Raw genomic sequence first — 57671 nt, 5'->3', positions numbered from 1 at the left:
AATAGCATAGGCACGGGTGCCTCCATTTCCAGCTGTTCCTTCAGCGTCAGGAAAAGATCCAGTTAAAGAAACCCAGCGTGTACTTTCGGCTACGGGAGGATTTGTTACTGAATCATTTTTATCATCATCGCTGCAGCTTCCTAATGTTAGAGCTGTGACTGCACTAAATAATACTATTTTAAATAGATTTTTTTTCATGATATTAGTTTAAAATTGGGTTGTTATTAAAATTTACTAAATGTGTAATTCAATTTGAAGAAGATTCCTCTGCCTGGTTTTTGTATCGCAAAATTGTCATATATATCTGCGTTCAGCAGATTTTTCACATCCAAACTTGCTACTAGTTTTCCAGAAGGGAAACGATAACTTGCGCCTAGGTCGTGGGTGAATTGAGTTGGGGTTAAAGACCAGTCCGGCTGTCCCCACACTATATAATATTCGCCTACATAGCCAATGGAGTAGTAAGTATTAAGGATTGATTTTTTCTGGAAAACGTTGTTGAATCTGTACTGAAAATTGGCATTGGCAGTAAAAAAAGGTTCGTTAACTACCTGCTGTCCATAATAGGCATGCGGTTTGCCATTTTCGTCAAACTCTTGCTTAAATACATTGTTGAATTTGGAAAAATTCAAAGAAGTATTCAATCTGTTATTGTAGATATAGATAATCTCTGCTTCGAAACCACGGGCTTGTGTTCTTCCTAGATTCACATATCGGGTTGTTTGTATGTCAGCTTCCTCTTCATTTTCAATTTCTGAGTCTGCTACAGCCTGCTGTGTGATTTTATTGTAACCATTTCGCCAAAAGGCATTAGCATACAGCGATACTTTATGTTTGCCAAAATCAGACGGATTCCAGCGTAAACCCAAATTATAGTTGATGAATTTTTCCGGCTCTAACTGAAGGTTTTCTAAAATATTAATTTCAGATGCTCCATATAATTGGGTGTCAGTAGGCATTATGTATGAGTTTTCCATAGATCCAATAATGAATAGTGCTGGAATTACATTGTAAGAGGCAGTAGCTCCATAGCCAAAATTATTGTCAGATGTTATACTTTCATTTTTTACAAGTGAGTTTACACCGTCAGTAGTGACGATTTCGGATTTTATCTGTTTTGTCTGATTTGTGGTGTATTTTCCTAAAATATTAGTTGTCAGTTTTCTATTGAAAGTTTCAGCCTCATAATTCATCGAAATGATATTCTTGGTTATAGTGCTTTTGGTCGCCAAGTCACTGGAATTCGGATTAAATAAATCTTCGTCTTTTCTGTCAGTTGATTCATATTTATGATTTAATGAAATACGATGCCCGTTAGTAATCATGTAGCCTAAATTCGTGCGGGCATTTGTGATTTTTCTGTCGGTACTTGTCATCACTTTTCTTCCCTGCTGTCCGCCTTGAAGCGTTTTTAAAGGGATATGAATTGTTTTAGTTAAGGTGTCAGGGATTGTTGTATTATCTCTATATATGATATTGCCATTAGTATCTCTTCTGAATTTTGGATTTCCATTTTCATCATAATCAATTACTGAAATTGGCGTAGTTCTAATTTTTCCATCCCAGTTGTAAGCATAGCCAACAGTATCCTGCAAATAGGTATTACGATCGCTTCGCACCGCGTTAATGTTTAATGCCAAATCTTTTACGAGAAAATTTCTTTTGTTATAATTGAGAAGCATTGCATGCGCCTTTGTTTCATTAAATCGGCCTACATAAGGAATAGCCATCGTTGTACCATGCGGAATCTCTGTATAGTTGCTTGACCCGTTGTAGCCTATGAAAAACTGATCGGCCCATTTGGTATCGGTAAAACCAGCTTCGAAACGTCCTCCTAAAGATTTATAATCATTGTTAAATCGCTTGGCACGATAATGTCTAATTATTTGTGACCACTCATTCACATAGGTTGTAGATCTTCCCCAAGTCTCAAAACTGTTGTCCGTATAGGTGTAAAATCCTGAACCTCTAAACGAAAGCCCTGTTTTTTTCTCACGAAATGTCACACCGGCATCTGATTGAAAAGTATTGAATGAACCGTAAGAGACTGCCGCGTTAGCACTATTTTTGGACACATCTTTCTTTAGTACTACGTTAATTGCGCCGCCTACATAATCACCTGTTAAATGTGCGGGCAGGACGCCTTTATAAACCTCGATGCGCTCAATCATAGAAGGCGGTATGTTATTTAGATTAAAAGACTGACCGTATGTGGAAGCTTCTAATCCATCAATAAAAATTCCAACAGTGCTTCCTGACATCCCATTCAGGTTATATTCTACATTAGAACCAATTCCTCCATTTTGTCTCACACGTACACCAACTGATCTGTCTAGAAGTTCGTTAGTCGTTAGGTTTCTTAGTGACGCTTCCTTAGTTTCTATAATTGCTACCGCAAAACCGCTGGTTTCAATTTTTTGTTTTTTTGATTTTCCTTTAATTTCTACATTTTTTAATGCTTGGGCAAGACTGTCTTTTTCAACTTTCTTTTCAGCGGCCGTATTTTTTTTAGTAATTTCTTTTTTTTGTGAAAATGATATAAGAGCCAGTAACAGGAATAGAATGGAAAAAATATATTTTGTGCGCATTGCTGATTTTATTGATTTTTTTAACAGAAATTTATTTTTACTTAGACTTATTATAAATAAATTTGACGCAAAAATACTATCAGCATTCAGAAAATGGATAGGGAAAAACGGATTATTACTTTGTAAAAACGGATTATTATTTTGAAATTCAAATCGAAAATTGTAGCACACGAAGAACCAATTATTGCAATTGAAACTACTGACTTTTATAACCAGAAAAGCGCTTTCCAAGAAGAGAAAATAAATATCAGAAATGGGAAAAAAGAAGAAATTACATGTCTTAATTTAATTTCTGACGGTATGATGATTTTAGATATTCAGATGGTATTTTCAGCTCCACAAACAATAGAATGTGAAATTACAGGCGAATCTATAGTGATGGATTTTATTTGCTGTAACAATGTAGAAGCCAATATTGATCAGGTAGAAAGCGAAAAATATACAAGAGAGAACACCCACAACATTCTCTATACATCTGGTTTTAATGCTAGGTTTGAAATTCCTGCTTTGGAAGAAATCAATTATCTGACTATAATTTTATCTCTTGATTACTATTATAAATTAATTAACGAAGACTGGGATCTCCACAAAAAATTCTCTAAAAATATTATTGAAAAAAAATCAGGTTATCTGACTCCAAAATATATTCCTTTCAATTCCGGAATACAATGGATTATTCATGAAATTAAGAATTGTAAATATAAAGGAGCTATCAAAAAAATGTATCTCGAAGCCAAAATTAAAGAGCTGTTGATTTTGCAATTGGACTCATTAATCGAAAAACCTCAGGATACTAAAGTGAAGATGGATCAGGAAGATTATAATAAAATCCTTGAGGTCAAATCTATTTTAGATGCTAATTTCACCAATGCACCAACACTTCCTGAACTTTCCAGACTAGTGTCGCTTAACGAATTTAAATTAAAAAAAGGGTTCAAAGCGTGTTTTGAAACTACGATAAAAGGCTATGTTACTAAATTAAGAATGGAACATGCCAAGGAACTATTCAAAAACAAGGATTCGAATGTAGCAGAAGTAGCTGATAAATGTGGTTATAAGGATGTATCACATTTCTCCAGTGCATTCAAATTATTTTTTGGTTTTACACCAATAAGTTTTCGAAAACTAAATGTATTTACCAATTTTTCTTTCTTATTTTGGAATACTCAAGAAATGATTGCGCTGGAAGCAATAGAACTTTTTATGATTTAATAATTTTAAATTAATTCAAAAGCCTTCAAAAAAATTTTCAGCAAATGAAATGTTTTATTTGTATTTCGAGAAAATTATTGGATTGATGTACAAGTTAATATTTAGTTATAAAATATTGAAAAAGTACTGAACTATTCTGTTAGTTTTTTGATGTTATCATAAAGCTTTATTAACTTCTGTTTTTCTTGTTGTCCTAATTTTATAGAAAATTAAGACACCATATGGAAGCACCTAAAAACAGTAGAAGACAGTTCATTCGAAACACATTATTAGTAACTGGAGCAGTAATTTTAGCTCCAAATTTTATTAGCTGTAATGATGATGATAACAAGGATGATGATAAAATTAACGCTAGTGATTATACCAAAATAAATTTTGATCAGGGAGTCGCCAGTTTTGATCCTACCAAGTCGAAGGTAATCATTTGGACAAGGTACAATAGTCCTGGTAAGCTAATTCTTTGGGAGGTTTCTAAAGATATTGAGTTTAGTAAAATACTTAGAAAAGGAACTATTACCACTGAAATTTCAAGAGACAATACAATTGCTATTGAGCTGACAGAACTTGAGGAAAATCAAAAATTATATTACCGTTTCAGTAATAAAGAGGATAAAGCTATTTCGGTTATTGGAGAGACAATTACTTTTCCAGAGAATGCCTCTAGCGTAAAGTTAGCGGTTTGTTCTTGTTCTAATTATCAGGCAGGTCTTTTTAATGTTTACAATGCGATGGCAAAATCTGATGCTGATGTTATTGTACATTTAGGAGATTATTTTTATGAATATGAAGCCGGTGGATATGGGTCAAATGCTCAAAATGCAGCTTTAAATCGTTTACACAAGCCGGCCCAAGAAATCCTTTCATTAGACGATTACAGAACTCGTTACAAACAATATAGATCCGATGCAGATTTGCAGTTAGCCCATCAAAAAAAACCATTTATATGTGTTTGGGATGATCATGAAGTTGCAAATGATGCTTATAAAGAAGGAGCAGAGAATCATCAGGCAAACGAAGGAAGTTATGAAGCCAGAAAAACATATGCCTTACAAGCTTACAGCGAATTTTTACCATTTTCAAGATTAGAAGCGAATAATCAAAGTCTTATTTACAGAAATTTTAATTTAGGGAATTTGGTAAATCTTACTATGCTGGATACTAGGATTATTGGCAGAGATAAACAGTTAAATATTAATGAGTATATGACTGCTTCTGGTTTTGATGCTGTTAAATATCAAGCAGATATTACAAATCCATCAAGATCTTTGTTAGGGACTACACAGCGTAATTGGTTATCTCAGATAGTAAATTCGAATACAGCTAAATGGCAGGTATTAGGACAGCAGGTATTAATGGCAAAGATGTATGTTCCGGCTGAAATGTTAACTGCTTTTGGATCACCAGATTTCACTTCGATTTTAACAGAGCTGGTTACAATAAAAGTAAGACTGCAAAAAAATGATCCAACTCTAACTCCACAAGATATTGCTAGAGTTACTACTGTATTGCCTTATAATTTAGACGCTTGGGACGGCTATCCTGTAGATCGTGAAGTGATGTATAATGCTTTTGGCAATAAAAAAATCGTTACACTTGCAGGTGATACTCACAATGCTTGGAGCAGTAAATTGACAAAACAAGACAAAACGGAAATTGGTATAGAGTTGGCAACCCCTGGAATCAGTTCCCCAGGTTTCGAAGTATATTTAGGAAATCCGAGTCCCCAGACGCTTACCGCTTTTGAAGGCGCTTTAACAACTTTGATTGATGATTTAGATTATTTTGATGCTTCCCGCAGAGGTTTTATTTTGACAACTTTCACCAGTGGTAATGTAAAAGCAGAATGGGTATTTGTAAACACTATTTTATCTTCATCATATACAACATCGATTGGGCATACTGTCGTTTATTCTTAATGATATAGTTTTTTATAGTAAGAATTTCAGCTTTAGTTATACTTTTAAAGCGTCAGATTTTGTCTTTTAAAATCCATTCGATTACAGTTCGAGTAATGTCAATTTCAATAACAAAAGCCAATTTCAATCAATAATGATTCATGAAATTGGCTTTTGTTTTTTTTCAAATTGCCATTGAAATTGCCATTGATTTTTGATTACATCGTCTGCTTCTGTCTTTCCAAAAATCCATTCGATTGCAGTTCCAGTAATTCTTCAGCATTTTTTCGCTGCAGGTCGTATAGTCTTTTATCATCAGCAATATCAGCATACACCTTGTAGTGCATCGAAGCATTGGTTTTAATCAATAGTTCACGCTGGTGTTTATTTTGATCCAAAGTAGCTTTGAGCGCTGTTTCCAGATCTTCCAGTTTAAAATCGTATTCTCCTTTTGGAGATAATAATTTGGCAATGATTGGCGAAGTTTCTATTGCCAAAAACAACAGCATTATAAAGAATGAAGGTAGCCAAGGCAGTTTATTCAAAGCATTGATCCGAGCCATCAAACCGTCAAATCCGTCGATGATTGGCTGTGTTTCGGTTACTTTTTTATCTAAATCAGTCTGCAGTGTTTTAGTTCCTTTTTCTAAAATAGCAATCTTGGCTAAATTGTTTTTTCTGATGGTATCCAATTCTTTTTTGGATAAATCATGCTTGGCAATTTTTTCTTTAAAAACGGGACCTTTACCTAGTTTTTTCGTTCCTGCGGTTCCTTCGGCTTCCTGAATATAAGTTTGATAAAGCGTGTTTACTTCTTTTTCTTTATTGGAGATTTCGGCTTTCAGGTTCTTTATGTCAGCTTTGTTCTTATCTAAATCGGATTTGAAATAATTGGCAACTTCTTTTTTATTATTCAGCGCCATTGCGTTTTTCTCTTTCAATAAAACGGTATTGATTTCCTTTTCGAAAATTTTAATTTCCAATGGTTTTGAAATTACGATTGCAATAATAATTGCCAAAATTATTCGCGGAGTCGCCTGCAGAAATTCACTGGAAAAACTGTTTCTTTTCCTAATGGTAGAAACGATAAAACGATCCAGATTAAAAATAAGTAAACTCCAGACTAATCCAAAAAGTAAAGCGGGGTAAACGGAATCAAAAACAGTAAAAAGTGCATAAGCACTGGCGATAAAAGCCATAACAGCTGTAAAAAAAACGGTGGCGCCAATACCTGCATATTTGGTTTGTTCGCCTTCGGAGCAGCCGTCTAGCAGCGGTTTGTCTGCGCCTGAGCACAGGATGAAAAATTGTTTTAACATGATTGAGTGATTTTGATTGATTGATACTGCAAATTTAACGCCAAATTTTTGATTATCACACAAATAGTCACCCTGTTTTTGTCGATGTATATTATCAATCTCTCTATTAGTGTTATTTTAACATTAATAACCCACAATTTTATATGGGAAATCATAACGGTATGTTAATTTTTTTTGGCGTGTTTAGTAATGTTTGGGTTCTAGTTTTGCAACCAAATCAAACAAAAAAACAATGAAAAAATTTTATTTAGCAGTAACACTCTTTTTATTGACCTTATCGGGTTATGCTCAAAAAGCTATACTTTCAGGAAAAGTATTAGATGCTGATGACAAGCTTTCCCTTCCGGGAGCAATGATCCAGATTGTGGGTGAAAACAAATACACTACATCAGATTACACCGGTCAGTATGAATTTCTTAATATCAATCCGGGTACTTATCAGGTTACAATTAAGTATATTGGATATTCATCAATAACCCAAACAATTACTGTAGAACAGGGGAAAAGCAATGTGCTTAATTTTATTCTTAAAGTATCGGGAACTGAGCTGAATGAAGTGGTTGTTGGAGACAATTTAAAAGGTCAGGCCAAAGCGCTGAATCAGCAAAAAAACAATAAAAATATTGGAAACGTAATTTCGTCTGACCAAGTGGGGCGTTTTCCAGATGCTAATGTGGGAGATGCTTTAAAACGTGTTCCGGGTATCACGATGCAGAATGATCAGGGTGAGGCCAGAAATATTATCATCAGAGGTTTGGCTCCGTCATTAAACTCGGTTACTTTGAACGGTGACAGAATCCCATCTGCCGAAGGCGATAACAGAAATGTACAAATGGATTTAATTCCGTCTGATATGATTTCTACGATACAAGTTAGTAAAACATTAACTCCAGATATGGATGCCGATGCGATTGGGGGTTCTGTAAATTTAGTTACACGTTCCTCTCCAAATGGCGAAAGAATCTCGGCAACTCTTGCTGGCGGTTATTTACCAATCCGTAACAAGGCTAGTTTTACTGCAGGATTAGTATATGGAAACCGTTTTTTTGACAATAAATTTGGAGCGGTTTTCAGCGGATCGTACAACAATGTAGATTATGGTTCTGATAATATCGAAAACGAATGGGTAAAGGATGATTTTGGAAACGAATTTTTACAGGCTTCTGAAATCAGAAAGTATGATGTACAGCGTATCCGCAGAAGTGCTTCGTTTGCTTTCGATTATAAATTTAATGAAAACAATACCATTTTTGCCAATGCGATTTACAACTGGAGAGACGATAGAGAGAACCGTTTTAGAACAACTTACGATGATATTGAAGCCGTTTATGATGCCGCTGATGAATCAAAGATTGTTCGTTTTGAAGGACGTGTAAAACGTCAGACAAAAGGCGGTATTGATAATGACAGAAACAAAAGCAGAAGATTAGAAGATCAGCGCGTGCAGAACTATGCACTTCGCGGAGAGCATTTAATTGGTTCAAAAGTAGATTTGGACTGGTCTGCCAATTATTCGAATGCAAGAGAATACCGCCCAGAAGAGCGTTATATAGAATACCGTCAAAAAGGTCTGGATATAACTCAGGATTTATCAGACACCAAATTTCCTTTGATTACGACAGAAGGAGAGTCTTTGGATAAATTTAAATTTGATTCGGTTACCGAGAATACAGATGATACAAGCGAAAGTGAATTTGGAGCAAAAGTAAATGTTCGTTTTCCTTTCACCATTATTCCATCAGAAAAAGGAAGAATCAGAACAGGACTTAGACTTCGTTTGAAAGAAAAAAAGAGAGACAATATTTTTTATGCCTATGAGCCTACAGGTGATGGGATGGAGTTGTTGTCCCAAGTTCCAACAAGTTATTTTGACGGGAAAGATTTTAATCCAGGAAGCCAATATGTTCCAGGAACTTTTGCTTCGGCAAATTATTTAGGAGGTTTAGATTTAAATAATGCTTCATTGTTTGACAAAGAAACGGATCCGGCTGAATATTTGACAACAAATTATAATGCCAAAGAAAGTATCTACGCGGCTTACATTAGATGGGATCAGGATTTTAATGATAAATTATCTATGGTTGTAGGTTTCCGTGTCGAAAATACTCATATCGATTATACAGGAAACCGTGTTCTGGATGAAGAAGAATTAGAAACTACGGTAAACAACACCAATAATTATACAAATGTATTGCCAAGCGTTACTTTGCAGTACAATGCTACAAAAGATTTGATTTTGAGAGCTGCGGCAACTACAGCTTTGGCAAGACCAAATTATTATGCATTGGCTCCGTATGTGAATAATATTGCAGCCGACAAAGAAATTACTGCTGGTAATCCAAATTTGGATGTTACTTATGCTTACAATTATGATTTCATGGCTGAGAATTATTTCAAATCTGTTGGATTAATTTCGGGTGGTGTTTTCTATAAAAAACTACACGATTTTATTTATAATTATAGTGATAATCAATATACAGCTGAAAAGTTTGCAGTTGACTTTCCTGGTCAGATAAATCCAATTCCAGCTGGTGAAAAATGGTCATTTGTACAGCCAAAAAATGGTGAAACTGTTGATGTGTATGGTTTTGAATTTGCATTTCAGCGTCAGTTAGATTTCTTTGAAAGTAAATTTTTAAAAGGTTTCGGAATTTATTTAAACTATACATATACTAAATCAGAAGCAAAAGGAATTGCTGATGAAGATGGAAACGAAAGAAAAGATATCAGTCTTCCTGGAACTGCTCCGCACATGTTTAATGGTTCATTGTCTTGGGAAAATAATCGTTTTTCTGCCAGAATTTCGACAAATTTCACATCAGATTATTTAGACGAATTAGGTTCTGAGGCTTACAATGACAGTTATTACGACAAACAGTTATTTTTAGATGCAAATGCTTCATATAAAATAACTTCGAAACTTAGAATTTTTGCAGAAGCGAACAATATAACTAATCAGCCATTGCGTTACTATCAGGGAGTTGAAGCACATACTAAACAAGCTGAATACTATCAGGCGAGATACAATTTAGGGTTGAAATTCGATTTGTAATAATCAATTTATATAATTGAAAAGGAAACAGGATGTAATGTCCTGTTCTCCTTTTTACAGTAATAACATAATGAAACATATAATTTACGTTTTTTTATCGGTTTTTCTCTTTCAGACAGCGTTTGCTCAACAGGCTGAAAAAAGAGAATTGTCCGGTTATACAGAAGGATATATCCCGCAGTTGCAAAAAATTGACAATAGCCTGAATTTTTTATTAATGGGTGATTTTGGCCGTTATGGCCAGTTTTATCAAAAAGAAGTGGCTGTGCAAATGGGAAAAGCAGCAGCTACAATGGGTTCTGAATTTGTAATCAGTGTGGGAGATAATTTTTATCCAAACGGTGTGCAGAGCACTACAGATTATTCGTGGACTGCTTCTTTTGAAAATGTTTATACCGATTTTAGTCTGCAGAATGATTGGTTTGTAGCTTTGGGAAATCATGATTACAGAGGGAATGTTCAGGCACAGATTGATTATTCTAAAATAAGCCGTCGCTGGCACATGCCTTCGACTTATTTTAAGAAGGAGTTTGATCTAGAAGACGGCAATAAAGTTCTAGTTTTGTTTATGGATACTTCGCCGTTTATTGATAAATATTACGATGCAGATTCAGGCATGAGCAAGGCTATCAAAGCGCAGGACACAACAGCTCAAAAAAAGTGGCTGTTAAAAGAATTAGCCACAACAGATAAAAAAGTTACTTGGAAAATAGTAGTAGGCCACCATCCTCTGTACAGCGGAGGAAAGCGAAAAACGAGTTCTGAAACGACAAGTTTCGAAAAAAAGTTTGCCGCTATTTTTGATAATCAAAAGGTAGATGCTTACTTCTGCGGTCACGAACACGATCTGCAGATTATAAAGCCCAAAGGACGTTATACTACTCAGTTTCTGTCTGGTGCAGCTTGTACAGTTCGTCCTGGCGGGGAAAGAGAAGGAACTTTATTTTTTGCAGAAAAACCAGGATTTATGACCTTTTCCATAACAAATTCAAAATTGCTTGCACAAGTGGTTGATGGAGATGGAAAAGTTTTATTTACAACTCAAATAGAAAAAAACAAAAATGAAAAGCATAAATAAAATAGCAGCAGCGCTTGGGATAATTTCATTAATTTCCTGCAGCGATAAATTGGCACCAGTTCGCAAAGATGCTGTAAAGCCAACAATCGTTACCCAAAAATTACCGCACGACACTGATGATCCTTCAATTTGGATTCATCCGACAGATCCTTCGAAAAGTATTATTATTGGAACAGATAAAGACACAGACGGCGGTTTGTACGCTTTTGATCTGAATGGAAAAATTATTAAAAAGTCAATTCCATTAAAACGTCCGAATAATGTTGACATCGCTTATGGTCTGTTAATTGATGGTGTAAAAGTTGATGTTGCCGTAACGACAGAGCGCGAAAGCAATACAATAAGAATTTTTAGTTTGCCAGATTTAAATCCGATTGATAATGGCGGCATTCCAGTTTTTGAAGGTGAAGTATTGCGCGACCCGATGGGGATTGCATTGTACACACGCCCAAGCGACAAGAAGATTTTTGCAATTGTCGGGAGAAAATCCGGTCCTTCAGGGAGTTATTTATGGCAGTATGAACTTTCGGGTTCAGGGAAAATGGCAACTGCGACCGTTGTTAGAAAATTTGGGGAATACAGCGGTAAAAAAGAAATTGAAGCCATTGCGGTTGACAATGAATTGGGAACGGTTTTGTATTGTGACGAGCAATTCGGAATCAGGAAATACAATGCCGATCCTGCATTAAATGACAATAAAGAGTTGGTTCTTTTTGGTCGCAACCATTTTAAAGCAGATAACGAAGGAATTGCAATTTATAAAACAACTCCAACAACAGGTTATATTTTGGTTTCCAATCAGCAGGCTAATACTTTTATGGTTTATCCGAGAGAAGGAGCAGACGGGAATTCAAATAATTACCCTTTACTAGCGGAGATTCCAACTTCGACAATAGAATGTGACGGGGCAGATGTAACGAGTAGTAATCTGGGAGGTGAATTCAAAAACGGTCTTTTTGTTGCAATGAGCAATGGTATGACTTTTCATTATTATGCTTGGGATTTAATACAGCAGCGCATAGATCAAGCCAAGAAAAAATAATTTCTGTCATGTTGAGCGGAGTTCAATTTATCCTATGACTCTCACCATTCTTTTCTGAAATCTCGGAATTTCTCAAGATGATATCAAAAAAAAGCTGTTCAGTGCGAACAGCTTTTTTAGTTTGAATTAGTAATCTTCCTTATTTTATTATTGGTGCACCTGCTAATATTTCAGCATTGGCAAATTCTCTAAATTTTGCAAAATTAGCCTCAAATTTATGAGCTAATTCAACAGCTTTTGTATCGTATAGTTCAGGATTTTTCCAAGTATTTCTTGGATTCAGGATTTCGCTTGAAACATTAGGGCAGGACTGCGGAACCGCAATTCCAAATACTTCATGGTTTACAAATTCCACTGAATCTAATTCTCCTTTCAAAGCGGCCGTAATCATGGCTCGGGTATATTTCAGTTTCATTCGGCTTCCGGTTCCATAAGGACCGCCAGTCCAGCCTGTGTTGATCAGCCATACTTTTACGTTTGCTTCTTTCATTTTTTGGCTTAGCATTTCGGCATATTTTGTTGGATGCAGAGGCATAAACGGTGCACCAAAACAGGCAGAGAAATTAGGCTGAGGTTCTGTTACTCCCGCTTCGGTTCCTGCTACTTTTGCAGTGTATCCTGATATAAAATGATAAGCCGCCTGCCCAGCTGTCAGTTTTGAAATTGGAGGCAGAATACCGAAAGAATCAGCAGTTAGGAAAAAGATGTTTTTTGGATTCTGACCAATAGAACCTGGCTGAATATTTTCGATATGTTCAATAGGGTAACTTACTCTAGTGTTTTGTGTAATCGAAATATCCTCAAAATCAACTTCATTAGTACCTGATTTGAAAACTACATTTTCTAGAATAGCTCCTTTTTTGATAGCTTTAAAAATGTCTGGCTCATTTTCCTCGGTAAGATTAATTACTTTGGCATAACAGCCGCCTTCAAAATTGAAAACAGTATTTTCATTTGTCCATCCGTGTTCATCATCACCAATTAGTTTTCTGTCCGGATCGGCAGATAAAGTTGTTTTTCCGGTTCCGGACAATCCAAAGAATATTGCGGTATCTCCATCTTCGCCAACGTTTGCACTGCAGTGCATTGGCAAAGTATTTTTGAAAACAGGCAGGATAAAATTTAATGCTGAAAAGATTCCTTTTTTCATTTCGCCGGTATAGCCAGTTCCACCGATAAGAGCAATCTTTTTGGTGAAATCTAATATGGCAAAATTGCTTTGTCGTGTTCCGTCGACAGCAGGATCGGCAAGAAATCCAGGAGCGCAGATAACTGTCCATTCTGGAGTGAAGTTTTCCAATTCTTCATTAGTAAGCCTCAAAAACATATTGTGACAGAATGAATTAGCCCAAGCTGTTTCGGTTACTACACGTACATTTAGTTTGTAATTGGTATCAGCACAAACATAAGAATCTCTAACGTAGATTTCTTTGTTGGATAAATAAGCAGTTACTTTTTTGTAAAGCGCATCAAAAGCAGTTGGTTCAAACGGAATATTTATGTTTCCCCACCATACTTTATCCTCTGTAATGCTGTCTTTAACGATGAAACGATCTTGTGGAGAACGCCCAGTAAACTCCCCAGTATTAATTGCTAATGCTCCCGTATTGTTTTCGAGTCCCTGTCCTGATTTGATCGTAATATCATGTAACTCATTCGGGCTTAGCTGATACTGAACTGCAGCATTTTCAATTCCTAGTTCTTTTAACGAAATCGATTTCGTAAACAAAGCGTAGTTGTCCATAAAAATAAATTTTTGTGAGTGTTGTTATTTCACTGCAAAAGTATAATTTATTTTTATAACTGCATTATAAATTATTTTTCTTTTTTTAAAGGCTTAATTAAGTCAAATAACAAAACGAACCATGCTGAAATAAGAAATACCCCACCGATAGGAGTTATGAAACCAATTGCTTTAAAGTCTATGGGAGTCAAAGAATTGGTAGCCAAAAGATAAATGGAACCTGAAAAAAACAGCACTCCAATAATGGTCAGATTAAGGATAGTTTTTTTTAATTTTTGATTGATTAAAGATGTTGTTCCGATGAATAATAAAAACAAAGCATGGTACATTTGATAGCGTACGCCGGTTTCAAATGTGGAAAGCTGTCCAGCTGTGAGAACATTTTTTAGACCATGTGCTCCAAAAGCACCAAGAATTATCGCAATCATTCCAAAAATCGCTGCTGTCGAAATTATTTTCTTATCCATTTCTTTTTATTTAAAGTTGGACAAAAGTATTTCATATATTTTAAACCGAAGGTATTTTACAAGACTTTTGCAGTAGTTTATGCAATAATTAACTTTGGTGAATTTAGTTTCACTTTATAAAGTTGCTTTTTAATTTAAAGAAATAAAAGCTTTAAAATATTTGTTGTAAATATAACAATATTGTATGTTTGTGTTATATTTTTAAATGTTTTGAAAATATTTGATACTTTAAATAAGGATAAAAACATCTTATTTATTAGAAATTTAGAATCTAAACTGGACTTTGAATTAACAACTATGAGAACAATTCTAATTATAGGCGCGGGAAGATCTGCTTCATCTTTGATACAATACCTTTTAAATAAATCGGTAGAGGAAAATCTTCATGTTATTATTGGTGATCTGTCTTTGGCTTTAGCCCAAAAAAAGACGAACAATCATCCCAACGCAACCCCCATTGCTTTAGATATATTTGATGAAAATCAAAGAAGAAATGCTGTCCAAAAGGCAGATGTTGTTATTTCGATGCTTCCGGCTCATCTTCATATTGAAGTGGCTAAGGACTGCATTGTTTACAAAAAGCATCTTGTGACAGCATCTTATATAAGCGATGCAATGCAGGAATTGGATGAAGCAGCGAAAGCAAATAATCTCATTTTCATGAATGAAATCGGGCTTGATCCGGGAGTTGATCACATGAGTGCGATGAAAGTTATTGATGAAATTCGCGAGAAAGACGGGAAGATGCTTTTGTTTGAATCTTTTTGCGGCGGACTTGTAGCACCCGTATCGGATGATAATTTGTGGAATTATAAATTTACGTGGGCTCCAAGAAATGTGGTGCTTGCTGGGCAGGGAGGGACTGCTAAGTTTATACAGGAAGGGGCTTATAAATATATTCCGTATGTGAATTTGTTCCGCAGAACCGAGTTTTTAGAAGTCGAAGGATATGGACGATTCGAAGCGTATTCTAATAGAGACTCGCTGAAATACCGCAGTGTTTACGGTCTTGATGATGTGCTTACGCTGTACAGAGGAACCATTCGTCGGGTTGGGTTTTCAAAAGCTTGGAATATGTTTGTGCAGCTAGGCATGACCGATGACAGTTATAGTATGGAAAACTCAGAAAACATGAGTTATCGCGAATTTGTAAATTCCTTTCTTCCATATCACCCAACGGATTCTGTCGAAATCAAAATGAGACTGATTCTGAAAATTGATCAGGATGATATCATGTGGGATAAATTATTGGAGCTGGATTTGTTTAGCCGTACTAAAAAAGTAGGACTGAAAGATGCCACTCCTGCGCAGATTCTTGAAAAAATACTGAGTGACAGCTGGACTTTACAGCCTCATGATAAAGATATGATCGTGATGTATCATAAATTTGGCTATGTTATTAATGGCGAAGAAAAACAGTTGGATTCCAAAATGGTCTGCATAGGCGAAGATCAGACTTATACTGCAATGGCAAAAACCGTTGGACTGCCTGTAGCTATGGCAGCATTATTAATTTTGAATGGCAAAATTACGACTCCCGGCGTACAGCTTCCAATTCGCAAAGAAGTCTATCTGCCCATTTTGAAAGAATTGGAAGAATATGGGGTTGTGTTTAATGAACAGTCAATGCCTTATGTGGGATATAATCCTGATAAAGTTTTTAGTTAATTTTAATTTTAGATTTTTTTAATTTTTTTTTTAGACAAAACCGCATTGAGGAATGCGGTTTTTATTTTGAAATTATTAATCGGCGCTTTGAATAGTTATAGGTAAGCTGTATAATGTTCTAACTGGTTTGTCATAGATTTCTCCTGGATTCCAATTCGGACATAATTTTAAAACTCTAAGAGTTTCTTTCCACGTTCCATATCCAATATCTAATGTCACTTTTATATCCGATAATGAACCGTCTTTTTCTATTACAAATGTTGTATAAATTTTCCCTTTAAGTTTAGCGTCATCTGCCGTTTTTGGCAGTTTAAAATTCTCACCTACAAATTGATAAAATTTTTCAATTCCACCAGGGAACTCTGGTTCTTTTTCTACTTCAGCAAGACTGTGTACCATTTCATCTAGCTTTCTTATTGAATCTGTTTTGTAAACAGGACTTTTTTTAAGATTCCCTTTATTTTCTGAAATGGTTATTTTAATGGTATCTCCGCCATATTTTAAATGACTGTTTTTTAGATTTTCATCAAAATATTTAGGGGTGTATAAAGCGAATTGAAAAGGCTGCGGAAATTTAGCTGTTCTTGCATTCTTACCAACAATACTTCCTGAATAATATGCAAAATCCGCAGCTGAATAATTGTCTAATGCTGCATTGGATACATGCTTATTATCAATCCAAATGGCATATTTTTTTGAATTTTTAAAATCATTATATTCTTTATTTGATGGCTGTTTTTTTGTAGATGGTTCAGGTACATAATTTAAGTATGTTTTTTTCTCTTCCAAAGTCAGTTCCTCGTACATCTTATCTATAGAAGAGTTATTTCGTTTGTTTTGAACAATGATTCTTACACCTGCATAATAGGCATCTCTTCTTTTGTCCTTAGAATTGTCCGTTTGAGTGATGCTTTCATTATTTTTTGCAGTGCTTTTAGCAGAAGACAAGGAGTTTTTTTGAGCAACGCTTTGCACGCACATAAAGTAAATAAGTCCCGAAAATAAAGGCAGAAGAGCTATTTTATAAAGCACTGCCCTTGTTCTGGAAAAGGACTTTGTCATCATAGTAAATCGTTTTTTAGTTATTGAATAGTTTAAATTGCTGGTTATATCGAATGCAGGGTTTGTGTTTACATGAACAAGCAATAGATTTTGATAAAAAGGAATGTTATCATAGATGGTTATTACTTTCTCATCGGCGAGAAATTCGTGGTTAAGCTGTATTGCTTTTTTGTAGAAAATAAAAATTGGATTAAACCAAAACAGCATTTTTAATATTTCGATAAACAAAACATCCAAAGTATGTTTTTGATTTACATGTATTAGTTCGTGTGTATATAATTCGGCTTCAATTTTTCTATTGCGGTAATCGGTTTCGTTGATAAAGATGCTGTTCCAGAAAGTATGTGGCAAGGTTTTTTCCTCGAGTAAAACTAGTTTTGCATTTTTATAATCTATAATGGTGTTCGATTTTATTTTGGAATTTATTTTTAGAATGTTTCTCATAAAGCGAAACAGTAATAGTAGAGTGACCAAACCATATATACTCCAAATTATAATTACTGTGTAATTGACGGTTTCCGGCATGATTACCATTGTCGCTTCTCCAGTCATAACGGTATTGGTCTGCACTAATGTCTCTGCAGATTTATCAATAACCTCAATAGTTATGAATGGAACTATAAAAGAAAATATAATACTGAATAACAAGTAAAACCTATTGAATTGGTGCATTTTTTCTTTTTCCAATATCAAATGGTAAAAGAGTAAAAGAGCCAACAGATTGATGGAGGATTTGATTATAAAGTCTATCATTTTTTCTTTTTTTGAATTTCTGAATCGATTATTTTTTTATGAATTCAAATATTTTATTTGCAATTTCATTTTGTCCATTTTCGCTTGTCAGGTAAGTTCTGTCATTTTGGTTTGATAGATAACCTATTTCCACTAGTAGTGCAGGGCATTTTGAGTTTTTAATTATAAAAGAATCGGCATCTTTAACTCCTCCATTCGCAAGTTTTTCGTTTGTGATTTCGTCAACTAAATTTTTAGCGTTTTCCATCGACTTTTCGTAAAAAACATTTTGTTTGGAAACATAAGCATGCACTCCATTTTCATTTATATTTTTTGAAGCATCTATATGTAATGAAATTACCAGACTCGGGTTTATTTTGTTTATTTCTAATACTCTTTCGTTTAAAGCAATAAAGCGATCACCTTTTCGAAGTAAAACAATTTCAATTTCACCTTTCTTATTCAATGAATTTATTTTATTCGCAATGTTTTCTACAATTTTCTTTTCTTGTTCGGCACCAATTTGTGCTCCATTATCATTACCTCCATGTCCTGCATCAATTACTATTATTTTTTTGTCTAATGGTAATGGTTTGAAAGAAACTAATATAAAGATTGCTGAAATGCCCAAAACTGCTAAAAGTTTTATTGATGCAGTTCTTGATTTTGAAGTGTTTTTTGTCATCATGATAAGTCGTTTTCTCGTTGCTAAAAAATTTAAATTACTGGTTAACAAGAAAGGCTGGAAGGCACTTACTTTGTTTAATAAAAGGTTTTGATAGAAAGAAATATTTTGATGTGTTGCTATTACATTTTCATCTGCTAAGAATTCATGGTTAAGCTGAATGGCTTTTTTGTAAAAAATAAAAAGAGGGTTGAACCAAAACAGTGTTTTCAAAATTTCGATGAAGATCACATCGAGCGTGTGTTTTTGTTTTACATGTGTTATTTCATGAGTAAATAATTCTTGTTCAATTTTCCCATTCTCATAATCGTTTCTATTCATGTAAATGGAGTCCAAAAAAGTATAAGGTAAAGTATCTTCTGTGAGTAAAATTACTTTTGTGTTTTGATAGATAACAACTTTAGACAGCTTAGCTTTAGCAGTTATTATATATATCTTTCGAATGAAGCGAATGCTTAATACCAAAGTAATTATACTATAAGTCAGCCATAAAAGAGGAACCCAATAATTGGTTTGTTTAATGTCGCTGATATTTGTCACTTCGGGTTGAATCGGAAGAATGTCCGCAGCTATCACCTGTTGCGAGATTATTTTGCTGTAAATAGCAGGCATATCTTGATTAATTTCAAAAGATGTAAAAGGAATAACTAATGAAAACAACAAACTGATTAATAGAAAGTATCTATTGAAGCGATACATTTTTTCTTTTTCCAATACCAAATGATAAAAGAGAAGAAGAGCCAGCAGGCTGACGGAAGATTTAAATAGAAAGTCAATCATTTTTTCTTTTTTTGAATTTCTGAATCAATTATTTTTTTAAGTTCCTCCAGTTCCGATGCCGATAAATTCGTTTCGGTTGTGAAGAAAGAAGCAAATTGCGAAGCCGAATTGTTGAAGAAATTGCTAATCAATCCGTTAACGTGTTTGGAGAAATAATCCGTTTTTTTTACCAAAGGATAATATTCGCGCGAGTTTCCAAATTCATTATAAGCAACGAATTTCTTGTCTATCATTCTTTTTAGTAAAGTAGCAACTGTAGTCGGTGCAGGTTTAGGTTCAGGATAGGCTTCAAGCAAGTCTTTCATGAAGGCTTTTTCAAGCTTCCATAGATGTTCCATTAATTGTTCTTCAGAGTTGGATAACTGCATGGTTTTTAGTTTTTAATTTTTTCCTTTATCATTAGTGCTGGCAGGTCTTTTTTATATTGCTCCACATCCCATTTTATTTGCCATTTGCTAACGTAATCTGCCATTGGCGGCAGTCCGATTTTAGCCCTTCTTTCATCAACGTTGTCAGGATCTTCAAGTGATGAAACATAAAATATTTTTGTTTCATTGTCTCTTCCTATCTGGCTTCCATAAATTTGTTTACGGCCTTCTCTTAGGGAAACTCTGTCTTCCATTAGTGCTAAACTTGCACCGTTTGCATTACCTTTTTTAACGGCTTCTCTCATCATTGGCATGTATTTTTGCTGATACTTTAAATCAGCGTGCTGTATTACCAAAAATAAAGTCTGATTTGCTTGAGAGCCTACAATGTCTTTTCCAACCCATCCCTTTTCGTCTAATATTTTTATAACTTTCAATAGATTTATACTGTCCTTATATCTCATTAAATTGTTAATGCTGTCAAACGATTTGTTTCCAGGACCCTTGTCTTTGTATATTTTCATAAATTCTCCTCGAATGTCTTGGTCTTCTGCATAAATAGCCAACAGTTCTTTTTGTAAAGGTTTGTCGTAATGAGCTTCAAGTATGTCTAATTTTTTTTGAAATTTTTCTGTTGTATTTTTCCATTCCTTATTTTCATGAAGAGACTTCAAATCGGCATCTATTTGTAAATGCGTAATGTTTTCATATCCGTTATCTATGGCTAGATTTAGCCATTTAAATGCTTTTTTGTCTTGTTTTGACAAGGCTGCTGAACATGCAGCATTATAAAAATCATTAGGTTTTGTATGTTCAATTTTAAATGCTTTTTCATAATAATCAACAGATGTTTTATAATTTTCTGCTGTGTAGCAGGAATCTGCCTTGTGGATCAAATTTTTATATGTTTGAGCGTGTATTAAACTGTTATTTATAATTAAAAGGAATGCAATTATTTTTCTCATAAGGTTTAAAGTTATATTATTTTATTTTTTGTTCTGAAATAAATTCACCATTTTCATATTTTCTGGTAGAAATTAAGTTGCCGTTTTCGTCAAAGTATTTCCACTCGCCATAATAAAACCAATGTATTTCGGGACCTGTGACTACTAGTTTTGTTTTTCCTTTGGATTGTATAGTTCCATTTGGATTGTAATGGGTAGTAATACACTTGTTTTTTCTGTAAATTTCTTTTTTGCTTATTTTGCCATTGGTGTAATAACGCCATTTCTTTACAGGGTCATCATTATTATATTTTCCAACTGATTTGTATTTTGTGCTATCTATAGAATATTCCTCTATCCAAAGTCCGATTCTTTTCTTGTTTTCTTTTTGATTTATAGAAGCTGTTTTACATCCAATGAAACTTAATGTTAGGCATAAAATGATAAATAAGTTTTTCATAAATTAGTTTTGTTCTACAAAAATAGATTTAGCTCTACAAATGTAGAATAAAAAATAATACGGCCAAATTTTTTGTTATTTTTTTTAAAGAAAATAGCTGTTATTGAAATAATTTAATTCTGATAATTAGTATTTTATGAAATACAGAAGTTCTAGTCCTGATAGAAGTGGAAATCCTTGTGGGCCGGGGTTCGGCCTACAAGATTGTAACGGATAGCAGGAATCAGCTCCAAATATTTAGGATAAAGCACAAAAAAAATCCGCTCATTGCTGAACGGATTATGAATTTTGATTTTGTGAATTATTTCGAAAGCTCCACAAAATATTTATAAAACAACGGAATGGTTTCAATCCCTTTTAGAAAATTAAAAATTCCGAAATGCTCGTTTGGCGAATGTATGGCATCGCTGTCAAGACCAAAGCCCATAAGGATTGTTTTGCTTTTTAGTTCTTTTTCGAATAAGGCCACAATAGGGATGCTTCCTCCGGAACGCACAGGAATTGCCGGAATTCCAAAAGTTTCGGTATATGCTTTGTTTGCAGCCTGATATCCAATACTGTCGATTGGCGTCACATAGCCCTGACCGCCGTGATGAGGTGTGACTTTTACAGTAACACCCGCCGGCGCAATGCTGATGAAATGTTTGGTGAAAAGGTCTGTGATTTCTTCCCAGTCTTGGTTGGGAACTAAACGCATGGAGATTTTAGCAAAAGCTTTGCTGGCAATAACGGTTTTGGCACCTTCTCCGGTGTATCCGCCCCAAATTCCGTTTACATCTAATGTAGGTCGGATCGAATTGCGTTCGTTGGTTACATAGCCAGTTTCGCCGTAAATATCATTTAGATCTAATGCTTTCTTATAATTATCGAGATTGAAAGGAGCTTTGGCCATTTCGGCTCTTTCTTCAAGAGAAAGTTCTTCGACATTGTCATAGAAACCAGGAATAGTAATATGATTGTTTTTGTCGTGAAGCTGGGCAATCATTTTGGCCAAAATATTAATAGGGTTAGCAACTGCTCCACCATATAATCCAGAATGGAGATCACGGTTTGGTCCGGTAACTTCGACTTCGACATAGCTTAAACCGCGAAGTCCCGTTGTGATAGAAGGCTGCTGATTTGAAATCATTCCCGTGTCCGAAATCAAAATCACGTCATTTTTCAGTTTTTTGGTATTGTTTTCCACAAAAGTTTTCAGGTTGACACTTCCTACTTCTTCTTCGCCCTCAATCATGAATTTTACATTACAAGGCAAAGTATTGGTTTGAATCATGTATTCAAAAGCTTTTACATGCATATACATCTGGCCTTTGTCATCACAGGATCCTCTGGCAAAAATTGCACCTTCAGGATGGATTTCAGTTTTTTTGATAACGGGTTCAAATGGGGGAGAAGTCCATAATTCTAATGGATCTGCAGGCTGAACATCATAATGTCCATATACTAAAACCGTAGGCAGTTTTGGGTCGATTATTTTCTCGCCATATACGATAGGGTAGCCGGCAGTGTCGCAAATTTCGACAAAATCGCATCCTGCATTCTCTAAACTTGCTTTTACGGCATCAGCAGTATCAAGAACATCTTGGGAAAAAGCGGTGTCTGCACTTACAGATGGAATTTTTAAAAGTTCTATTAATTCGTTGATAAACCGATCTTTGTGTTTTGTAACGTATTGTTTTATGTCTTCCATTAAATCAGAATTTTTTTGTGAATCAAAAATACAAAAAATAGAATAGATATTTTTTTTAAAAAATCCTTTGAATATTGGAAGATATGATTATCTTTGCACCCACAATTGAGCGGATATGGTGAAATTGGTAGACATGCCAGACTTAGGATCTGGTGCCGCAAGGCGTGTAGGTTCGAGTCCTATTATCCGCACTTTAAGAATCCTTTAAACGTTGTAAACAAACGGTTAAAGGATTTTTTATTTTATCCTTTCCCGTATTCCCCCGAAATATTTTTAAAGCTAACAATGTACCAGTAATAATTTATGGTTCTAGCTATTTAATTCTAAAACTACAATAGGATTTTTTTTTGTTAAGTTAATCTCTTTCTGATAGAATATTTCCGTACTATTCTTCAAAATAGGTTTATATTTGAAATGTTAAAAAACTAATTAGTTTTCTGCTGATTTTTTAATTATAACAATGCTAAGATTTCGAATTAGTTTAAAACAGTATCAAATCAAAAAAAATAACTTTTAAAAGACTTTGAATGAAGAAACTTTACTCATTATTATTACTTGCTTTTTTTGGAATTTTATCATCTTATTCCCAAACTATCGATGAGACTTTCGTTGAGCCAATACCTTATAAAGCAGCAGGAATCACAGTTACAAGACAACTTCCTAATGGTAAGATTTTAGTCGGAGGAGATATTGCATTTTATAAGGATAAAAAGGTAAATAATCTTATTCGCTTAAATGCAGATTATTCGCTGGATGAAACATTTTTATTCAATGATCCTAGTAATTTAAAAATTAAAAAAGTTGAATTGCAGCGTAATGGTAATATTATTGCAGTGGCTCATTTTGATAATCCTTATAATATGCAAGATGAAAAAGCAATTATTTTTCAACTCAGCGCAGACGGTGAAATTAAAGCTGAGATTACGGATTTAAAAGATGTTACATCAATTGCAATACAATACAATGATAAAATTCTTGTTTCTGGAGGTTTTATATCAGACAATGGTTATTTAAAAAGATACAATGGCGATTTTAGTATTGATGGAACTTTTAAAAATGATATTTCTTTTGATAAAAAAGTAAGTGATGTAAAAGTTTTTGATAATTCTATATATGTGAGCGGTTTATTTTCGTTAGTTGATGGAATGACTAAGAATAGTATTGTAAAATTGAATTCTGAGGGTATAATTGATACCGCTTTTGATGTAGGAGATGGAGCTAAGGGGTATGGATTTTCGATGACAATTCAAGATGATGGTAAATTGTTAATTGGTGGAAACTTTCTCAGGATGATTGATAATTTACCCACTTATAATATGTGTAGGTTAAATTTAGACGGGTCAATTGACAACAGTTTTTATTCTCAATATTATAGTTATGCAAATTCTGCAGTGGTAATAAAGGATTCTTTTGTGTACATTGACGCCGAAATAAATAACGGAATTGTTAGTAGACCTTATCTAATTAGGCTTAATTCTGATGGATCATTGGACGAAAATTTTAATCCTGTTAAATTGAATGAATTTGGTTCAGATAATTTTGTTAGTAGTTTTGTAGGAGATAAAATTTTTTATAACAATTCCGAGCAAACAGGAAATAGGTATGGTTTATCTGTATGTGATTTAGAAGGGAATGTAAAGCCTTCTTCTGAATTGCAGCCTTGTAGATTAGGTGCTTTCTTAACTGGTGGTTATTTTGATGGAAAATTAGTTTGCGTAGGAGATTTTGTAAAAATTAATGAAATTGAAACCTATGGAATTGGTTTGTTGAATGAAAACGGAACGGTTGATAATTCATTTGTTTTTTCAAAATATCTTGGTGAAATTAAACAGTTTCAAATTATAGACAACTCAACAATTTTTGTCAGCACTAAAGATAAATTCTTAAAACTGGATAATAATGGAAATGTTTTAAAGGATTTTGATTTTAAAAAGGATAGCCAATTATTAGCAATTGAACAATTTAAAGTTCTAGATAACGGTAAAATTTTAATTACTGATCAATGGGGTCTCTACATGCTGAATGAAGAAGGGAAACAAGAAGCTGTATTCCCAGTAAATTCTGATCCAAATTTTTGGACTACACATATTAAATTTGAAATGCAAAATGATAAATTTATTTGTAGATATCTTTTAAATCGTTCTGGTTTAGGGTATACGGTTAAACTAATTCGATTTAATTTTGATACATCAATTGACACTGATTTTAATATTGGGCAGGGACCGGATTCATTATTTGAAAAAATGAAAGTGCTGAAGTCTGGCGAGATTATACTTGCGGGTGGTTTTTTAAATTATAATGGAATTTCGTCTCCTAACCAAATTGTTAAACTGTCCAAGGACGGAGAAATGGACCTTAAATTTAATGAAAATGTAAGTGTATCACAAATAGGTAATCTAGGAGGAGTTACATACCACCATTATAGTAAAATAGAGGAAATGGATTCTGTTATTTATGTTAGTGAGGTTTCAGTTGCTGGCCCAAGCGTCACTGCTATAAATCTTGACGGTACTTTTAAGAAAGATTTTTCTATGCCAAATGTAATTGATGCTGTAAGTGATCTTATCCCTATAGAAGAACAAGAAACAGAAAGTTCGATAATTTCCCGTAAATCAAAAACATCAATGAATACTAATAATTATATGTTTGCAATAGGAACAGCAAAGAATGGAATTAATGACCTTTCTTCTATAGTTATAAAGGTTAACATAGGTGCTAAATCATCATTATCCCTTGATCTCACACCTGAAAAATGGGTTTCTAATGTGCAGTTTTATCCGGTTCCGGTGCAGGAAAAAATGAATTTATCGTTTTCAAATTCAATTTCACCAACCAAAATTGCTGTTTATTCTTCAAATGGTACAGAGTTGTACTCATCTAAAGTTCAAAGTACAAGTGGAACCGAAATTGATATGTCTATGTTTGCTTCAGGAGTTTATTTTATAAAGGTTTTTTCTGATTCAGGAGTTACAACGAAAAAAATAATTAAAAAATAAATAACAATTAATCTACATATTTTGAAATCCTGAAATTATTAATAATTTCGGGATTTATATATTATAGACTTTAAATTTATTTTTTCCTAAACGAAAGCAGATTTTTATTTATTGAACTTTTTTGTTTATAGCAAAATTTAAATCTTAACTTCCTATGAACGGTTTGCTATTCTTGTCAATAAAAAATAAAAACACTCTCGTTAGTTAATAGTAGCAAAATTGGTTCAGTAAGATTGTTTTCTGATTTAGTGTTCTGTCGTTAAAATGGCTGTATGGATTTGGTATTAAGATGCAATGAAGAAATTAAATTTTTGTATCAATCAGCAGGAATTTTCTGTTTAGTGAATAGCTGTTGTCTCTGTTGGCTTCTTCAATTGGTTTTGGAAAGTCATAATATATGAAATACGTTTCATTTATTTTAACTAATGAAATGGTTACAAGGCAAATCATCAATATTAAGGTTAATTCAATCCATAAAAAAACCTCGGAAAGCATAACCTCCCGAGGAATTCTATAAAGACTAACATTCATTAATCTTTTAAACTAGATATTCTAACTAATAACCAAATTTTATATAATAACTAGTGTTTATTAAACTACTTAACCGAAAATTTAAAAGTAGTTTTTGTTTTATAATTTTCTCCCGGACTTAATACAGTCGTTGGGAAATCTTTTTGATTTGGAGAATCTGGGTAATGCTGTGTTTCAAGACAAAAACCAGTTCTGTGTGCATATGTTCCGCCGTTTCTCATTGGTAAAGTTCCATCAAGGAAGTTCCCAGAGTAGAATTGAATTCCAGGCTGATCAGTATACACTTCTAATAATCTTCCGCTTCCAGCATGGTAAGCCGAAGCAACTAAACGGTCTCCTTTTCCTTGGTTATTTAAAACCCAGCAGTGGTCATAACCCAATCCTTTTTTCAATTGGTCATCAGCTGCATTGATTTCTTTGCCAACAGCTTTTGGCTTTCTAAAATCGAAAGGAGTATTAGTTACATCAGTCAATTTTCCTGTCGGAATAAGCGTAGCATCTACTGGAACTAATTTATCTGCATCAATAGTGATTTCATGATCTAAAATTGGTTTAGAGAAATCAGATGACAGGTTGAAATAAGAATGCTGTGTCAAGTTTACAACTGTTTTCTTGTCGGTAGTAGCTTCATAAAGCACGTCCAATGCATTGTCTTTGTTCAAAGTGTAAGTAACAAAAACTGTCAGGTTACCTGGATAGCCTTCTTCCATGTCTTTGGCAACATATTTTAATTTTAAAGATGCAGTATCGCCTCCTTTAGCTTCCTCAGCAGTCCAAACTACTCTATGGAAACCTTCAGGTCCTCCGTGCAGTGCATTTGGTTCATTGTTAATGGCTAATGAGTATTGTTTTCCGTCCAAAGTAAATTTACCTTTTGCAATACGGTTGCCAAATCTTCCAATCAAAGCTCCAAAGTAAGGATTAGCTTTTTGATATTGTTCCAATGAATTAAAACCAATCACCACCTCTTCAGATTTTCCTGCTTTATTAGGCACTTTTAGGGAAGTGATAATACCACCATAGGTGATAATGTTTACTTCCATTCCTTTTTGGTTTTTCAAGGTGTAACGGTCTATTTGTTCTCCTTTTTCGGTTTCACCATATACCGTTTTTACTATCGATACAGAATCTGTGGCTTTAGCTTCTTGAGCAGTTCCCGCTGCTTCCTCTTTTTTCTCTCCTTTGCACTGTACATTCATACTTACTAAACTTAAAATGGAAATTCCATAAACACAACGTTTTACTAGATTCATATATTTTATTTTTTTTGGTTTACTACTTTATGCAAAACAATCATTTTGTTTCTCAGTCCGATAAAGCTTTGCCATATCATAAAAATAAGAAACGCCAAAGCAAAACAATACTTAGATTAGGATAATTTTAACAGTTTATCGTGAAACTATTCAATATTTTAACTTAAATCATTTAGGCGTGACCCTTCGTGAAAAAACTTCGGGTCGGGCTTTCCGTTCCCGCTTTTTTTATTTGGCAAAAAAGCCAAATAAAAAAGAGCTCCACTTCAATCCCTCACGCGGACTCCTGCTAACAACAAATTTAATTTTCAAAATAGAAGAAACTTAAATCAAAACTCTAATAAAATTACTCCTGCAGCATTTTCAAAATCCTGCAGGAGTTTAACTAACTTAACTAAACAATTTATTTATAACAATCCAAAAGTGATTGTGTATTACAGTCTTTTGGCATTAACAATTCACAATTAAACATTTACAATTTATTACAGTTTATGCTGAAACAAATGGAAATAAGCTTCATTTGCATTTATAGTATCTTTGAAATTACGGATAGTCGTATTTGCATCGATTACCAATAATTCGATACCAGCGATGTCAGCAAAATCTTCCATGAATTCTGTAGTCACAGCTTGGCTGTAAACAGTGTGGTGCGCACCTCCGGCAAGAATCCAGGCTGTAGCAGCTACATCCAAGTTTGGTTTGCAGTCCCATAACACGCGTGCTACTGGTAGTTTTGGTAATTCAGCCATAGGTTTCACTGCAGTCACTTCGTTTACGATTAATCTGAAACGAGTACCCATATCAACTAATGATACGTTGATAGCATCTCCAGCAGGGGAATTAAATACTAAACGAGCTGGATCTTCTTTTCCGCCGATTCCTAGCGGATGCACTTCGCAAGATGGTTTTCCGTCAGCGATAGATGGACAGATTTCCAGCATGTGTGATCCTAAAACGTATGATTTTTGCGGAGTAAAGTGGTATGTATAATCTTCCATGAACGAAGTTCCTCCTTCAAGACCAACATTCATAACTTTTAAAGCTCTAACCATTGCAGCAGTTTTCCAGTCTCCTTCACCACCAAAACCATATCCATCAGCCATTAAACGTTGTGTTGCAATTCCAGGAAGCTGTTTCCAAACTCCTAAGTTTTCAAAAGTATCTGTAAATGCTCCAAAACCTCCCTCTTCAAGGAAAGCTCTTAAACCTAATTCAATTTTTGCCGCTTCTGCCAAAGATTGTCTTTGCGCTCCGCCTTCTAAAAGTGATGGTGTTAAGTTATAAGAAGCTTCATAAACTGCTAATAAATCAGCTAATTGTACATCTGTTACTTTCTCAATATGTTTAGTAACATCTGAAGAATCATATCCATTTACAGACATTCCAAAACGCAATTGCGCTTCTACTTTATCTCCTTCAGTTACTGCTACTTCACGCATATTGTCACCAATACGTGCTACTTTTAAGTTTTGTAATTCGTTCCAACCCAAGGCAACTCTTGTCCAGTTTCCTAGTTTTGTCAAAACGCGTTCTTCCTGCCAGTGTCCTACAATTACTTTGCGTTTTTTACGCATTCTTGACATCATAAAACCAAATTCTCTATCTCCGTGAGCCGATTGGTTCAAGTTCATGAAATCCATATCGATAGTTGCCCATGGAATTTCGGCATTGTATTGTGTATGTAAGTGGCACAATGGTTTGTTCAAAATACTCAAACCGCCAATCCACATTTTGGCTGGAGAGAAAGTATGCATCCAAGTGATGATTCCAATACAGTTTTTGTTTGAATTAGCTTCTAAGCATAAATCCAATACTTGTTTAGGAGATTTCAAAGTGTCTTTAGTAACCACTTTTACTGGAATCTGAGAAGCTTCATTAAATCCTTTTCCCATAATTGCAGCATGTTCTGCAACTTTTAATAATGTTTCTGGTCCGTATAATTCTTGGCTTCCTACTACAAACCAAACTTCTTTTTGAGATATATCTATCATTATGTTTTTATGTTTAATCGTTAACTGTTTATTTGTTTAATCGTTTAACTGTTTAATCGTTATGTTGTAAAATCGATTCAACGATTAAACAATTCAACGAATAAACAATTACTGTCCGTAATACGAATCTTTTCCGTGCTTGCGCAGGTAATGCTTTTTGATCAAAGAATCTTTCAATCGCGGCGCATTAGGATTAATCTGTAGCGTCAGGTAAGCCATTTCGGCTACGACTTCAAGAACCTTAGAGTTGTAGACTGCTTTGGCAGCATTTTTTCCCCAAGCAAAAGGGCCGTGATTTCCTATCAGCACCATTTCTGTTTCTTCGTAATTAAGATTTTTTTCTTTGAAACAATCCAAAATTTGGATACCTGTATTATGCTCGTAGTTTCCTTCGATTAAGCTGTCATCCATTGGAGCAGCACAGGGGATATCTGAGGTTAAGTGGTCGGCATGGGTGGTTCCAAAAATCGGAATGTCTCTTTGAGATTGTGCCCACGCTACTGAGTAAGTAGCATGAGTATGTGCAACACCGCCAATATTTGGCCAGTTTTTGTATAAATAAGCATGCGTTTTAGTATCCGAAGATGGACGCAGGCTTCCTTCGATAACATTATTGTCAAAATCAACAATAACAATATCTTCTGGTTTTAAGTCTTCGTAAGGAACACCGCTTGGCTTGATGGCAAAAACTCCTTTTTCGCGGTCAACGGCACTTACGTTACCAAAAGTATACACTACCAGATTCAATGCATTCAGCTGCATGTTGGCTTCGTAACACTCTTGTTTTAAATCTTTATACTGTGAACTCATTTTTTCTTTTTTTAATAGATGGATCAGCATACGCACTTAATTGGTCATAAGCACAAAGCAATTTATTGTAAGCAGCTACTTTGTCAAGCTGCGGTGTGTACTCGCTTTCAAATGGACTTCCCATTTTTTGAGCGGCTTCGATTACGTTTGGATAAATTCCGGCAGCAACGGCAGCATAAATGGCAGCTCCCAATGCAGGTGCCTGATCAGATAAAGCTACTTTGATTGGTTTGTTCAATACATTTGCCAAAGTCTGCATGATAAATGGAGATTTACGTGCCACACCGCCAATACCAATTACGGTGTCAATTCGAACGCCTTCCTCTTCAAAACGATCCACGATTTTTTTAGAACCAAAACAGATGGCATTTACCAGTGATTTGAATACATGCGGTGCCTTTGTTCCTAAAGAAAGGTTTGATATAGCACTTTTAAGTTCCTGATTGGCATCTGGAGTTCGTCGCCCGTTAATCCAGTCTAATGCAATTGGAATACTTTCAGATAATGGAATTTTTTCTGCTTCGGCGGTTAACTGAACGATTAATTTATCACTGATTTCAGCTTTCAATTGTGCTTTTTGTTCTTCATTCAATAGGGCAGAAGAAGCAAGCAGATTCTCAGTTGGCCATAACAAAAGTTCTTTGTACCAAGCTAATAAATCTCCAAAAGCAGATTGTCCTGCTTCTAATCCGATATAACCTGGAATTACAGAACCGTCTACCTGTCCGCAGATTCCACGAACGGTTTTTGTTCCAATAGATTCTTTAGTATCAATAATAATATCACAAGTTGAAGTTCCCATTACACGAACTAGAGTGTGTTCGTCAATTTTTGCTCCCACAGCTCCTGAATGCGCATCAAAAGTTCCTACTGCAACTATTGTATCAGTAGAAAGTCCTAATCGGTCTGCCCATTCTTGGCTTAATTTCCCTGCAGCTAAATCGGATGTATAGGTTTCGTTATATAGTTTTCCGCGAAGTGAAGCTAGATAGGGATCTAATTTTTCTAAAAACTCTGCTGGTGGCAGACCATCCCAGTCTTCATGCCACATTGCTTTGTGACCTGCAGCGCAGCGGCTTCTTTTGAAAGTTTTTAAATCTTTATCGTCGATTAATAAATACGTCATTAAATCGCAATGTTCCATCCAAGTGTAAGTGGCTTTTTTAACCGCTTCGTCTTCTCTGGCAACATGTAAAATTTTGGCCCAAAACCATTCAGATGAATAGATTCCTCCTTCGTATTTTGTGAAGTTTTCTCCACCCCAGTTGGCAGCTAATTCATTAATTTCATTCGCTTCATTGATAGCAGTGTGGTCTTTCCATAAAACCATCATGGCATTTGGATTATGTTCAAAACCTTTTGTCAAAGCTAGTGGTGTTCCATCTTCGGCAACTGGTACTGGTGAAGATCCTGTTGTGTCGATGCAGATGCTTCGGATAAGCGAAGGATCTACTTTACTGTTTTCGACTACATATTTTATAGTAGTTTCTAATCCTTCAATATGATCCAAAGGATGCTGGCGAAACTGATTTATTGAGGCATTACAATATTCTTTATTTTTCCATCGCTTGTAATCACAAACGCTAGATGCTAATTCCTGTCCATTTTCTGTGTCTATCAGCACTGCGCGAACAGAATCTGAGCCATAATCCAATCCAATTACATAATTTTTCATCACGATTCTTTTTATATAGGTACAAATATATAATAATTATTTAATAAGTGTATAAAAAACACTTAATTTATTTTAGAGCCAAAATTATTTTAATTTCAGCTTCAAAACAGTTACAGAATAGGCTGGTACGCTCAATGATGCTTTTTCGCCTTTCAGAGTATATTCACTTTCTTTCGGGCTGATCTTTTTAGGCGAAGCAAATGAGTTTTCGTCAGTTGTATTAGGGCTTGTCAGCATAATTACTGTTCCTTTTGACTGGAATTTGCTTCCTTTTAAATCAATATTTAAATCTTGAGCTTTTGCAGAAGTATTAACTACTTTTACAATAACTTCTTTGGTGTTTACATCTTTTACTGCCGATGCAAATAAGTCATTTTGACCAGTTACTGCTTTTCCGTTTTTGGTGATTGCTAATAAATCAGTTCCTTTATTGTTAGCAAATAGTTTTTGTACATAGTAATTTGGTGTACCAAAAGACTCTAAATTATTAAACCAAATCATGTCTGGTGTCCATTGCCAGCCTTCTTCGTGAGCAAATAAAGGAGCGTAGGAGGTAAGGTGAACTACTTCGGCATTACGTTCCATTCCAGTCATAAAAGCAGCTTCAGAGAAAGCACATTCCCAGCTGTTTTTATTTTCAGGACTTGCAATAGCCACCGTTTGCGCAGCATATTCTCCAGCGAAAATTTTTGGTCCTTTACGGTCATAATTATCATAACGGGTAGCGTTTTCTCTAAACCATTTTGGATCTTTATAATAATGCTCATCAATGATTTCAGCGTTCAGTTTTTTAAGTTCCGATTGTGCATATTCAAAATAATCTCCTTCTGGGAATGGTCCGCTTCCTGAAACAATTGTGATTTCCGGGTGTTTTGCTTTGATTGCTTTTTCGAATACTTTATAACGCTCGATATAATCTGTTCCCCATTGTTCGTTTCCTACTCCAATAAATTTTAGGTTAAACGGTTTTGGGTGTCCCATATTGGCACGAACTTTTCCCCATGGAGTATCTACACTTCCGTTGGCAAATTCAATTAGGTCAATAGCATCCTGCACATAAGGATCCAATTGATCCATAGGAACTAATTCTCCTGTATTGAACTGGCAGGCCATTCCACAGCTTAAGATTGGCAGGGGAGAAGCTCCAATATCTTCTGATAATTGGAAATATTCATAAAATCCCAATCCAAAAGACTGAAAATAATCCGGTGTTGGTTTGTGACCAAATTCCATATTCCAGCGGTTAACCAAGATTTCTCTATCATCAACCTGGCCAACCGTTTTTTTCCATTGATAACGTTCTACAAGCGTTCTTCCCTCAACAATACAGCCACCAGGGAAACGCAGGAATCCTGGTTTCATATCATATAATAATTGTACTAAATCTTTACGAAGACCATTTTTTCGGTTATTCCAAGTATCTTCTGGGAATAAAGAAATCATATCCAAATCAATTGTTCCGGTTCCTTCAAATGTAAAACGCAGTTTTGCTTTTGCTTCTGTGGCGTTTGGAATAAGCTGGGCAGTGTATTCTTTCCAATCGGAAGTTGTTGGAACAATACTCGTTTCGCCTAAAATTTTATTGTCTTTTCCAATGAATTGAATAATTATCTTCGAAATGTTTCCTGCTTCTTTGGATGCTTTTAGAGTCAGATTGTATTTTGCTCCGCTTTTAATTCCCATTCCTCTGAAACCTTCATTGATGATTTCATAGCCTTTGGCATCTTTTACCGTGATTCGGCAGTAATTATGATTGGTTCCTTTTTTTGAAAATTGCACAGGAACAGCAATCCCAGATTCGGTATTGAAATTATGTCTGTCACTTTTTGGCTGTTTCCAGCCCATCAAAGGATCATCAAATTCAAAAGAACGGTTTTTTACCATTTCTGCGTACAATCCTCCATCAGCGGCAAAGTTGATGTCTTCAAAAAAGATTCCATACATTGTCGGCTGAATTTTGGTAATTGTATTACTGGTATTTACTTCAAGAGTCGTTTTTTGCGCATTGGCATAAATACCATTTAACAATAGACCGCAAAGGGTTATTTTGGTGATTAAATTTGTTTTCATTTTTTATTCTTTTAGAGTTTAATGCTTAAAGTTCTTGAAATCAAACTTTAGACTAATTTTATTTTTATTAGATTGTTGAAATTTTGACGTTTTTAATCTGAATTAATTTGTCAAAATCACACCGCCATTTGTTTGGATTGTTAATGAAGTTTCTCCGTTTTTGTTGATTTTTAATTTTTTCATTTCTGGTTTATTCCCTTTCTCATCAGAGTAATAAGTAATTTCTTTATCTGCAAACATCGGCAGTTTTACTTTTACTTTTAATGTTTCTTTCGTGGCGTTTATTCCCACAACATACCATTTGTCATTATGTCTTCTGGCCAATATGCAGTACTTTCCTGGATAGCCGTCTATATAACGGGTTTCATCCCAAGTGGTAGGGACTTTTTTCATGAAGTCAATTGCAAATGAAGGTACATCAGTTAAATTATTTGGAGCAATGGCAAACATTTGTACCGAACTTTGATACAACACTGCTGTGGCTAATTGGAAAACATCGCCAGTTACTCGTGTAGTGCCGCCGTCATTTGTTCTGTTGTGTTTTTTATTCAGTAAAACTGGGCCAAACTCCATAGAACCAACCGCGTTTCTAATAAAAGGATGCAATGAAGCACTGAATGCCTCAAGGTCGTTTGAGCGCTGTGTGAAAATTAAATTTTCGGAAGCTAAAACCGCCTCGCTGCTTACATAGTTAGGATACATTTTTTCCCATCCTCTAGGTAAAGTACAGCCGTGAAATATTATCATCAGACCATATTCATTTGCATCAGATAAAATGTCTTCGTACAGCTTAATGGTTTCCTGTTTATCGCCGCCAAAGAAATCAACTTTTAATCCTTTTACTCCGTTTTCTTTTAACCATTTCATTTCTTTCTTTCTTGCGATAGAATTGTTCATGCGGTATTTTGCACCTTGTGGCGCATCATTTGAAGCCCCGTTTGAGTTGTACCAAAGAAAAACATCAACACCTTTAGATTGTGCATATTTGAATAATGCCGGCAAACGATCCTGACCAATCTGCTTGTCCCAAAGGCCGTCTATCAAAACATATTCATAGCCCATGTCCGCTGCTAGATCGATATATTTAACTTGGTCATCATAATTGATGCTGTTATCCTGCCACATAATCCAGCTCCAGGTGCTTCGGCCGAATTTATATTTTTGAGATGGCTCGTAAAGCGGTTTTACAACATCAAAAGGTACTGTTGTTTCTACAATTGGCTTTAGATTGTCTCCAACTGTTATCGTACGCCAAGGAGTTTCTCCAGGAAGACTCATTGCTGGCTGTGAAGTACCGTTACCATTATTCTCCTGAGCGTTTGGAAAAGTTATTGAATAAACGCCGTCTTTGGTGCCGTCACTCAAATGTGATCCGCAATACGAACTGTTAACACCAGTTTCTGAAACAAGTGCCCAGCCGTTATTGGCAACATGAAAAAGTGCCGGGAAAGTATATCCTTCTCCATATTTTGATGGAGTTCCTATTGGTTCATCTGCATTATATTCTTCTTCGTAACTTGGTTTTGTGCGCATCCAGCCAATCATTGGAGTTGCCTGCGGTGTTAAAAAAGTAGTAGTGTTTTGAGAGAAATTAAATCCTGTAATTTCTTTTTCGACAACGCAGCAGGCTGTTTCACCTTCCTGTGGCAGCGCATATTTAAACGCAACATCATTATTTCCAACTCTGAAAATAAAATCGATATTCTGTTTTTTTTCATTGCTCAAAGTCAAAATAATTTCCTTTGCCTGATAATGAACAGAAGAAACTTTTATTCTTTCCAGTTCATATTTTTCATCAATAGTGTTTTCTTTAGCCGTACTAAATGTCATTCCTTTTGAAAAATCTCCATGGTTGGTTATAAGTCCCAAAGGAGATTTTTCGACCAATACATTTTTATTATATTCTACCGAATAAGATGGAATTCCCTGATCGACATAAAAGTTCAATACTAATTTACCGTTTTGAGAAGAAACTGTTTTTACCTGTCCTATCGCAAGGATTGGCAGTAAAAGAAATAATAAGCTGTTTTTTATTAAATTACGCATGCTTTGTTTTAATTAATCAATATTGTTTTTATATAGCTGTACTCTAAGTGTTAGAAAGTAAAAGGCAGTTCGAAATGAAACCTTAATTAATTTTTATTCTGCTCTAATTTTTATGGTTTCTGATGCTAATCCGTCTGCGCTGGCTGATAATGTGATTTCTCCTTTGGTACGCTTACTTTTTATGACTGCTAACGCTTTTCCTTTCCAAGTCATTCTGGCTGGAGATGCATACGAGTTCACATCTTTTATGTTGGCATTATCAGTTCCTATAATAGAACCGGATCCCGAAATAGTAAACTGAACATTCAAATCGGCATTAGGTATAATTGTGCCAAATTCATCTGTAATTTCTAAAGTCACATAGGATAGATCCTGACCATCGGCTTTAATTGTTTTTCGGTCTGCTTTTAGTACAATTTTAGAAGCTTTTCCAGCTGTCTTTAAAATTTTAGGTGCTGTTTCTTTCCCATTTTCTACTCCAACCGCTTTTAATTGACCTGGACTGTAGGGTACAGAAAAGACTGCTTTAAATTTGGTGTTGATATTTGTATCACTTTCTCCAACAATTTTGTCGTTTAGATACAGTCTCACTTTTGGATATTTTGAATATACTTCAACTTGAATTTCTTTTCCGGTAAATTCAGGCCATGTCCAGTTTTCCCAAGTTGGCCAGACTGACCATCTTGTTTCAATGATTTCCAGCGGTGCAGGATTAGGTTCTTTGACGGCCAAATAAAGTTTTTCATTATTGTTATACAGCATGCTGCGGTAGTGCGATATTGGTTTTCTCGAACCCATCATGTCAATGTCTCCGCAATATGCTCCATGCCAAGGAAAAAGATCTCTTTCCCAATGCTCGCCTGGAACTTCGCCTGTATAATGCCATCTGCCAATTCCTGATTCGCCTAGGTAATCCATCGCAGTCCAAACAAAATCACCAATGATAAATTTGTTTTCATTTACCAATTTCCAATTCTCGAATGCATCTCTAGGATAGGATTCCGTTTGTACAATAACTCTTGAAGGTACACGCTTGTGATCATCTGGAGCACGTTTCAGTTCATAATTATATCCGGCAACGTCATGCTCAGCCATTAATGGATCAAATATTTCCCAGTCTTTGTCCCAAGTCGTCATTGCTGATGTTACTGGTCTGGTTACATCAATTGCTTTTACTGCTTTGGCAAGATTTCTTGCTGTTACTACAGCTTCAGGTTCTTTTCGTTCGATAATTTCATTTCCAATACTCCACATGATTATCGAAGGATGATTGCGGTCACGCTTAACCATTGCCTGTACATCTCGCTCATACCAGCTGTCAAAATACATGGCGTAATCGTATTCTGTTTTCTTGGTTCTCCAGCCGTCAAACGCCTCGTCAATAACCATCATTCCAAGTCGGTCGCATGCATCTAAAAATGATTTGGAAGGTGGGTTGTGAGATGTGCGTACGGCATTGAAACCAGATTCTTTTAGTATTTCGACTTTTCTTTCTTCTGCTCTGTAATACGATGCAGCTCCCAAAGCTCCATTGTCATGATGTACGCAGCCTCCGTTTAAAAGTGTAGGCTTCCCATTCAATAGAAAACCTTCTGTTGCAGAAAAGCGGATTGACCTGATGCCAAAATTTTGTATCGAGTGGTCTGTAATTTCTTCCTTATCAATTATGCTGACTTTTGCGCTGTAAAGATGAGGAGATTCCGGTGACCATAACTTTGGGTTTGAGACAATCAGATTTTGCTTGAATATTTTTTCACTTTTTGGATCGATCTGCACAGTAATAGAAACCTGTTTTACTTCTTTATTATTTTTAGGGTCTAATATGATTGTTTTAAGCTGAAGGTTTTTCGGCTGATCGCTGTCATTTTTAATGGCTGTACTTATTTCGACTGCTGCAGAATTATTTTTAATGATAGGTGTGGTGATTCCGATACCATCATTTGCAAAATGTACTTTGCCTTTTGATTCCAGCCATACATGACGGTAAATTCCTGAACCGCTGTACCATCTGCAGTTTTTTTGCTGTGAATTATCTACACGGACTGCAATAATATTTTCTTTATCATTATTGAGGTATGGTGTTAATTCATAGCTAAATGAAGTGTAACCATATGGATAAATGCCCAATGATTTTCCGTTAATAAATACTTCGGAGTTCATATAAACCCCTTCAAAATTGATAATGATTATTTTATTCTTACTTTCTTTCGGTGTTTTAAATGTTTTTCGGTACCATCCAATACCCGTTGGCAGGTATGCTCCATCATTTCCTGCGGGATTCTTTGGAGAAAAGTCGCTTTCTATACTCCAGTCATGTGGCAAATCGAGAGTTCTCCAATTAGTATCGTCAAAAGTAACGGTACTTGCACTATTGTTGTCACCCAGATAAAATTTCCAATCATAATCAAATAGTTCTTTGCTGCCAGCTGTTTTATTCTGCGCATGAAGGTTCATACACATTGGAGTGATAATTGCGATTGCGAACCAAAGCTTAAAAAAAATCTTCATTTTGACTTGTACTTCTTATTTATATTATGGAAAGGAATTCTTTATATGTGATAACTTTTGTTATTTTAAATCAATCCAGACTTTCATTTTTCCAACGCCTCTGTTTGACCAGGAATAATATGGGATTGCTTTTAATTTATCGGTCTGAATGGTATTTACGCCTTCTAGGAGATTATCTTCTTTAGTAACTTTAAAAGTGTCATTGGCATTGATAGTGATTTTGTCAAAGTTTGCAGCATTGTCCATTTCTTCGATAGCATATACGATTGGGCCATATTCAAGAGCTACTTTACCAATGTTGCCTTCAACTTTATCGCTGGTCACTACTTCTTTAACTTCCATTGGGAAGTTTAGTGTTATGATTTCTCCTTTTTTCCATTTTTTTGTAATGGTAACATATCCATTATCATCTTTATATTCGAAAGGTTTTCCATCAATAGTTACCATAGTTTTAGCTGCAGAAACTGTTTTATAGCTGTATAAATCTCCCGGCAGCACCTGATTTCTCGCCCAGCCTGGAATTCTTAATTTTATTGTGAATTCGCTTTCTTTTTTAGGAGAAACAGTTACGGTTACTTTTCCGTCCCAAGGATAATTGGTTTGCTGCGTGATTTCGAGTTCGGATTTGTCTAATGTTATCTTTGCTGTATTCGAGGCATATAAGTTTACATAAAGAACATTTTTTTCGGTAGAATAAATCAGGCCTGGAATCGAAGGAATAAAACGAATCAGATTTGTTGGGCAACAGGAACAGTCAAACCAAGCCTGACGTGTGCAGGAACCTCTGTTGTTCTTGTGAACTCCATCTGATTCCAATGCATTTGGATAGAAAAATTGCTTTCCGTCTAATGAAATTCCTGAGATTAATCCGTTGTATAAGGAACGTTCAATTATGTTGTAATAATCAGAGCTGCCAGTCATACTGTGCAATCTGTGATTCCAATATACATCGCCGATTGCAGCGCAGGTTTCGTTGTAAGCTGTTAGATTTGGTAATTCATAGTTTGCACCAAACGCTTCTCCATCATGGATGGCGCCAATACCGCCTGTGATGTACATTTTTTTGTTCACCATATTTGACCACAACGCATTTACAGCATTTAGATAATCTTTGTCATTATATATTGCTGCGATATCAGTCATTCCAGCATACATGTACACAGCTCTTACAGCATGGCCTACGGCTTCTTTTTGCTGGATAACAGGTATGTCATCTTGAGCATAAGTACCATATAATTTATGGTTTTTTGAATTCCCTCTATTGTCCAAGAAGTATTTGGCTAGTTTGAGATAGGATTTGTTATTGGTAATTCTGTAAAGGCTTACCAGACCAGTCTCAACTATCTGATGGCCTGGTACACCATGAACCTGATCAGGATTGTCGCCAAAAGTGCGCACAAGCATATCGGCAGTTTTTATAGCTATATCCAAAAAGTTTCTTTTTCCAGTGGCTTCATAATGTACTACCGCCGCTTCTATCATATGCCCTGGGTTATACAATTCGTGGCTAATCTGCAGTGATTCCCAGCGTTTTCCTTCTATAACCGGAACCCACGGCGCTGGTGGTTTCGCTGGGTTGATGGTTCTCCAAGTGGTTAAATAACCATCTTTTTCCTGACCAATTTTAATGATTGTGATTAGGGAATCCAATAGTTTTTCCAGTTTTGGATTGGGTTCGCTTATAAGTGTATTCGAAGCTCCTTCTATAATTTTGTAAACATCGGTATCGTCAAAAGGCATTTGTCCTTTTGCTTCTCCTTTCATTTTACCGCCAGCAATAAGAAAATTGTCCAAGCGCCCTTCTTCTTCACATTTGTGAATGGCATACTCGATGGTTTTTTCCTGTACTCTTTTGATGATTGGCAGCCAAAAAGCATCAGTGATTTTCACGTTTTGTATGTTCACCGGCGTGATTGCATATCCAGTGTTTTTTACAGCAGCTTTTTGTGCATTTATGCCACATGAAAGGGCAAATAATGCAAGTATTGGGAGTGTATGTTTTTTTAAATTTAAAATTTTCATTATTTGGTTTTTAATGTAATAGGCTAATGAATTTTTGTTGGTTGTAAAAACACAATTTTTTTATTCGAAGCTGCAAGATAAATAAAATAAGTGTATAAAATACATTTTTAAAATAAATTAAATTTTTACAATGCTGGCCATAAATCTTTATCCCACTGCAGCTGTTTTATCTGCAATATTGGACGGCCATTTTGTTTGGCATCATAGGCATGGTAAATGATATAATCCTTACCATCAAAAGTGTAGGTACTGTTGTGTCCTGCGCCAAACCAGTCTTTGTCTCCTTGAATTAGTAAAGTTCCTCCTCCTTCGGTTAATGATTTTCCTTCTTTATCAAGATAAGGGCCTGTGATAGTTTTGGATCTCCCTACAACTACTTTATAAGTGCTTTTGTCGCCTCGGCAGCATAAATCCCAAGATAGGAACTGATAATAATAACCGTTCTTTTTGAAAATAAAAGGAGCTTCGAGTGCGCCGTCACCTGGGTCGCTGTCAGCCAGTTCGAATGTTCTTTTGCGTTTAGCGATCGTATGCCATTCCTGTGGCTGTGCAATTGATTTTAAATCGGGATTTAGTTTCACCATTTTCAAGCCTTCCCAAAAAGAACCGAAAGCGAGCCAAGGAGTATTATTTTCATCGAAAGTCAAATTAGGATCGATGGCGTTCCATAGATCTCTGTTAGGAACCGACTGAATTACAATTCCCTGATCGACCCATTTGTAAGCAGGATCTTTAGGGTCTAAAGTAGTATTAGTGGTTACTCCAATCGCCGAAGTATTTTTGGCGAAAGCCGAAACTGAATAATACAGATAGTAGGTATTGTTGTGAAAAGAAATGTCCGGTGCCCAAATGTGATTGTCAAATCCGGAAACGACTTTGTCTACCCAAACAGGTTTTTCGGCGAAAATCTGAGGTTCATTTTTCCAGTTTTTTAAATCTTTGGAACTGAAAACACTGATTCCTTTTCCTGTGCAGTATAAATAGTAAGTGTCTTTCTGCTTGATCATTACCGGATCGTGAACGGTTATGTCTTGAGCAAATGAAACTGAGACTGTCAGCATCATTAAACTATAAAAGGCATGTTTAATTTTTTTTTGAAACATATAAGTCATATGAGTAAATTTAATTTTAATTTGAACTGATAACTTTTTTGAAACATATAAGTCATTTAAGTTTTTATTTTAATCTGTGACTTATACTTTTTTTGAACCATATAAGAAATTTAAGGGCATATAAGGGTTGTCTGTTTTTATTGAAAAACTGTGACCAAGCTGTAAACTGAAATCTGCAGTCTGAAAACTGCTTACTCAGTTATCCCTTCGGTAGTCATGATTATTCTTTTTATCGAGCCGTCTTTGTTGTAATACAAACGGTCTATGCAAACCGATCTTCTAAAACTTCCTCCATTCGGTTCGATGCTTCCATTATGATATATGAAATATGATTTTCCTTTGAAATCAATTATCGATTGGTGATTGGTGTTTGAATTTCCAGCGATTTCATTCAAAATTCCTTTGTAGTCCCATGGACCGTTGATGGATTTACTCATGGCGTAGGCAATTTTTTCAGGAAACTGATATGCATACGATAAGTAATACCAGTTTTTATGTTTGTGAATCCAAGGAGCTTCGGTAAAATGTGGCAGGTCGATCGTTTGGATTGGTCCGTCCAGTTCTGTCATATTTGCTTTTAATTTAGCATAATAACAAGCGGTATTTCCCCAAAAAAGGTAAGCCTGTCCATCATCGTCAATTATTACTGACGGATCAATATCATCCCAAGTGATGCTGGTTTTAGTAGTCGTCATATCGTTTGTGATTAATGCTTTTCCCAAAGCATCTTTAAAAGGACCTGTTGGACTGTCTGATACCGCAACTCCAATTGCTTTGCCATTTACAGTTCCATGTTCTGTGGCTACATACCAATAAAATTTTCCATTTCTTTCGATAACCTGTGAAGCCCATGCATCTCCTTTTGACCATGCAAAATCAGTTACTTTCAAAGGAACTGGATGCTCCTGCCAATGAACCATATCTGAGGAGGAATACACCAGCCATTCGTTCATTTTATAAAAATTAAAATCATTTGGCGCTTCATCATGTCCAGCATAGAGATATACTTTGTCTTTGTAAACCAAGGCAGCAGGGTCACCGGTGTATTTGTCTTTTATGATTGGGTTATTGGTAACAGCTGTTTTAGCTTTTTTTTCTGCATTGGCGGAAGCCGAAGCATTATTCTGTGCTGTTGTTTTTACTGATGCAAGCAGGAAAAGAGAAAGAATTGGTACAAAAATAGTTTTCATTATAATTAAGATTTATGAAGATGTTGTAAGTTGAAAAGCAAAACCCTTTTTTAAAGCTTAAAAAAGGGTTTTGAATATGAAAATTTAATTTATTTTTTTGCCCCATACTGGTACACCAGCTGCTGTAAGTCCAGAATAAGTAAGTGTTACATTACGTGTAGCCTTTTCCCAGTCCCAAGCATCGTTTACTTTACATTGTATGCCGTTTACGGTTAGTGTTTTCTTGGTACTGTCATAAGACCAGGTTCCTGTTACGCCTCCACTCACTTTTTTGTCAGCTGTCAAGTAGATCGTTACCGATTTTTGAATAACCGCATATTGGTAATTCATTGTAATCTGTTCCCAAGATCCAATAAAAGAGGCTTCTGTAATAGTTGTTGCAGGCACCGCAGCATAACGCTCAGGTGCAATTACAGGCCAGCCGTCTTCTGTCCATTGGATTTCGCGGACATGTCCCATCATTATGGCATTAGAAACTGCGATTCCAGGTACATCTTTTGGCAGACGTGCCTGTGAAGAGTAATACCATTGTTTTGTTTCTGGATTTTGGAAAACAGCACAGTGTGAAATTCCAACCCAGCCTGTATGACCATTAAAACCATAAGGATGTGTAAGCATTGGCCAGCAATCGGCACCATTGGTCACATTGGCACCATTGATTCCATAATATGGCCCCATAATATTTTTGGAACGGCATACTCTGGTATTATACGGAACATCCAGTCCGTCATAGGCCAAGAAAAGATAATAGTACTGTGTGTCTGAATTGTATATGATTTCAGCTCCTTCGGAACCCTGCCAGCGGCTGGTTACACTGCGGGTAGCAATTCGTGTTCCATAATCGCTGAGCGTTTTCAATTGGAAAGGTTTTCCTGTTGTCGGATCTAATTTAACTGCTACAATTCCAGAATGCCAAGAACCATATATTAAATACTGCTCGCCTTCAGGAGTCTCAATAAAACTTGGGTCAATGGCGTTGTATTTGTAATAAGCATTTTCCCAAACCACATCACCTGAGAAAGCCCAATTCTTTAATCCGTCAGGTATAGAGCTTACTACCAATCCTTTGTCTGTCCAAACATTGGACGCCAAATCATCGGTTTCAGCTAAGCCAATAACTGATCTGTTTCCCCAAGTGCCTGTATCACCTGCTGGATCAAAAACCACTATGCTATAATACATTCGGTATTTGCTGCCTACTTTTCGAACACAAGGTGCCCAATATCCATAATTTGGGGTAATAGCAGGTAGGGAAGGAGTCATTTCAGCTCTTGTGGTGTTGGTAAAATCTTTTATCCAAGCTGGTGCTGCTGTCATTGTAGATCCCATAAATTCCCAGTTCACAAGGTCTTTGGAACGTCTGTAAAAGAAATGACCGTGACCATCAGTTGAATTTCCATAAGAAGCATCAGTTTGGTACATGTAATAATAATCACCGCATTTTTCCACTGATGGGTCATGTACATTGGCAAGATTCCATTTTGAATTATTCCCCCAAGATGAAATCGAGGAATAATTGTCCGCATAGGTTGGTCCTTTGAAAGTTGGAGTAGATGTAGGAGTTGGCTCAGCTGTAGTGCCATCATCCTTAGAACATCCTACTGCCGAAACTGCAATAATAAACGCCAATGCTATATAAGGAACTATTCTTATGATAGAATTTGTTTTTTTCATGATATTGTTTTTTATTTTCCTTCTAAAACTAAAACAGAGAAAGGAGGAACAGTAATTTCAAGTTTTCCTTTTTTGTTTTCGAAACCTTTAAAAACTGCTGGCACAATTTTGTTTGGATTTTCGAATGAGTTGTAATCTTGTAGTTTAGCTGAAGTTATAATTGTTCCAGTGAAATTTTTAACACCAAGATCTTTTATGTCGATTTCTATTTTGTTATTGTTTTTTGCATCAACATTTACTAATGAGATATGTACTGCACCATTTTTGTCTTTTGATGCAGATGCAGATATCGCAGGAAGAGTTTCTCCGTTAAAAGTATATAACGGTGACTGAAAACTTAACGGTAATAATTTAGCATCCTGATGCACTCTGTACATTTTCATTACAGAATAGGTTGGAGTTGTAATCATTTTTGCTTTATCTGTTAAAATTACAGCCTGCAGCACGTTTACACATTGTGCTAGATTTGCCATACGGACTCTGTCGGCGTGGTTGTTGAAGATGTTTAATGTTGCTCCGGCTAGAACGGCATCTCTCATTGTGTTCTGCTGATATAAAAATCCTGGATTTGTTCCTTTTTCTACTTCATACCAAGCTCCCCATTCGTCAACAATCATGGCGACTTTTTTTGCAGGATCGTATTTATCCATTATCGCTGCATGTTTGGTAACCAATTCTTCCATTTTTAGTGCTGATTTCATCGTATGGAAATAGCCGTCTTCAGAGAAATCTGTTCCGTCTCCTTTTTTGCTCCAATCTATTACTGCGTAATGGTGAACTCCAAGTCCTCCCAGCATATTGTTTGGAATGCTTTTCATCAATACTTCGGTCCAGTTGTAATCTTCGCTGTTCGATCCAGATGCTATACGGGTAATACCGCCTGTGTTTTCCCAATCTGACATGAAAGTTGCAAATTTGCGGTATTCTCCAGCATAATATTCTGCTGTCATGTTTCCTCCGCATCCCCAAGCTTCATTTCCAATTCCCCAGAATTTAACTTTCCAAGGTTCTGTTCTTCCATTTTTTTTTCGCAGGTCACTCATAGGGCTTTTTCCGCTGAAGTTGGTGTACTGCACCCAGTCAGCTAACTCCTGCACTGTTCCACTGCCTACGTTTCCAGACAAATACGGTTCAGCTCCAAGAACTTCACACATATTTAAAAAATCATGTGTTCCAAAACTGTTGTCTTCTGTAGTTCCTCCCCACCATTTATTTACAATGGTTGGTCTTTCCTGTTGCAGACCGATTCCGTCTTTCCAGTGGTAAGTGTCAGCAAAACAGCCACCAGGCCATCTTAAATTTGGAATCTGCAGCTCTTTTAAAGCAGCAATAATGTCATTTCGAACACCTTTTGTATTAGGAATTTTAGAAGTATCACCCACAAAAAAGCCTCCGTATATACACCTTCCTAAATGTTCCGCAAAGTGACCATAGATGTTTTTGTTGATTGTAGGAGCCTCTGCTGTGTTTTTAATAGTAAGGATTGTAGTTTCCTTTTGCGCAAAACCTGTCTGACTGCAAAAAGCGAGAACTAGTAATAATTGGATTGTCTTTTTCATGATGTTTTTATTTAGTAGATGGAGAAAATGTTCCTTCTAATGTTGATTTTAAAAATACAATAAGCAACAAATTTGTAGCTATTTAATTGTGTAAATGTTATTTATTTTGAACTGTAATAAGCGAGTCCAGAATATTTAGATTTTAAAAAATCAAGACTATTTTTTTAGGGCTTTGATTTTTATAAAAATTTGTTTTCTGCGATTTATTTTAAGTTATAAAATCACGTGGCAAACCGTTTAGGAAATACCACATGATTTTAAAAATTACTAATTCAAAAAATTTTGTTAATTTAAATAAATACTAATAACCTGGATTTTGAGTTATTAAGAATTTATTTGTTTCCATTTCTTTTTTGCAGAATATTATCTTGCAGCCGCATAAAACTTTAGTATTCCTAATTTGCTGAGTTTCGTTCCAAATTTGGATTGACATCAAGTTCACTTTGAGGAATAGGTAAATATTCTTTTCCTGGAATCCATGAGTTGAAATCTGCATCACGTTGTTTTAGTTCAGCTAGTTTAGTATCATTGTAAAACCAGCCCCATCTTACAAGATCATGAATTCTAATACCTTCAACTGACAATTCAAGTGCTCTCTCATGAGCTATTTGATCTCTCATTTGTTCTTGTGTCATGTTTGGTTTTACAGTACTTAAATCAGGCAATTTTGCTCTATTTCTAACTTGTTGAATATAATTGTAGGCATTAGCTGTTAAATTTTGCTCATTTAATGCTTCTGCATACATTAATAATACATCCGAATACCTCATTAAACGATAGTTAATATCAGAAAGTTCAACACTTCCTTGACTTTCGGTTGCTAATCCAAATCCATCATGAGTATATTTTCTAGGGTAAATAGCCGTAGTTGAATGAGGCCAAGGCACACCGGCATATACTGTTGTAGAATTTTCAGATGGTTCATAAGAAGCAATTGTAGTTAATAAACGAGGGTCTAATTTTCCATCAACAGTAAGTTCTTTTTTAAATTCATCATAAATCCAACGAGTGGGTAAAAAATCTGAATATCCATATCCATCTTGTGCATAAGTATGCCCAACTGATGAAACCTGCATCCATGCTGAATTTGGATCTCCTCCATAATTTTTGATAGTCCCTCCTAATTGATCAGGAGTCCCAAATTGGACTTCAAAAAGCGATTCAGAATTATTATCAGATAAAGGACTAAAGTTATTTTTAAATGAGCTTTGTAAGCTATAGATATTTAATTCAGCCCCTTCAATAATTTTTTTGAACTCAATACCGGCTAATTCCCATTGTTTATTGTATAAATATGTTTTTCCTAAGAATCCAGTTGCAGCACCTTTTGTAGCTCTACCTAATTGTCCTTTATCTGGTCCTGTAACATTACCATAGCTAACAGGTAATAGTTTTTGAGCATTTTGAAAGTCAGATATAATTTGATTCCAAATTGCCTCTTCCGATGCAGTAGCTGGATAACGGTCTTTGGATGTTGCAGGAACAGTTAATATCAATGGGACTTTTTGAAAGTTGGTTACTAGATTAAAATAAGAAAGACCTCTTAAAAAATATGCTTGTCCGAGACATCTATCTTTAAGTGCCTGATCCATTTGGATATTAGGTACGTTTCCTAATACCTGATTAGATCTAAACACACATTGGTAATAAGCAGACCACATCCATTGAACAGGACCTGATGTAGGTAGAATGGTAAAGTTTGCTACTTGTCCTAAATCTGGCCATGGGCTATCTGCTGTAAAGTCATCTCCCCTTCCATCTGAAAGGGCAGGGGTCATCCTCATGTAATAACCATCAATCAAGAGACTATTGTAGATAGCATTTGTTCCTTCGATAGCATGATCCTGATTTAGCCAAAAGTTTCCTGCTGTCTGGCTGTTTGGATTTGATAAATTGAGTTCGTCATCACAACTAATAAGAAGAAGATTTAACGATAATATAATTATTATTAATTTGTTTGTTTTCATGATACTAAGTAATAAATTAAAATGATAATTGAATCCCTAACATATATGTTCTTGGTCTAGGATAAGATCCTCCATCAAATCCAGGATTAAATACTCCGGAGTTAAAATCTGGATTAAATCCTTTATACTTTTGAAAAGTATATAAGTTTTGTCCTGTAGCATAGATTCGAGGAGCCTTTATTCCTCCAAACATTTTTACTGGAATAGTATATCCTAGAGAAACTGTATTTATTCTTAAATAATCACCTTTTTGTAACCATCCAGGTCTGTTAGAATCCCTTCCATTTCCATTTGGATCATTTGTTATCAGTCTTGGTATATCTGTGTCAGTATTGGTTGGTGTCCATCTGTCCAAAATATCTTCATGTGAATTTAATGCGTCTGTAGTTAACATTAGCGATCTATACAACCAGCTATTTATGTAGTAGCCTGCAGCTCCAGATGCGAATAATGTAAAATCAAAATTTTGATATTTTGCAGTTAGGTTAAATCCGTATGTTACCTTTGGTGTAGAACTTCCTAAATAAGTTCTATCTGATGCATTGATTACTCCATCATTGTTTATGTCTTTAAAACTAATATCTCCAGGTGCTGTAGAGGCACTTTGAAAAGCATGATTATTTACTTCTTCAGTAGTTTGAAATATCTTCTCATAAACATATCCAAAATGTTCTCCAACTTGTCCTCCAACCTGAGTTTTAGATCCTACACCATAAATTGGCTCATTATTACCACCTAATGATAAAACTTTATTTTTTAAAGTACTTACATTAGCAGAAATGTCATAGCTGAATTTTTTATTTTTATCAGAATGATAAGCTGCTTCAACTTCAAAACCACTATTTTCTAAGCTGCCTGCATTAACGACAGGAGCAGTGTTTATAGAACCTGTAGAAGCAGGAATAGGCACACCTACCAAAACATCATCTGTAGTTCTTTTATAATAATCTAATGTGATATCTAAACTATTATTGAAAAAAGTTCCGTCTAATCCTATATCTGTTGAAGTTGTTGTTTCCCATTTAATATCTTCAATTGCTATGCTGGTTTGTAAACCGCCCGTAACAGGAACACCATTAAAATTGTATAGTATATTTCTATTAACAGTAGGCTGATACAAGTAGTCTCCAATGTTTTCGTTCCCCAATTGACCATAACTGGCACGTAATTTTAGCTGATTTACAATGTCTTTTGAGATATTGAAAAATTCCTCATTTGAGATTTTCCAGCCTAAAGCAACTGACGGAAAAGTTCCGTATCTGTTTTGCGGAGCAAATCGAGAAGAACCATCTCGTCTAACTGTTCCGGTTACTAAGTATTTATCATCAAAATTATAATTTATACGTCCAAAATAAGAGGCTAAAGTACTGTTAAATTCAGACCCTCCTGAAGACTGATTATTACCATTTGAAAGGACAGGATAATATGGCTCTGGTAAATTTTCAGAATGTCCAGTTCTGATAACTGTACTATTTTTTTGAAATGTTTGACCTACTAAAACATCCAGACTATGTTTTTCAAAATCTTTTTTATAGTTTAATGTGTTCTCTACTAGACCAATGGTGTAAATCCTTGAATTATCGTCCAGAAGTGATTTTCCTGAACCAAAAAAGTAACCTTGTTCGAATTTAGGAACAAAAGAAAAGTCTCTTGCATAAGTTTTATCATAACTTGAATTAAGTTTATATGTAAGTGTATGCCCGTTTGACTTTATCAATTTTAACTCTGGATTGATAATCGCAAATGTTCTGTCTACTTCAATTGTATTGGTGAATAGATTATTTATTCCAGGGACGTTTAGTGATATTGTTTGATGTATTTGAGATGATGTTCCTGCATATCCTCCTATATTATTTTCATCATAAACTCCTAACGTCGGTATTGCAGTTACTAAATCATTTATTAGAGGGGGTCTTCCTCCTGTTAAAACATCTCCTCTAAACGTTAATGAATTTTCAAATGAATGAGAGTAATATAGTGACGGAGAAATTTTAAATATTCCTTTTTCTGCTACCATATTTATCCTACCTGAATATCTTTTATAGGTAGGTCCATTTCCTTCAAAGAGGCCTTCATTGGCATAATAATTTATGGAGGCATTATAAGTTGAAGCTTCTCCTCCTCCTGAAAAATTAAGATTATGTTCTGTTCTTGATCCATTTTTTAAACCAACTTTCTGCCAGTCTGTATCAATGTCATCCACAAAAAGATCTGAAGTTGGATCATTTCCTGATATTAATGGAAGTCCGGCATTAGTGCGTTTTTCATTAACAATCATTTGATAATCTTTTCGGTTTAAAACAGGGATGTTTTGAGGAACTTCATCAATTCCATAATAAGTTTCATAATCAACCTTCAGAGCGGCGTTTTTAGATCCGTATTTAGTAGTAATTATAACTACGCCATTTGCAGCTCTTGATCCATAAATTGCACCTGCTGATGCATCTTTTAGAATTTGAACGCTTTTGATATCATTTGGGTTAAAATCCCTGATTGATGTTCCTACTGGAACTCCGTCAACAACATATAATGGTTGATTATTCCCAAAAGTACCAATTCCCCTAATTCGTACATTCGGAGATGCTCCAGGCTCACCATCACTTGAAACCATCACTCCTGAAGCTCTTCCTTGTAAAAGTTGTGAAAAATCACTAGCAGCAACTTTGTTCATTTCATTAACTGCTACAGTTGAAATAGCTCCTGTTAAATCTGCTTTCTTTTGTGTTCCATATCCAACCACGACAACTTCGTTAAGTTTGTTGCTGTCCTCCTTTAAGGCATAGTTAATTTGCGTGCGGTTTGAAATAGTAACTTCTTTTGTTTCATATCCGACATAAGAAAAAACTAGGACATCTGTTGGTTTGGCACTGATAGAATATTCACCGTCAAATCCGGAAGAAGCCGAAGCATTGCTTCCTTTTACTAAAATATTTACACCAGGAAGGGGCATTCCGTCTTTCTCTGATGTAATTTTTCCAGATACTGTATTAGCTTGTTGTGCCGATAGGGTATAAGTACTAAATAGCATCATTAATAATGCTATTAGCCATTCTTTTTTAGGCAATAAAAAATTGCAATAAAAAAATAATCTGTGGTTTGTTGTCATACTGATTGCATTTTGGTTAATTATAAGTGTAGTTTTTACATTTGTAAATTTAAATAAAAAAAAAGTACAAAAACAAATTAATCTTTTAAAAAAAGGTTGAAATAAAAATGGATATCTCAAAAAATACCTAAAAATGAAAGAATATGTGTGTTTAATTAATTTGTAAAACGTTTTCGTGAATTGTAAATTATTGATTATCAGTTATTTAATTTATATTGAAATTTATTTTCTATTTTTAAGTTTTTTTTAATAAAATTGTTACTTTTAAATAAAATTAAAATAATATTCTTGTTAATTTTTGTAATGAAACTTGCTTTTTTGCCTTCAAAAAGGGTGAAAATGAGTTTTTAAATGTTATTTTAACACTTAAAATTCTGAATTATGCCAAAATATTACTTGTAATTGATACTTTTTATTCCATTTATGTTTGAAAAAGTTATCCTGCAGATCGACAGCGATTTACTGTATATATATCTTAAGTGCCAATTTTAGTGATTTTGTGGTTATATGCTCATTTTTAGTGTAAATACCACACTAATTAAATTTGGTAGTTTCAAGGAAGTTGTTATATTTACCGCATAAATAAAATGTTAAAATGCTAAATAGTTATAGTACAGAAGACAAAGTGCTTCTAGCAGTAGATTGTATTATTTTTGGTTTTGATGAAGGAGGACTAAAGATTCTTTTGATTAAAAGGGATTTTGAACCCGAAAGAGGGAAGTGGTCCCTGATGGGAGGTTTCCTCAAAAAAGAAGAGGTCTTGGACGATGCTGCTATAAGGGTATTGAACACTTATACAGGGTTTAATGATATTTATATGGAACAGCTCTATACGTATAGTGAGATTGATCGTGATCCTGTTGAAAGAACTATATCGGTAGCTTATTATGCTTTGATAAATGTTGAAAATCATAATGCCGAATTGATTCAGAACTATCATGCCAAATGGTTTAGTGTTTCTGAAGTGCCTAAGCTGATTTTTGACCACGACAAAATGTTAGCACATGCCATCAGAAGACTGCGTTACAGAACGTCTATGAGGCCTGTTGGTTTTGAACTTTTACCTGAAAAGTTTAAAATGAGCCAGCTGCTTAAGCTGTATGAGTCTATTTTGGATAAAGAAATTGATAAAAGAAATTTCATCAGCAAAATAAATTCGCTCGATATCCTGATAAAATTGGATGAGAAAGATATGACATCTTCCAGAAAAGGTTCTTATCTGTATACTTTTGATAAAGAAAAATATGATGCAAAACTCTTGAATAATTTTGCTGTAAATTTTTAAGATTTTAATTTTTGAAATAAATAAAAAGGAAGCTTCTACTACGGAAGCTTCCTTTTTTATTGGGACAAAAAGAGTTTTTATATTAACTATTTCCTTTTTGGTAATCAGCTAAAAATTGTGCCAATCCGCTGTCAGTCAATGGATGTTTCAATAATCCGGTGATTGAAGATAATGGACCTGTCATTACATCCGATCCTACTTTGGCACAATTAATTACATGCATCGTATTTCGAACCGAAGCTGATAAAATTTGTGTTTTAAAATCATAATTGTCATAAACCTGTCTGATTTCGGCAATAAGTCCCATACCGTCAGTACAAATATCATCCAGTCTTCCTAAAAATGGAGAAACATAGGTCGCGCCGGCTTTGGCAGCAAGCAATGCCTGCCCAACTGAGAAAACCAAGGTCACATTAGTTCTGATTCCTTTATCCGAAAAATATTTGCATGCTTTTATTCCGTCTTTAATCATCGGGATTTTAACCACAATCTGCGGATGAAGTGCAGCCAGTTTTTCTCCTTCCGCAACCATTCCTTCAAAATCAGTCGAGATAACTTCGGCGCTCACGTCACCATCTACTAATTCACATATTTTTATGTAATGTGCAAGAATGTTGTCAGCTCCTGTGATTCCTTCTTTAGCCATTAACGAAGGATTTGTTGTTACTCCGTCTAATATTCCTAAATCATTGGCTTCTTTGATGTCTTCTAAATTTGCTGTATCGATAAAAAATTTCATGTGTATGTTTTTTTTAAAGAATCTGAGTTTCTAAGTAACTAAGATTCTAAGTTTATAAATGTTTTTTTTCTTAAAAGTTGCTAAGTTCCTGAGATACTAAGATTCTGAGTTTTTTACTTAGCATCTCAGAATCTTAGTTTCTTAGTTGCTTAATATCTGAGCACTTTCCTCAATATATTTTATTATTTCTGCAGAAACGCTTTGACTTGTAAATCCAAATTTCTCATCCAAAACGCCCGCTGGTGCCGAATAGCCAAAATGATCCAAGCCTATTATTTTTCCGCTGTCACCTATTAATCCTTCAAGATTTACAGGAAGACCTGCTGTAAGTCCGAAAACTAGTTTTTCTTTTGGAATTACGCTTTCCTGATAGGATTTAGGCTGTGATTTAAACAAACCTTCAGATATGATCGAAGCGATATTTATTTTAAGATTATGCTCTGCTTCTAAAATCACGGCAGCATCTATAAGCGTCGAAACTTCGGATCCGTTTGCGATTAAAGTGATGTCTGGATCTGCAGTTTCTTTAACTAAATAACCTCCTTTTTGTGCTCCGAGAGCTTCGTTATATCTAGAATTTTGTACTGCCGGAATATCTTTTATTCCCTGTCTGGAAAGAATTAGAGCCGTTGGTGTTTTTGTGTTTTTCAAAGCCATATCCCATGCCACTGAAGTTTCAACGGCATCGGCAGGACGAAGTGCCAAAAGGCTTTGGTGTCCCTTATGATTTTTTACTTTTTCCAGCAGACGCATCTGCGCTTCCTGCTCGATTGGCTGGTGTGTAGGTCCATCTTCTCCCACTCGGAAAGAGTCGTGCGTCAGTACATATTTTACAGGAAGTTCCTGAATAGCTGCCAGTCGGATGGCTGGTTTCATATAATCAGAGAATACAAAGAATGTTGCCACTACAGGTATTACACCTCCATGCAGCGCAATACCATTAGCGATGGAAGTCATTGTTAATTCGGCAACTCCTGCCTGTAAAAAGGCACCTTCAAAATTATTTTTCTGTAGTACAGATGATTTTTTCAAAAAGCCGTCGGTTTTATCACTGTTGGATAAATCGGCCGAAGAAACAATGATATTTTCAACGTTTTCAGCTAAATAAGCCAATACTGCAGACGAAGCATCTCTAGTGGCGCAATTTGGTTTTTGAGCCACTTTGCTTAAATCCAGTGCTGGTAATTCACCGGATAAAAACAGTGCCATTTTTTGTGCCAATGCCGGGTTTTCACTCTCCCATTGAGCAATCTGCTGTTTTCTTGTAGCAGCTTTTTCTGTTTTCTTAGACAAAATAGCAGCATAATGCGAAGCCACTTCTTCGTAAATTGCAAAAGGATCTTCCGGATTGGCTTTCAGATTCAGTAATGTTTTGGTATAATCGGCTTTGGTGTCACCGATAGGTTTTCCGTGCAGTTCGCATTCGCCTTCATACATACCTCCGTCAGCAGTAACACAGCCTTTTCCCATTATTGTTTTTCCGATAATCAAAGTAGGTCTTTCAGTTTCCTGATTCGCTGTATCGAGTGCTTTACGGATTTCTGAATGATCATGTCCGTCAATTGTGATTACATTCCATCCCCAAGCTTGGTATTTCATCGCAGTATCTTCGGACGTCACTTCATCGGTCATTGAAGAAAGCTGCACGTCATTTGAATCATAAAACATGATAAAATTGTTTAGTCCCAAATGTCCCGCAATTCTTCCAACTCCCTGTGAAATCTCTTCCTGAACGCCTCCATCGGTGATGAATCCGTATATTTTGTGGTCAAAAAGACCTTTGAATCTAGCTCCAAGAAATTTGGCAGCAATTGCCGCTCCAACACCCATTGCGTGGCCTTGTCCAAGAGGGCCTGATGTGTTTTCGATTCCTCTTAAAACATCAATTTCTGGATGTCCAGGTGTTACCGATCCCCATTGTCTGAACTGCTGTACGTCTTCTTTTTTATAGTTTCCTAATAAATAATATTGGGCATACATCAACGCCGATAGGTGTCCCGCATCCATAAAGAAACGGTCTCTAAATGGCCAATCCATCTGAGTTGGGTCAAAATCTAAATATTCAGTGTATAAAATATGCATAAAATCGGCGCCTCCCATGGCACCGCCCGGGTGTCCTGAATTTGCTTTTTCTACCATAGATATAGCCAGAGCTCTTATGTTGTCTGAGGCTAAATTGTCAATTTTTTGGTTCATAATTTATGGTGTTAATTTTTTTAATATCGATATTGGCGTTTTTGATTTTTTATAAGATATTTTATCTTTTTCCAAAATCTTTTATAAATGGCTGCAATGTATAAAGCAGTTTTGCTGTGCCGCTTTATTCAAATAAATAAGAGTTTATTATTTTGTTCAGGTTTTAATTCGTGTCTTCGAATAACTGCTTGTTTGTAAAGGCGTAAGGAAGAATAAAATAATAAGTGTAAAAAATACATTTGCAAATATAAACAAATTTGTTTTATAATGACAAAAAGAAAATATCATTTTATCTGGATAATTGTTTTTATGTAGTGTGATGTTGGGAGAAAGGATAAGAAATGGTAATTAATTTGGAGAAATGGATTTCAATTTGCGATTTTGACCTTTGTTTTTTACGGATTTGACCCTCCTTTAACTTTATAAATAACCGTTACTTTGCAGTTATAGATTCAATAATACAGTGGTTTGTTGTTATTGCGTTAATAATAGTTATTTGGTTTTGTTTGTGTGAATTTTTAAAATTCATTAAACAAAAAATAATTTTGGTTTTACTTATTTATACCTGAAGTGTTTTCTTTGGGTATAAATAATAAAAAAATTGGAAAGGCTGTTTAAATTATGTAGAATAGAATAAGCAGCAATAAAATTTAAATTTGGTTTAGTTTTAGTTTGGTTAAAAATAAGAAGGTTAATAATAGCCTTCTTATTTTTTTTTATAAATGATTTTCTATAGAAGCCGAAGCATATTTACAATGAATTTCTAATAATCAAGGCGCTTTTATTTTCAATTTGTTCTTTTTTTCCTGTATGAACCATTTGGGCTAATAATTTTCCCATGGTTGTAAAATCAGTCGAAATGGTCGTAATTCCATTAGATACAACTTTTTTTAATGGAGTTTCATTATAGGAAATAATACCAAAATCAGTCCCTAGTTTAAGATTCTGTTCTCTGGCTTTTTCAATTACCCGAACGAGATCCCTGTCATTTGGGATAATGTAAACGCCGCCAATTTTTATATCATTGTCCGAGAATTCGTTGATAACTTCATAATCGAAATCATATTCGGAACAGAAGTTTTCAAATCCTGTTTTCATGCTGAGCGGTTCTCGAAATCCCGGGAAAATCATAATGAGTTTTTTATATTTATTGAGTTTTGTTTTTCCTTTATATAGGCCTTCAAAAATGTCTTTTTTGTGGTTTTGATAAATAGCTGGAAATGATTTTAGTTCTGCATTAGTTTGATCGAGTATGATTACGTCATTTACTGGTAGGGTTTTTATTGAGTCGATTATACCGGTTAAATTGGTTGGCATAATTATGTATTTAGTATAATTCCCATTACTGTCATTTAATAGTTTCTGGAAAACAGTAACATTAAAATGATGAAAAAAAATGTCAACCTGTACGTTCTTTCCAATGTTCTTTAAAAACGAATTATAAATGTCTTCCTTAAAGGTATTGAGCTCATCAAAGAGCAGAAATATTTTCTGTTTTATACTGATTTCAACGCTTTTTACATAATAGCCTTTACCGGGAATGGCATAAATAATTCCTCTTTTTTTGAGATCATCATATCCTAATAATACGGTGTCCCGGGACAATGAAAAAGCCAGGCAGACTTTATTTACAGAGGGCAGCCGATCTCCTTTTACAAGTTTTTCTTCGTCAATTGCTTTTTCAATCGACTGAATTATCTGTTTGTATTTTGGAATTCCGAGATTATCTTGGATGGAAATGATTTTCATGACATTTTTTTGTCAAATATATGAAAAACTGGTAGGTACTGGTATGTAAATCTTGAATTTTAATTTAATTTTGGATTTCAAATTTCATAATAAAACAATGGAAATAAAACACAATTCACAAATTACGACTACTTCTGTAAAGAATTCCTTCGGCTTGATGCCAAATGGAGAAGAGGTTTACTCATATGACTTATCCAATAAAAACGGAATGTCCTTAAAAATAATCACTTATGGAGCTACTGTAACAGAGTTGAAGGTTCCTTTGCAAAACGGCGAAACTGTTGATGTTGTTTTGGGATTTGATACTTTAGAGGGGTATCTTCAGTCTTTTCAGTTAGACGGTTCTCCTTATATGGGAACCACCGTTGGCCGATTTGCCGGAAGAATTCATAACAGCACCTTTACT

38 protein-coding genes and 1 tRNA gene (2 of these 39 running past the window's edge) are annotated in these 57671 nt (G+C 35.1%); 10 read left to right on the top strand and 29 right to left on the bottom strand.

Annotation, left to right across the window (positions count from 1 at the left end; all coding sequences use genetic code 11):
• Nucleotides 1–198: the beginning of a hypothetical protein gene (locus tag C8P67_RS15510; RefSeq protein ID WP_115814077.1), read on the bottom strand. The gene continues 1185 nt to the left of window position 1, outside the view; the window shows 198 of its 1383 coding nt (coding positions 1–198); the start codon lies at nucleotides 196–198; the stop codon falls past the left edge of the window.
• A 26-nt stretch (nucleotides 199–224) separates the two neighbouring features.
• Nucleotides 225–2588 (bottom strand): TonB-dependent receptor plug domain-containing protein, encoded by a 2364-nt coding sequence (locus C8P67_RS15505; protein ID WP_115814108.1) that lies wholly within the window; start codon nucleotides 2586–2588, stop codon nucleotides 225–227.
• A gap of 141 nt (nucleotides 2589–2729) precedes the next feature.
• Between C8P67_RS15505 and C8P67_RS15500 the strand changes: the two genes are divergently transcribed.
• Both C8P67_RS15500 and C8P67_RS15495 read left to right on the top strand, forming a co-directional pair.
• A complete protein-coding gene (locus tag C8P67_RS15500) occupies nucleotides 2730–3800 on the top strand; it encodes a helix-turn-helix domain-containing protein (protein ID WP_115814076.1) in 1071 nt (356 codons plus the stop codon).
• Nucleotides 3801–4021: 221 nt separating this feature from the next.
• Nucleotides 4022–5716 (top strand): alkaline phosphatase D family protein, encoded by a 1695-nt coding sequence (locus C8P67_RS15495; protein ID WP_115814075.1) that lies wholly within the window; start codon nucleotides 4022–4024, stop codon nucleotides 5714–5716.
• Between the two features lie 197 nt (nucleotides 5717–5913).
• Here the strand turns inward: C8P67_RS15495 and C8P67_RS15490 are convergent, their stop codons facing one another.
• Nucleotides 5914–7014 carry a DUF4407 domain-containing protein gene (locus tag C8P67_RS15490; protein ID WP_115814074.1) on the bottom strand — a complete coding sequence of 367 codons (1101 nt, stop codon included), beginning with the start codon at nucleotides 7012–7014 and terminating at the stop codon, nucleotides 5914–5916.
• Between the two features lie 232 nt (nucleotides 7015–7246).
• On the opposite strand from C8P67_RS15490, the gene C8P67_RS15485 reads away from it, so the two are divergent.
• The 3 genes from C8P67_RS15485 (at nucleotide 7247) to C8P67_RS15475 (ending at nucleotide 12186) form a co-directional block, all read left to right on the top strand.
• The gene (locus tag C8P67_RS15485; protein ID WP_115814073.1) at nucleotides 7247–10066 is read left to right on the top strand and encodes a TonB-dependent receptor; all 2820 of its coding nucleotides are present in this window, start codon (nucleotides 7247–7249) and stop codon (nucleotides 10064–10066) included.
• Nucleotides 10067–10136: 70 nt separating this feature from the next.
• Complete coding sequence (locus tag C8P67_RS15480; protein WP_115814072.1) at nucleotides 10137–11144, top strand: metallophosphoesterase; 1008 nt, start codon at nucleotides 10137–10139, stop codon at nucleotides 11142–11144.
• Nucleotides 11128–12186 carry a phytase gene (locus C8P67_RS15475; protein ID WP_115814071.1) on the top strand — a complete coding sequence of 353 codons (1059 nt, stop codon included), beginning with the start codon at nucleotides 11128–11130 and terminating at the stop codon, nucleotides 12184–12186. Before C8P67_RS15480 ends, C8P67_RS15475 begins: the two co-directional genes overlap by 17 nt.
• A gap of 139 nt (nucleotides 12187–12325) precedes the next feature.
• Here C8P67_RS15475 and pckA read toward each other — a convergent pair whose 3' ends face one another.
• The gene (gene pckA / locus C8P67_RS15470; RefSeq protein WP_115814070.1) at nucleotides 12326–13930 is read right to left on the bottom strand and encodes a phosphoenolpyruvate carboxykinase (ATP); all 1605 of its coding nucleotides are present in this window, start codon (nucleotides 13928–13930) and stop codon (nucleotides 12326–12328) included.
• 71 nt (nucleotides 13931–14001) lie between these two features.
• Nucleotides 14002–14397, bottom strand: coding sequence for a DUF423 domain-containing protein (locus C8P67_RS15465; RefSeq protein WP_115814069.1), 396 nt, complete (start codon nucleotides 14395–14397; stop codon nucleotides 14002–14004).
• 297 nt (nucleotides 14398–14694) lie between these two features.
• Between C8P67_RS15465 and C8P67_RS15460 the strand changes: the two genes are divergently transcribed.
• Nucleotides 14695–16065 carry a saccharopine dehydrogenase family protein gene (locus C8P67_RS15460; protein ID WP_115814107.1) on the top strand — a complete coding sequence of 457 codons (1371 nt, stop codon included), beginning with the start codon at nucleotides 14695–14697 and terminating at the stop codon, nucleotides 16063–16065.
• 75 nt (nucleotides 16066–16140) lie between these two features.
• Here the strand turns inward: C8P67_RS15460 and C8P67_RS15455 are convergent, their stop codons facing one another.
• The 6 genes from C8P67_RS15455 to C8P67_RS15430 form a co-directional block, all read right to left on the bottom strand.
• The gene (locus tag C8P67_RS15455) at nucleotides 16141–17880 is read right to left on the bottom strand and encodes a M56 family metallopeptidase (RefSeq protein WP_115814068.1); all 1740 of its coding nucleotides are present in this window, start codon (nucleotides 17878–17880) and stop codon (nucleotides 16141–16143) included.
• Nucleotides 17881–17908: 28 nt separating this feature from the next.
• A complete protein-coding gene (locus C8P67_RS15450; RefSeq protein WP_115814067.1) occupies nucleotides 17909–19324 on the bottom strand; it encodes an N-acetylmuramoyl-L-alanine amidase in 1416 nt (471 codons plus the stop codon).
• Entirely contained in the window at nucleotides 19321–19692 is a 372-nt protein-coding gene (locus tag C8P67_RS15445; protein ID WP_115814066.1) for a BlaI/MecI/CopY family transcriptional regulator, read from the bottom strand. The genes C8P67_RS15450 and C8P67_RS15445 overlap by 4 nt, the downstream gene beginning before the upstream one ends.
• A gap of 5 nt (nucleotides 19693–19697) precedes the next feature.
• Nucleotides 19698–20657, bottom strand: coding sequence for a DUF6624 domain-containing protein (locus C8P67_RS15440; RefSeq protein WP_115814065.1), 960 nt, complete (start codon nucleotides 20655–20657; stop codon nucleotides 19698–19700).
• Between the two features lie 16 nt (nucleotides 20658–20673).
• On the bottom strand, nucleotides 20674–21096 hold the full coding sequence (locus C8P67_RS15435) for a toxin-antitoxin system YwqK family antitoxin (RefSeq protein WP_115814064.1): 423 nt from the start codon (nucleotides 21094–21096) through the stop codon (nucleotides 20674–20676).
• 301 nt (nucleotides 21097–21397) lie between these two features.
• A complete protein-coding gene (locus C8P67_RS15430; RefSeq protein ID WP_115814063.1) occupies nucleotides 21398–22786 on the bottom strand; it encodes a dipeptidase in 1389 nt (462 codons plus the stop codon).
• A gap of 109 nt (nucleotides 22787–22895) precedes the next feature.
• Between C8P67_RS15430 and C8P67_RS15425 the strand changes: the two genes are divergently transcribed.
• Together C8P67_RS15425 and C8P67_RS15420 are read left to right on the top strand one after the other, a co-directional pair.
• A tRNA-Leu gene (locus tag C8P67_RS15425) sits at nucleotides 22896–22977 on the top strand.
• 336 nt (nucleotides 22978–23313) lie between these two features.
• The gene (locus tag C8P67_RS15420) at nucleotides 23314–25782 is read left to right on the top strand and encodes a T9SS type A sorting domain-containing protein (protein ID WP_115814062.1); all 2469 of its coding nucleotides are present in this window, start codon (nucleotides 23314–23316) and stop codon (nucleotides 25780–25782) included.
• A gap of 303 nt (nucleotides 25783–26085) precedes the next feature.
• Here C8P67_RS15420 and C8P67_RS15415 read toward each other — a convergent pair whose 3' ends face one another.
• From C8P67_RS15415 to C8P67_RS15345, 15 genes are all read right to left on the bottom strand, one after another.
• Entirely contained in the window at nucleotides 26086–26313 is a 228-nt protein-coding gene (locus tag C8P67_RS15415; RefSeq protein WP_147298244.1) for a hypothetical protein, read from the bottom strand.
• Nucleotides 26314–26378: 65 nt separating this feature from the next.
• Nucleotides 26379–27566: an aldose epimerase family protein gene (locus tag C8P67_RS15410; protein WP_115814060.1), complete on the bottom strand. Its 1188-nt coding sequence runs from the start codon at nucleotides 27564–27566 to the stop codon at nucleotides 26379–26381.
• Between the two features lie 482 nt (nucleotides 27567–28048).
• A complete protein-coding gene (gene araA / locus C8P67_RS15405) occupies nucleotides 28049–29557 on the bottom strand; it encodes an L-arabinose isomerase (RefSeq protein WP_115814059.1) in 1509 nt (502 codons plus the stop codon).
• Between the two features lie 108 nt (nucleotides 29558–29665).
• Entirely contained in the window at nucleotides 29666–30367 is a 702-nt protein-coding gene (locus C8P67_RS15400) for an L-ribulose-5-phosphate 4-epimerase (RefSeq protein WP_115814106.1), read from the bottom strand.
• Nucleotides 30351–32042, bottom strand: a complete 1692-nt coding sequence (locus C8P67_RS15395) for a ribulokinase (protein ID WP_115814058.1) — start codon at nucleotides 32040–32042, stop codon at nucleotides 30351–30353. Before C8P67_RS15395 ends, C8P67_RS15400 begins: the two co-directional genes overlap by 17 nt.
• Nucleotides 32043–32126: 84 nt before the next feature.
• Nucleotides 32127–34112, bottom strand: a complete 1986-nt coding sequence (locus C8P67_RS15390; protein ID WP_115814057.1) for an alpha-L-arabinofuranosidase C-terminal domain-containing protein — start codon at nucleotides 34110–34112, stop codon at nucleotides 32127–32129.
• A 102-nt stretch (nucleotides 34113–34214) separates the two neighbouring features.
• Entirely contained in the window at nucleotides 34215–36158 is a 1944-nt protein-coding gene (locus tag C8P67_RS15385; protein ID WP_115814056.1) for a glycoside hydrolase family 97 protein, read from the bottom strand.
• A gap of 93 nt (nucleotides 36159–36251) precedes the next feature.
• Nucleotides 36252–38666, bottom strand: coding sequence for a glycoside hydrolase family 2 TIM barrel-domain containing protein (locus C8P67_RS15380; RefSeq protein WP_115814055.1), 2415 nt, complete (start codon nucleotides 38664–38666; stop codon nucleotides 36252–36254).
• 60 nt (nucleotides 38667–38726) lie between these two features.
• Nucleotides 38727–40688 carry a glycoside hydrolase family 127 protein gene (locus tag C8P67_RS15375; RefSeq protein WP_115814054.1) on the bottom strand — a complete coding sequence of 654 codons (1962 nt, stop codon included), beginning with the start codon at nucleotides 40686–40688 and terminating at the stop codon, nucleotides 38727–38729.
• Nucleotides 40689–40813: 125 nt separating this feature from the next.
• The gene (locus C8P67_RS15370; RefSeq protein WP_317125459.1) at nucleotides 40814–41800 is read right to left on the bottom strand and encodes an arabinan endo-1,5-alpha-L-arabinosidase; all 987 of its coding nucleotides are present in this window, start codon (nucleotides 41798–41800) and stop codon (nucleotides 40814–40816) included.
• 191 nt (nucleotides 41801–41991) lie between these two features.
• On the bottom strand, nucleotides 41992–42990 hold the full coding sequence (locus C8P67_RS15365; protein ID WP_115814052.1) for a glycoside hydrolase family 43 protein: 999 nt from the start codon (nucleotides 42988–42990) through the stop codon (nucleotides 41992–41994).
• Between the two features lie 84 nt (nucleotides 42991–43074).
• Nucleotides 43075–44664 (bottom strand): arabinan endo-1,5-alpha-L-arabinosidase, encoded by a 1590-nt coding sequence (locus C8P67_RS15360; protein WP_115814051.1) that lies wholly within the window; start codon nucleotides 44662–44664, stop codon nucleotides 43075–43077.
• 11 nt (nucleotides 44665–44675) lie between these two features.
• Nucleotides 44676–46223, bottom strand: coding sequence for an alpha-N-arabinofuranosidase (locus tag C8P67_RS15355; RefSeq protein ID WP_115814050.1), 1548 nt, complete (start codon nucleotides 46221–46223; stop codon nucleotides 44676–44678).
• 395 nt (nucleotides 46224–46618) lie between these two features.
• Complete coding sequence (locus C8P67_RS15350) at nucleotides 46619–48190, bottom strand: RagB/SusD family nutrient uptake outer membrane protein (protein ID WP_115814049.1); 1572 nt, start codon at nucleotides 48188–48190, stop codon at nucleotides 46619–46621.
• A gap of 16 nt (nucleotides 48191–48206) precedes the next feature.
• Nucleotides 48207–51296: a SusC/RagA family TonB-linked outer membrane protein gene (locus C8P67_RS15345; RefSeq protein WP_115814105.1), complete on the bottom strand. Its 3090-nt coding sequence runs from the start codon at nucleotides 51294–51296 to the stop codon at nucleotides 48207–48209.
• A gap of 595 nt (nucleotides 51297–51891) precedes the next feature.
• Between C8P67_RS15345 and C8P67_RS15340 the strand changes: the two genes are divergently transcribed.
• Entirely contained in the window at nucleotides 51892–52581 is a 690-nt protein-coding gene (locus C8P67_RS15340) for an NUDIX hydrolase (RefSeq protein ID WP_115814048.1), read from the top strand.
• A gap of 82 nt (nucleotides 52582–52663) precedes the next feature.
• On the opposite strand, the gene fsa is transcribed toward C8P67_RS15340, so the two are convergent.
• The 3 genes from fsa to C8P67_RS15325 form a co-directional block, all read right to left on the bottom strand.
• Entirely contained in the window at nucleotides 52664–53320 is a 657-nt protein-coding gene (fsa, locus tag C8P67_RS15335) for a fructose-6-phosphate aldolase (RefSeq protein ID WP_115814047.1), read from the bottom strand.
• Between the two features lie 141 nt (nucleotides 53321–53461).
• Entirely contained in the window at nucleotides 53462–55516 is a 2055-nt protein-coding gene (locus C8P67_RS15330; RefSeq protein WP_115814046.1) for a transketolase family protein, read from the bottom strand.
• Between the two features lie 750 nt (nucleotides 55517–56266).
• Nucleotides 56267–57265 (bottom strand): GntR family transcriptional regulator, encoded by a 999-nt coding sequence (locus C8P67_RS15325; RefSeq protein WP_115814045.1) that lies wholly within the window; start codon nucleotides 57263–57265, stop codon nucleotides 56267–56269.
• 97 nt (nucleotides 57266–57362) lie between these two features.
• Here C8P67_RS15325 and C8P67_RS15320 point away from each other — a divergent pair, with 97 nt between their 5' ends.
• On the top strand, nucleotides 57363–57671 hold the beginning of the coding sequence (locus C8P67_RS15320; RefSeq protein ID WP_115814044.1) for an aldose epimerase family protein. Its footprint extends 735 nt past the window's final position; the window shows 309 of its 1044 coding nt (coding positions 1–309); it begins with the start codon at nucleotides 57363–57365; its stop codon lies beyond the right edge, outside the window.

This window comes from Flavobacterium aquicola, from assembly GCF_003385115.1.
Taxonomy (GTDB): Bacteria; Bacteroidota; Bacteroidia; order Flavobacteriales; family Flavobacteriaceae; genus Flavobacterium; species Flavobacterium aquicola.
The sequence above is the reverse complement of the archived record's forward strand: the minus strand, read 5'-3'. Positions and strand labels throughout refer to the sequence as shown.

Coding starts and splice junctions, on each gene's coding strand:
- C8P67_RS15420 (WP_115814062.1), top strand. CDS start 23,314: ATGAAGAAACTTTACTCATTATTATTACTTGCTTTTTTTGGAATTTTA.
- C8P67_RS15490 (WP_115814074.1), bottom strand. CDS start 7,014: ATGTTAAAACAATTTTTCATCCTGTGCTCAGGCGCAGACAAACCGCTG.
- C8P67_RS15445 (WP_115814066.1), bottom strand. CDS start 19,692: ATGCAGTTATCCAACTCTGAAGAACAATTAATGGAACATCTATGGAAG.
- C8P67_RS15325 (WP_115814045.1), bottom strand. CDS start 57,265: ATGAAAATCATTTCCATCCAAGATAATCTCGGAATTCCAAAATACAAA.
- C8P67_RS15390 (WP_115814057.1), bottom strand. CDS start 34,112: ATGAAAACAAATTTAATCACCAAAATAACCCTTTGCGGTCTATTGTTA.
- C8P67_RS15370 (WP_317125459.1), bottom strand. CDS start 41,800: ATGACTTATATGTTTCAAAAAAAAATTAAACATGCCTTTTATAGTTTA.
- pckA (WP_115814070.1), bottom strand. CDS start 13,930: ATGGACAACTACGCTTTGTTTACGAAATCGATTTCGTTAAAAGAACTA.
- C8P67_RS15345 (WP_115814105.1), bottom strand. CDS start 51,296: ATGACAACAAACCACAGATTATTTTTTTATTGCAATTTTTTATTGCCT.
- C8P67_RS15480 (WP_115814072.1), top strand. CDS start 10,137: ATGAAACATATAATTTACGTTTTTTTATCGGTTTTTCTCTTTCAGACA.
- C8P67_RS15465 (WP_115814069.1), bottom strand. CDS start 14,397: ATGGATAAGAAAATAATTTCGACAGCAGCGATTTTTGGAATGATTGCG.
- C8P67_RS15455 (WP_115814068.1), bottom strand. CDS start 17,880: ATGATAGACTTTATAATCAAATCCTCCATCAATCTGTTGGCTCTTTTA.
- C8P67_RS15450 (WP_115814067.1), bottom strand. CDS start 19,324: ATGATTGACTTTCTATTTAAATCTTCCGTCAGCCTGCTGGCTCTTCTT.
- C8P67_RS15400 (WP_115814106.1), bottom strand. CDS start 30,367: ATGAGTTCACAGTATAAAGATTTAAAACAAGAGTGTTACGAAGCCAAC.
- C8P67_RS15430 (WP_115814063.1), bottom strand. CDS start 22,786: ATGGAAGACATAAAACAATACGTTACAAAACACAAAGATCGGTTTATC.
- C8P67_RS15360 (WP_115814051.1), bottom strand. CDS start 44,664: ATGAAAAAAACAAATTCTATCATAAGAATAGTTCCTTATATAGCATTG.
- C8P67_RS15415 (WP_147298244.1), bottom strand. CDS start 26,313: ATGAATGTTAGTCTTTATAGAATTCCTCGGGAGGTTATGCTTTCCGAG.
- C8P67_RS15395 (WP_115814058.1), bottom strand. CDS start 32,042: ATGAAAAATTATGTAATTGGATTGGATTATGGCTCAGATTCTGTTCGC.
- C8P67_RS15495 (WP_115814075.1), top strand. CDS start 4,022: ATGGAAGCACCTAAAAACAGTAGAAGACAGTTCATTCGAAACACATTA.
- C8P67_RS15435 (WP_115814064.1), bottom strand. CDS start 21,096: ATGAAAAACTTATTTATCATTTTATGCCTAACATTAAGTTTCATTGGA.
- C8P67_RS15410 (WP_115814060.1), bottom strand. CDS start 27,566: ATGAATCTAGTAAAACGTTGTGTTTATGGAATTTCCATTTTAAGTTTA.
- araA (WP_115814059.1), bottom strand. CDS start 29,557: ATGATAGATATATCTCAAAAAGAAGTTTGGTTTGTAGTAGGAAGCCAA.
- C8P67_RS15340 (WP_115814048.1), top strand. CDS start 51,892: ATGCTAAATAGTTATAGTACAGAAGACAAAGTGCTTCTAGCAGTAGAT.
- C8P67_RS15475 (WP_115814071.1), top strand. CDS start 11,128: ATGAAAAGCATAAATAAAATAGCAGCAGCGCTTGGGATAATTTCATTA.
- C8P67_RS15355 (WP_115814050.1), bottom strand. CDS start 46,223: ATGAAAAAGACAATCCAATTATTACTAGTTCTCGCTTTTTGCAGTCAG.
- C8P67_RS15365 (WP_115814052.1), bottom strand. CDS start 42,990: ATGAAAACTATTTTTGTACCAATTCTTTCTCTTTTCCTGCTTGCATCA.
- C8P67_RS15350 (WP_115814049.1), bottom strand. CDS start 48,190: ATGAAAACAAACAAATTAATAATAATTATATTATCGTTAAATCTTCTT.
- C8P67_RS15460 (WP_115814107.1), top strand. CDS start 14,695: ATGAGAACAATTCTAATTATAGGCGCGGGAAGATCTGCTTCATCTTTG.
- C8P67_RS15485 (WP_115814073.1), top strand. CDS start 7,247: ATGAAAAAATTTTATTTAGCAGTAACACTCTTTTTATTGACCTTATCG.
- C8P67_RS15505 (WP_115814108.1), bottom strand. CDS start 2,588: ATGCGCACAAAATATATTTTTTCCATTCTATTCCTGTTACTGGCTCTT.
- C8P67_RS15380 (WP_115814055.1), bottom strand. CDS start 38,666: ATGAAGATTTTTTTTAAGCTTTGGTTCGCAATCGCAATTATCACTCCA.
- C8P67_RS15440 (WP_115814065.1), bottom strand. CDS start 20,657: ATGAGAAAAATAATTGCATTCCTTTTAATTATAAATAACAGTTTAATA.
- C8P67_RS15330 (WP_115814046.1), bottom strand. CDS start 55,516: ATGAACCAAAAAATTGACAATTTAGCCTCAGACAACATAAGAGCTCTG.
- fsa (WP_115814047.1), bottom strand. CDS start 53,320: ATGAAATTTTTTATCGATACAGCAAATTTAGAAGACATCAAAGAAGCC.
- C8P67_RS15375 (WP_115814054.1), bottom strand. CDS start 40,688: ATGAAAATTTTAAATTTAAAAAAACATACACTCCCAATACTTGCATTA.
- C8P67_RS15385 (WP_115814056.1), bottom strand. CDS start 36,158: ATGCGTAATTTAATAAAAAACAGCTTATTATTTCTTTTACTGCCAATC.